The 47572-nt window shown below is 52.9% G+C and carries 43 protein-coding genes, 3 tRNA genes and 1 other RNA gene; 22 read left to right on the top strand and 25 right to left on the bottom strand.

The features are described 5' to 3' along the window. Positions 1-846: malate:quinone oxidoreductase (locus tag AC128V_RS00780; RefSeq protein WP_482762776.1), on the top strand; the 846-nt coding region annotated here is incomplete at its 5' end. 54 nt (positions 847-900) lie between these two features. Here the strand turns inward: AC128V_RS00780 and AC128V_RS00775 are convergent. From AC128V_RS00775 to AC128V_RS00755, 5 genes are all read right to left on the bottom strand, one after another. Beyond that, entirely contained in the window at positions 901-2847 is a 1947-nt protein-coding gene (locus AC128V_RS00775) for a bifunctional metallophosphatase/5'-nucleotidase (RefSeq protein WP_482762775.1), read from the bottom strand. A 61-nt stretch (positions 2848-2908) separates the two neighbouring features. Next, a tRNA-Val gene (locus tag AC128V_RS00770) sits at positions 2909-2983 on the bottom strand. A 14-nt stretch (positions 2984-2997) separates the two neighbouring features. After that, positions 2998-3068: transfer RNA gene (locus AC128V_RS00765), tRNA-Cys, on the bottom strand. Positions 3069-3089: 21 nt separating this feature from the next. Then, positions 3090-3162, bottom strand: a tRNA-Gly gene (locus AC128V_RS00760). Positions 3163-3274: 112 nt separating this feature from the next. After that, complete coding sequence (locus AC128V_RS00755; RefSeq protein WP_482762774.1) at positions 3275-4531, bottom strand: ammonium transporter; 1257 nt, start codon at positions 4529-4531, stop codon at positions 3275-3277. A gap of 123 nt (positions 4532-4654) precedes the next feature. Here AC128V_RS00755 and nhaA point away from each other — a divergent pair, with 123 nt between their 5' ends. After that, complete coding sequence (nhaA, locus tag AC128V_RS00750) at positions 4655-5779, top strand: Na+/H+ antiporter NhaA (RefSeq protein ID WP_482762773.1); 1125 nt, start codon at positions 4655-4657, stop codon at positions 5777-5779. Here nhaA and zapE read toward each other — a convergent pair. Further along, positions 5773-6807 (bottom strand): cell division protein ZapE, encoded by a 1035-nt coding sequence (zapE, locus tag AC128V_RS00745; RefSeq protein ID WP_482762772.1) that lies wholly within the window; start codon positions 6805-6807, stop codon positions 5773-5775. The two genes, nhaA and zapE, sit on opposite strands and share 7 nt — an antisense overlap. A gap of 15 nt (positions 6808-6822) precedes the next feature. On the opposite strand from zapE, the gene AC128V_RS00740 reads away from it, so the two are divergent. The 5 genes from AC128V_RS00740 to AC128V_RS00720 are packed head-to-tail and all read left to right on the top strand — an operon-like array spanning position 6823 to position 10442. Next, positions 6823-7701, top strand: coding sequence for a sulfurtransferase (locus AC128V_RS00740; RefSeq protein ID WP_482762771.1), 879 nt, complete (start codon positions 6823-6825; stop codon positions 7699-7701). Further along, positions 7698-8126, top strand: coding sequence for a SufE family protein (locus AC128V_RS00735; protein ID WP_482762770.1), 429 nt, complete (start codon positions 7698-7700; stop codon positions 8124-8126). The genes AC128V_RS00740 and AC128V_RS00735 overlap by 4 nt, the downstream gene beginning before the upstream one ends. Continuing rightward, positions 8110-8697: a hypothetical protein gene (locus AC128V_RS00730; RefSeq protein ID WP_482762769.1), complete on the top strand. Its 588-nt coding sequence runs from the start codon at positions 8110-8112 to the stop codon at positions 8695-8697. Before AC128V_RS00735 ends, AC128V_RS00730 begins: the two co-directional genes overlap by 17 nt. 9 nt (positions 8698-8706) lie before the next feature. Further along, positions 8707-9267 carry a DUF3000 family protein gene (locus AC128V_RS00725; protein ID WP_482762768.1) on the top strand — a complete coding sequence of 187 codons (561 nt, stop codon included), beginning with the start codon at positions 8707-8709 and terminating at the stop codon, positions 9265-9267. After that, complete coding sequence (locus AC128V_RS00720) at positions 9264-10442, top strand: HRDC domain-containing protein (protein WP_482762767.1); 1179 nt, start codon at positions 9264-9266, stop codon at positions 10440-10442. Before AC128V_RS00725 ends, AC128V_RS00720 begins: the two co-directional genes overlap by 4 nt. Here the strand turns inward: AC128V_RS00720 and dxs are convergent. Genes dxs through dut form a run of 5 tightly spaced genes read right to left on the bottom strand, consistent with a single transcriptional unit; the run spans position 10387 to position 16714 of the window. Then, positions 10387-12327, bottom strand: coding sequence for a 1-deoxy-D-xylulose-5-phosphate synthase (gene dxs, locus AC128V_RS00715; protein WP_482762766.1), 1941 nt, complete (start codon positions 12325-12327; stop codon positions 10387-10389). The two genes, AC128V_RS00720 and dxs, sit on opposite strands and share 56 nt — an antisense overlap. A 34-nt stretch (positions 12328-12361) precedes the next feature. Beyond that, on the bottom strand, positions 12362-15034 hold the full coding sequence (acnA, locus tag AC128V_RS00710) for an aconitate hydratase AcnA (RefSeq protein WP_482762765.1): 2673 nt from the start codon (positions 15032-15034) through the stop codon (positions 12362-12364). Between the two features lie 32 nt (positions 15035-15066). Continuing rightward, the gene (locus AC128V_RS00705; RefSeq protein ID WP_482762764.1) at positions 15067-15729 is read right to left on the bottom strand and encodes a DUF3159 domain-containing protein; all 663 of its coding nucleotides are present in this window, start codon (positions 15727-15729) and stop codon (positions 15067-15069) included. Beyond that, positions 15726-16265, bottom strand: coding sequence for a DUF3710 domain-containing protein (locus AC128V_RS00700; RefSeq protein WP_482762763.1), 540 nt, complete (start codon positions 16263-16265; stop codon positions 15726-15728). Before AC128V_RS00700 ends, AC128V_RS00705 begins: the two co-directional genes overlap by 4 nt. Before the next feature lie 17 nt (positions 16266-16282). Then, positions 16283-16714, bottom strand: coding sequence for a dUTP diphosphatase (gene dut, locus AC128V_RS00695; protein ID WP_482762762.1), 432 nt, complete (start codon positions 16712-16714; stop codon positions 16283-16285). A 22-nt stretch (positions 16715-16736) separates the two neighbouring features. Between dut and AC128V_RS00690 the strand changes: the two genes are divergently transcribed. Continuing rightward, positions 16737-17195, top strand: coding sequence for a DUF3093 domain-containing protein (locus tag AC128V_RS00690; protein WP_482762761.1), 459 nt, complete (start codon positions 16737-16739; stop codon positions 17193-17195). Here the strand turns inward: AC128V_RS00690 and AC128V_RS00685 are convergent. Next, positions 17151-17432, bottom strand: a complete 282-nt coding sequence (locus tag AC128V_RS00685; protein WP_482762760.1) for a DUF4193 family protein — start codon at positions 17430-17432, stop codon at positions 17151-17153. The two genes, AC128V_RS00690 and AC128V_RS00685, sit on opposite strands and share 45 nt — an antisense overlap. Positions 17433-17594: 162 nt before the next feature. Between AC128V_RS00685 and sepH the strand changes: the two genes are divergently transcribed. Continuing rightward, positions 17595-18335, top strand: coding sequence for a septation protein SepH (gene sepH / locus AC128V_RS00680; RefSeq protein WP_482762759.1), 741 nt, complete (start codon positions 17595-17597; stop codon positions 18333-18335). Here the strand turns inward: sepH and AC128V_RS00675 are convergent. Further along, positions 18315-19388, bottom strand: a complete 1074-nt coding sequence (locus AC128V_RS00675; protein ID WP_482762758.1) for an alkaline phosphatase family protein — start codon at positions 19386-19388, stop codon at positions 18315-18317. The genes sepH and AC128V_RS00675 overlap by 21 nt on opposite strands. Positions 19389-19464: 76 nt before the next feature. On the opposite strand from AC128V_RS00675, the gene AC128V_RS00670 reads away from it, so the two are divergent. Beyond that, positions 19465-21822 (top strand): DNA gyrase/topoisomerase IV subunit A, encoded by a 2358-nt coding sequence (locus AC128V_RS00670; protein ID WP_482762757.1) that lies wholly within the window; start codon positions 19465-19467, stop codon positions 21820-21822. On the opposite strand, the gene AC128V_RS00665 is transcribed toward AC128V_RS00670, so the two are convergent. Next, the gene (locus AC128V_RS00665; RefSeq protein ID WP_482762756.1) at positions 21819-23876 is read right to left on the bottom strand and encodes a DNA gyrase/topoisomerase IV subunit B; all 2058 of its coding nucleotides are present in this window, start codon (positions 23874-23876) and stop codon (positions 21819-21821) included. The genes AC128V_RS00670 and AC128V_RS00665 overlap by 4 nt on opposite strands. Positions 23877-23987: 111 nt before the next feature. Between AC128V_RS00665 and AC128V_RS00660 the strand changes: the two genes are divergently transcribed. Further along, positions 23988-24185: a DUF7455 domain-containing protein gene (locus AC128V_RS00660; protein WP_482762755.1), complete on the top strand. Its 198-nt coding sequence runs from the start codon at positions 23988-23990 to the stop codon at positions 24183-24185. Here the strand turns inward: AC128V_RS00660 and AC128V_RS00655 are convergent. The 4 genes from AC128V_RS00655 to AC128V_RS00640 all read right to left on the bottom strand — a co-directional run bounded on the left by AC128V_RS00655 (position 24175) and on the right by AC128V_RS00640 (position 28173). After that, complete coding sequence (locus AC128V_RS00655; protein WP_482762754.1) at positions 24175-24735, bottom strand: hypothetical protein; 561 nt, start codon at positions 24733-24735, stop codon at positions 24175-24177. The genes AC128V_RS00660 and AC128V_RS00655 overlap by 11 nt on opposite strands. Continuing rightward, positions 24732-25946: a MurT ligase domain-containing protein gene (locus AC128V_RS00650; RefSeq protein WP_482762753.1), complete on the bottom strand. Its 1215-nt coding sequence runs from the start codon at positions 25944-25946 to the stop codon at positions 24732-24734. The genes AC128V_RS00655 and AC128V_RS00650 overlap by 4 nt, the downstream gene beginning before the upstream one ends. After that, positions 25946-27169, bottom strand: a complete 1224-nt coding sequence (locus AC128V_RS00645; RefSeq protein WP_482762777.1) for an RNA polymerase sigma factor — start codon at positions 27167-27169, stop codon at positions 25946-25948. Before AC128V_RS00645 ends, AC128V_RS00650 begins: the two co-directional genes overlap by 1 nt. A gap of 101 nt (positions 27170-27270) precedes the next feature. Continuing rightward, positions 27271-28173: a proteasome assembly chaperone family protein gene (locus AC128V_RS00640; RefSeq protein ID WP_482762752.1), complete on the bottom strand. Its 903-nt coding sequence runs from the start codon at positions 28171-28173 to the stop codon at positions 27271-27273. 30 nt (positions 28174-28203) lie between these two features. Between AC128V_RS00640 and AC128V_RS00635 the strand changes: the two genes are divergently transcribed. The 7 genes from AC128V_RS00635 (at position 28204) to glnA (ending at position 36236) form a co-directional block, all read left to right on the top strand. Next, complete coding sequence (locus AC128V_RS00635) at positions 28204-29580, top strand: leucyl aminopeptidase (RefSeq protein WP_482762751.1); 1377 nt, start codon at positions 28204-28206, stop codon at positions 29578-29580. 52 nt (positions 29581-29632) lie between these two features. Further along, positions 29633-31006 (top strand): dihydrolipoyl dehydrogenase, encoded by a 1374-nt coding sequence (gene lpdA, locus AC128V_RS00630; RefSeq protein WP_482762750.1) that lies wholly within the window; start codon positions 29633-29635, stop codon positions 31004-31006. Between the two features lie 19 nt (positions 31007-31025). Then, the gene (sucB, locus tag AC128V_RS00625) at positions 31026-32387 is read left to right on the top strand and encodes a 2-oxoglutarate dehydrogenase, E2 component, dihydrolipoamide succinyltransferase (RefSeq protein ID WP_482762749.1); all 1362 of its coding nucleotides are present in this window, start codon (positions 31026-31028) and stop codon (positions 32385-32387) included. 17 nt (positions 32388-32404) lie between these two features. Then, positions 32405-33040 (top strand): lipoyl(octanoyl) transferase LipB, encoded by a 636-nt coding sequence (lipB, locus tag AC128V_RS00620; protein WP_482762748.1) that lies wholly within the window; start codon positions 32405-32407, stop codon positions 33038-33040. Then, a complete protein-coding gene (lipA, locus tag AC128V_RS00615) occupies positions 33027-34019 on the top strand; it encodes a lipoyl synthase (RefSeq protein ID WP_482762747.1) in 993 nt (330 codons plus the stop codon). The genes lipB and lipA overlap by 14 nt, the downstream gene beginning before the upstream one ends. A gap of 13 nt (positions 34020-34032) precedes the next feature. Continuing rightward, positions 34033-34728: a DUF4191 domain-containing protein gene (locus AC128V_RS00610; protein ID WP_482762746.1), complete on the top strand. Its 696-nt coding sequence runs from the start codon at positions 34033-34035 to the stop codon at positions 34726-34728. Positions 34729-34811: 83 nt separating this feature from the next. Next, a complete protein-coding gene (glnA, locus tag AC128V_RS00605; RefSeq protein ID WP_482762745.1) occupies positions 34812-36236 on the top strand; it encodes a type I glutamate--ammonia ligase in 1425 nt (474 codons plus the stop codon). Between the two features lie 46 nt (positions 36237-36282). Here glnA and AC128V_RS00600 read toward each other — a convergent pair whose 3' ends face one another. Both AC128V_RS00600 and AC128V_RS00595 read right to left on the bottom strand, forming a co-directional pair. Further along, positions 36283-39165: a bifunctional [glutamine synthetase] adenylyltransferase/[glutamine synthetase]-adenylyl-L-tyrosine phosphorylase gene (locus tag AC128V_RS00600; RefSeq protein WP_482762744.1), complete on the bottom strand. Its 2883-nt coding sequence runs from the start codon at positions 39163-39165 to the stop codon at positions 36283-36285. 3 nt (positions 39166-39168) lie between these two features. Beyond that, positions 39169-40509, bottom strand: coding sequence for a glutamine synthetase family protein (locus tag AC128V_RS00595; protein ID WP_482762743.1), 1341 nt, complete (start codon positions 40507-40509; stop codon positions 39169-39171). 35 nt (positions 40510-40544) lie between these two features. Between AC128V_RS00595 and AC128V_RS00590 the strand changes: the two genes are divergently transcribed. Then, a complete protein-coding gene (locus AC128V_RS00590) occupies positions 40545-42155 on the top strand; it encodes an NAD+ synthase (protein WP_482762742.1) in 1611 nt (536 codons plus the stop codon). Then, entirely contained in the window at positions 42152-42937 is a 786-nt protein-coding gene (gene panB / locus AC128V_RS00585) for a 3-methyl-2-oxobutanoate hydroxymethyltransferase (RefSeq protein ID WP_482762741.1), read from the top strand. The genes AC128V_RS00590 and panB overlap by 4 nt, the downstream gene beginning before the upstream one ends. Here panB and AC128V_RS00580 read toward each other — a convergent pair. Continuing rightward, entirely contained in the window at positions 42930-43118 is a 189-nt protein-coding gene (locus AC128V_RS00580; protein WP_482762740.1) for a hypothetical protein, read from the bottom strand. The genes panB and AC128V_RS00580 overlap by 8 nt on opposite strands. 43 nt (positions 43119-43161) lie before the next feature. Here AC128V_RS00580 and map point away from each other — a divergent pair, with 43 nt between their 5' ends. Together map and ppgK are read left to right on the top strand one after the other, a co-directional pair. After that, a complete protein-coding gene (gene map / locus AC128V_RS00575; protein ID WP_482762739.1) occupies positions 43162-44025 on the top strand; it encodes a type I methionyl aminopeptidase in 864 nt (287 codons plus the stop codon). Beyond that, positions 44026-44784 carry a polyphosphate--glucose phosphotransferase gene (gene ppgK / locus AC128V_RS00570; protein WP_482762738.1) on the top strand — a complete coding sequence of 253 codons (759 nt, stop codon included), beginning with the start codon at positions 44026-44028 and terminating at the stop codon, positions 44782-44784. Here the strand turns inward: ppgK and rnpB are convergent. The 4 genes from rnpB to AC128V_RS00550 form a co-directional block, all read right to left on the bottom strand. After that, an RNA gene (rnpB, locus tag AC128V_RS00565) (RNase P RNA component class A) lies at positions 44785-45114 on the bottom strand. It abuts the gene before it with no gap. 12 nt (positions 45115-45126) lie between these two features. Then, entirely contained in the window at positions 45127-46239 is a 1113-nt protein-coding gene (locus tag AC128V_RS00560; protein WP_482762737.1) for a histidine phosphatase family protein, read from the bottom strand. Next, a complete protein-coding gene (locus AC128V_RS00555; RefSeq protein WP_482762736.1) occupies positions 46236-46949 on the bottom strand; it encodes a zinc ribbon domain-containing protein in 714 nt (237 codons plus the stop codon). The genes AC128V_RS00560 and AC128V_RS00555 overlap by 4 nt, the downstream gene beginning before the upstream one ends. Then, positions 46946-47572: Nif3-like dinuclear metal center hexameric protein (locus AC128V_RS00550; RefSeq protein ID WP_482762735.1), on the bottom strand; the 627-nt coding region annotated here is incomplete at its 5' end. The genes AC128V_RS00555 and AC128V_RS00550, both read right to left, overlap by 4 nt.

Raw genomic sequence — 47572 nt, 5'->3', positions numbered from 1 at the left:
AACCTTTACCAATACCAAGATGGCTCATGGCAGCTCTCTCTTGGGGGCGAGAACTATCAGCGTTTTGTCCGCGCAGACAAAGTATTTGTTGGCGCAGGTGGCTGGGCGCTGAAGCTATTGCAGCGCGCCGGCATACCCGAGATTGATGGGTATGGCACATTCCCAGTGTCAGGGCATTTTCTTCGCACAGACAATCCCGAGATTGTCGCAAAGCACCAGGCCAAGGTTTACAGCCAGGCACAGGTAGGCGCTCCCCCAATGTCCGTTCCACACCTCGACACCAGGGTTGTGGATGGTAAGACTTCGCTGCTATTTGGCCCTTTTGCCGGCCTAAACCCTAAGTTCCTAAAGTTCGGTTCGATCTTGGACCTCCCGCTTTCACTCAGACCTAAAAACCTCATTCCATACCTCAGCGTTGCACTCAAGAATTTTGATCTTGTCACCTACCTCATCAAGGAAGTTACAAAGTCCCGAAACAAAAAAATAGAAGGCCTTCGCGAATTTGTACCGGGAGCTAAGGCTGAGGATTGGGTGCTTTACGAAGCTGGACAACGTGCTCAGGTGATAAAGCCTTCCAAAGGTGGCGGCACCTTGCAGTTCGGCACAGAGGTTATTGCAGCCAAGGACGGCACTATAGCCGGGCTGCTTGGGGCTTCCCCTGGCGCATCGGTTGCAGTCTCAGTAATGCTCGACGTAATCGAAAGAATGTATCCGCAGGAGTCGAGCGGCTGGTTTGAGGCTTTGAAGAAGGCGATTCCTGGATTAGGTAAAAAGCTAAATGCCGATCCCAAGCTAGCAAAGAAGATACTTGCTGACACCGCGAGGGTGCTAAAGCTAAAGGCCTAAGAATCAGTTAAATGCAAAGCGGGGGTGGTCACCCACCCCCCGCTTTGTCACTTACTACTTGATGATTGTGATTCGCCCGTCAGTCTTCATAACGGTGACCTTACCCGCGGCCATATCCGCGCGCAGAGCCTCCACCACGACATCTGCATCGCGATCGCGGATCTGTAGCTTCGGAACACTGAACTGCGTGTAGCCATCGCCACCGTAACCAAGGAAGTCCAGGGTTGCGATGGTGTAGACCGTGGAGTCCTTAGCAATGGCAGTGCCGTCTGTCAGGGTGACCTTGGTTACGCGCTCACCCTTTGGCTTGGTCACATCAGCGGTGAACTTCATACCGGCAACCTGCGGGAATCGTCCGTCGGTTGGGTAGTTGCTCACACCGTTCTCTAGCGCCGCCCACAACTGTGCTCCTGTGATGGTGGTGGTTGCGTAGTTGTTGCCGAACGGGTTCACGGTGTAGGCATCACCCAGAGTGACATCCCATGGCCCGATTACGCTCGCGCTTGATGTTGGACGACGAAGAGTGGTGTCAGCTGGCAGGTAGGTGGTAGCTGGGAATGTGTCGCGAATTCCGCCACCGTTTAGCAATACCAAATCGGTCTTGTACTTCGACTTCACATAGTCAGCAAGCCAAGTTCCGAACGCCTGCTCTCCGCTGCGCTCAACGGCGGGGCTTCCACCGCGAGCAGTGCGATCCGCAACTGTTCCAACCTTTACGTCCATCTTTGCAGTCAGCTGCGCCTTGTAGCCTGCAACCATTGCAGTCGCTGCTGCGTCACGCTGAACAATGAGTACCGATGCGCGGGTAACGAGTTCAACCGCAGAACCGATGACCTTGTTTGCCTTTGTGTCAACACAGAGCTGAGTTCTGGTGTATTCAGCGCCCGCATTCTTGGTCTGAGCCACAGTTACGCCGTTTACCACCGCGTTGTAGGTCAGGTGAGAGTGACCACCGTAGATTGCAGCCAGGCCCTTGAGCGACTTGGCATAGTCCACTAGCGGTCCAGTTGCCTTACCATCTTCGAACTGGCTGAATCCTTCGTGAATAAGTCCAACGACTACGTCAGCTCCGGCCTTCTTTGCAGCGTCGATGGCCGTTTGAATCTTGGCTGGAGAGGCTTGGATTTCAATCTCTTGGACTGTCCCACCAACGGTGAAGTTCAAGTTACCTGGGAACACCTGCTCTTTGGTCTGGGCGGTGTTGACGCCGATAAATCCAACCTTTACCCCGCCCTTGTTGACGATGGTGAAGCTCTTCGCGCTCTTTGCGGCTGTTGGCTTTAGGCCAGCTAGCGAGGAGTAATTGCTCGCAATCCACTGGAAGTTTGAATTGACCATCATCTTGCGAAGGTGCTCTAGGTTGCGGTCGTGCTCGTGGTTTCCAAACCCTGCAACATCAAGCTTCATTGCGTTTAGGGTTTCAATGGTTGGCAGTTCTTCAAACTGAGAAGAGATAGGAGGAGCTGCACCGAAGTTATCTCCAGAGGTCATCGCGATAGTCGCTGGAACTGAAATGCGCTCTAGGGCGAATTGACCCGCCAAGCCATCGGCTCCGAAAAGAGCAGATGTTCCCTCGAGAGCACCGTGGAAGTCAGAAAGCTGCAGGAGCTGAACTGATTTAAAATTACTCGAGGCCTTGGATTTTGGAGTCGCAGGAACTCCGAAGAAGTTAGAAGCTGATAGCCCGTACTCGTTCACGGCCTGAACCTTCACGTCGACATCAGTCATGGATAGCACCGGCATAACCGCTGAAGTCTTAGACGCTGGCACCATGATCGGGCAGGATCCAGGTCCACCACTGATGATGTAGTGGGAAACCTTTGGTAGTGCGGTAACTGGCTTCCACGACACCTTGACGCCTCCAACAGCTGGAACGACGTCAAGAACTTCTGGGGCAGTTGGGGAGGCGTAGGTGTTCGCCTGCGAAGGGGTCTGCGCCACTCCGAACGTCAGCGCTAACGCTGCAACGATGGTAAGTATTTTCAGGGATCTAGTCTTCATGCCTAGAAAATAAGCATTCCCAGTGAATTAAGCGTAAACAAAGAGGGAATGCCAAAAGAATTGGTGGGCGATACTGGGTTCGAACCAGTGACCTCTTCCGTGTCAGGGAAGCGCGCTACCACTGCGCCAATCGCCCGGGTTGTTGCTGAGAGGTGAAGACGGGATTCGAACCCGTGTACACGGCTTTGCAGGCCGCTGCCTCGCCTCTCGGCCACTTCACCGTCTGTACTTAGGTGCTAGAGAGCGGATGACGAGACTCGAACTCGCGACCCCAACCTTGGCAAGGTTGTGCGCTACCAACTGCGCTACATCCGCACGCTCTGTGAACAGAACTAGGAAATTATGACACAAAATCCCACTCGGTGTGAAATCCTCGCAACTTAGTTTCCAAGTCCTAGCTCTGCCCTAGAACGCTAAAACAGCTTGACTAACCCTTGTCCGATCCGAAGCTGTAGGCATATTCGCCGTGAACCACGTTGTCGATGCCGGCGATCTCATCCTCAGCCTTGACCCTGAACCCAATTGTCTTTTCGATGGCGTAACCGATTAACAGCGCCACAACGAAGCTGTAGACCAGAACCGCAATCGAACCAATGGCCTGGATTCCAAGCTGCTCCCAGCCGTATCCAAAAGCAAGTCCAACTCCGTTGCCAAAGACACCGATCCAAAGGGTTCCAATTAGGCCACCCACAAGGTGGATTCCCACAACGTCGAGAGAGTCATCGAACCCAAGGCTGAACTTTAGATCGATTGCCAAAGCACATAAAACGCCGGCTACCGCGCCAAGTGCAATTGCCCAGATCGGATCAACCGATGCACAAGCTGGAGTAATCGCCACCAGACCCGCGACAACACCAGAAGCAGCGCCGACGCTTGTTCCCTTGCCGTGCTTGATCTTCTCAATGGTGATCCATCCCAGCATCGCGGCAGCAGGTGCAGCAATTGTGTTGATGAAAGCTATGGTGGCAACTCCATCGGCTGCTAGCTCGCTACCAGCGTTGAAGCCAAACCAGCCAAACCATAGAAGAGCAGCACCAATAAGAGTCAATGGCACGTTGTGGGGTTGCATGATTCCCTTGGAGAAGCCAAAACGCTTTCCAAGCACGATCGCTAGAGCAAGTGCTGCTGCACCCGCATTGATGTGGACCGCCGTGCCTCCTGCAAAGTCAATTGCACCGAGCTTGTCGACAATCCATCCACCCTGGTCCGATGGGATGAAGTTGAAGACCCACCCGGCCACTGGAAAGTAAACCAGGGTCGCCCAGAGGCCTGCGAAGACCATCCAAGCGCCAAACTTCGCACGGTCAGCAACCGCGCCAGAGATTAGGGCTACCGCAATGATTGCGAATGTGGCCTGGAAGGAAACAAAAGCAAGTTCAGGGAATGCACCAACCGGGGCGGCCGCCTCTGCAACCTGAGCTGTGAGGCCGATTGCGTTGGTGTCAATTCCAATAATGTGAGGGATACCCACCCAGCCCGCATCGTCGATGTCAGCAAAGGTAATCGCGTAGCCGTAAAGCACCCAGAGCACAGCTACCAAGCCGAGCGAACCGAATGAAAGCATCATCATGCTCACAACGCTCTTAGCTTTTACCAGTCCTCCGTAGAAGAACGCCAAGCCCGGTGTCATCAACAACACAAATGCAGCTGAAAACAGGACGAAAGCAGTGTTTCCCTGATCCATAGTCTTACCCTCTCGTAAAGTTAGACGAGGTCAATCAAATGAGCTCGTTAGCACATTCTGACTAAGCGAGGTTTCGACTTTGTGCGTAGTTTTGTTACGGGCTTGTAAAAAGATGGAGGACCAATGAAGAGTGAGCGCTCTGCTGCACTGGTTCTGATGGCGGCTGCGATTGCCGGTCTTGTGCTTGCAAATTCACCATTGGGTGAGCAGCTTCTCAACTTCAAAAACCTTTACTTGGGAATCGAATCGCTGGGCATAAACCTGAGCATCGAACATTGGGTTAGCGATTTACTCCTTGCAACCTTCTTCCTCGTTGCAGGTCTTGAACTGAAGTACGAATTGCGAAGCGGTGTGCTATCAAAGCCATCTACAGCTTTGGTGCCGATCGTCGCTGCCCTCGGAGGAGTAATCGTCCCAGCGGTCATTTTCGCCCTGCTAAACACGGGAACCGACGGAATTAGAGGCTGGCCAATCCCTACCGCCACTGACATCGCTTTTGCTCTGGGTGTTCTTGCGATCTTTGGCAGAGGGCTACCTAAGCAGGCCCGCATCTTCCTGCTTGCCCTCGCAATTTTCGATGACTTGATAGCGATAGTGCTCATTGCGATCTTCTTCACTAGTGACCTCCAGGTCGGTTGGCTGTTACTTGCTTGTGCCGTAGCAGCCCTTCACGCCCTGGCTGAGCGATTCAAGCGTTTGCCAATGAATCTGGTTCGTGTGGTGAGCTTTTTGGTGCTGTGGTACCTCGTGCTGCAATCTGGAGTTCACCCAACAGTGGCCGGTGTGGCAATGGGCCTTCTGATTCCCGCGCGCAACGCCCATGGCCTTATTGCAAAAATGCAGCCATGGACTAACTCAGTGGTGCTTCCGTTATTCGCATTTTTTGCCGTTGCGATCTCGCTGCCTGAGTTCTCAGATCAGACCTCGAACGTTTTCCTAGGCGTACTAGTAGCGCTACCACTAGGCAAGATCATCGGAATAACACTTTTTGCTCTAATTGCAAACGCAATTGCAAGCAAGGAAGCTCGGTTGGAACTGGCGACGATGGACTTCCTAGCGCTGTCGGCACTAGCCGGTGTTGGCTTTACAGTATCGATGCTTATGGCCAAGCTCGCATTTGAGGATTATCCGGAGCTGGCGGCTGAGGCGACGCTGGCTGTGCTGCTGGGGTCTGTGATCTCTATGACGATTGGAGCTGCTGTAGCCCAATCAAGATCAAAGCACTACCGAAAGCTTCAGAATCAGTAGAGCTCACAGAGCGCTCCGATTCTGGAAACGGCCCTGAGGTACTTCTTCCGATATCCGCCAGAAATCATGGTGCTGGAGAAAACCTCGGTTGCTGATATATCTCCGGAGGTTCGAATTGGAATCTGCTGCTCGTAGAGCCGATCTACTAGCGACACAAGACGAAGCGCTGCAAGCTGGTCCTCTAGTTGGAAGACATCGTAAATCGCGAATGACCCAACATCAGAAATCAACCTTCTGAACTTTGTCGGGTGCAGTTGCCCAAGCAGGGTCAGTAACTCACTGAACTTCATGGCTGTTGGGTCAGGTTGATATCCGATCCAATCCTGAAGCTCTTTTATAGAGAGGTTGCGGGACTCTGCAGATGAGTCGCGGTGTCTGTAATCCTCGCCATCAACGCTGATGATTTCGAAACGCTCCCCTAGCCCTTGGATTTCCCTTTTGAAGTCCTCGGCAGCAAATCGACCTTGGCCAAGGGCGTTTGGAGGGGTGTTAGACGTTGCTGCAAACTTGACACCAACCGCTGAGAGTTCCTTGAGAAAGCGTGACATCAGCATGGTGTCACCGGGATCATCGAGCTCAAACTCATCTATGCAAATCAACCCAAACTTGGAGAACTCCTTCACGGCAGTTTGGAAGCCGATATAACCGACCAGGCTGGTGTACTCCAAGAAGCTACCAAATGCCTTGTGACCCTGAAATTCGTGCCAAATCGAGGCAAGTAAGTGCGTTTTACCGACACCAAAGCCGCCGTCCAGGTATATCCCTGGAGCAGTGGAGGTCTTTGCAAAGAGTTTGGCTCGTTTACCAGTTACGAATTGTTTAGAGATCTCAACAGCCTCTTGCTGGGATGGGAAATTCGCATCAGGGCGGTAACTTTCGAACCTCGCCTTGGCAAATTCTGGCGGAGGCAGAAGTTGTTTGATTAGTTCATTGGGTGATAAATCTGGGACAATTGAGGGAAGGGAATTAGCACCAGTTATGCGCTGTTCTAACAAATTGAATCCTCCCAGATTCGCCAGTTTAGACAATAGAGAAGGATCGTCATGTCAGAAACCTCGAGAATCTCCGGTTATGCCCACCCAGATGTTCTAGTTACAACCGAATGGTTGCAGCAGAATTCCGCGAGTGTGAAGATCGTTGAGTGTGATGAGGACGTCCTGCTCTACGAAGTTGGTCACATTCCAGGGGCTGTGAAGCTTGACTGGCACACAGAGCTAAACGACCAAGACAAGCGTGATTACCTCACCGGCTCTCAGTTTGCCGAGCTTATGAAGGCCAAGGGCATTGACCGCAAGGACACGATCGTGCTCTATGGAGACCGCTCGAACTGGTGGGCAACCTACGCGTTTTGGGTGATCAAGCTGTTTGGCCACGAGGACGTTCGAATTCTTAATGGTGGTCGCGCCAAGTGGATAGCCGAAGGCAGAGAGATCACCAAGGCCGTCCCAGCTCCAGCGGTTGTCAACTACCCAGTTATCGAACGTGACGACAAAACCATCCGTGCCTTCCGGAACGAAGTTCTCGAGCACATTGGCAAGCCATTGGTAGACGTGCGCTCCAGACCCGAGTACACCGGCGAGAGACTTCACATGCCTGACTATCCAAACGAGGGCGCTTCAAGAGGTGGCCACATTCCGACCGCAGCATCAATCCCTTGGTCCTCTGCGATTTTGGAAGACGAAACTTTCAAGGATGTTTCTGATCTGAGAAACATCTACTTCGATGCGACCGGCTTTGACCCAAGCGACGACTTTATTGCCTACTGCCGAATTGGTGAGCGCTCAAGCCACAGCTGGTTTGTGCTCAAGTACCTACTCGGCGTGAAGAATGTGCGCAACTACGACGGCTCGTGGACCGAGTGGGGCAACCTAGTCGGCGTTCCGATCGCCGTGGGAGAAGAGCCTGGAGTATTTGCCCGTTGAACTCCAACGCCCAAGCAGTAGTCGATGATTTCATCTTCTTAGAGGAGCGAGATCGGTTGCAGCTGCTTTTGGAGTTCAGTGAACAGCTTCCAGAATTAGATACTCGTTTCGGTGACAACCCTGAGCTACTAGAGCGAGTGGAAGAATGCCAATCACCGGTGTTCATAGCAGTTGAGGGTAACCTCGAGCGGGTTTCGCTTCACTTCTCCGCCCCAGAGGAAGCTCCGACAACTAGAGGCTTTGCCTCGGTACTCAGCTCAGCCCTGAATGGGCAGAGTGCCCAGGAAATCTTGGACCTTCCAGATGACTTCCCATCGATGCTTGGACTCGATCGACTGATTTCACCGCTACGAGTCAGAGGTATGCGTGGAATGCTCTCGAGGATCAAGCGCAAGACTCGAGAAATCGTTGCCCAAGGTAACTGACTCGATTGGGTTTTACCCGGTGGAGACCGATGAGTTCTTTGCTGAACTGGTATCGGGGTTACCGATCACTGCATCTTTAGTGGCCGATGAGAATGGCAATACTGTCTCCAGCGAGGGCAACTCATCCGGCCTAGGAAACTCAACCGATCTCTCCCTACTTGTAGCACTTAGAAGAAAGTCCCAGGTGATACTCACTACCGGCAAGACGCTTAGAAGTGATAGTTATAAGTTTCCAAAATACGCAGATCTTGCGGTTCTAACCAACCAAGAGCTGAAGCTCTCGGCTCCAGAAGGGCAAAAGCTGATCCTGTCGAATCTTGGCTACCATCAGACGCTCACAGACCTGAGGTTGAAGGGCTATAAACGAGTCCACGTTGAGTACGGGATTACCGGGATTAGCGCTCTTGTGAAGGCCAAAGCATTGGACGCGCTGTTGCTCAGTTCGCGAGAAAAGTCCGGAGTGCTAGCCCTGGCTAACGAGTTGAGTGTCAAACCACTTTTGCTTGCGCTAGAAGACCTTTACGTCGGGTTGGTGGCGTGGCAACCGGGCAGTAGTCAACTCGACAGATAAATTTGCGAAGTGGAAATCGACCTCACTTCTCTAAGCCCTACCTTTGCTGGCATGCTCGAGGGGTTTAGAAAGGTTGAATCCAGACCAGAAATTACCCTCAGCCAAATTCCCTCGCCGCAGGGTATTGCTCCCGAAGCGATCGCAATCGCCGCTGAGGTAAATCACGAAACATCCACCGACCACGGAATCTCACGTCTGGTCTTCTGCAGGGATTCCAGCAACCCTGAAGGCTGGAACTCAGAATTTAGAATCATTGGATACGCAAAGAGTCCCATCGAGCTAGAAATGGCCAAGGATGACTACCTTTCGGCACTGCCATGGGAATGGCTCAGAGACTCACTAACGCAAGCAGGTGCAAACTTTGCGCACGATGCCGGCACCACAACCACAGTTCTGTCAACTGGACACGGTTCGCTAATCGCTCAGCCCCAGCACGCCGAGCTAGAGATTAGAGCGTCATGGGCGCCGATGGACTTTGACCTAACAGCGCACCTAGAAGGCTGGGTCGAGCTACTGGCACTTATCTCTGGCCTTCCCCCTAAAGATTCCAAGGTAGTGAGACTTTCTTGAGGTTAGACAAGCCAAGGCTTCCAGTCCGCATCGTGGACAGCGCAGAAGAGCTTCAGATTCTGATCAACTCCCTTGAGGCGGTTGAACAGGTGGCAATCGACGCGGAGCGAGCGAGCGGTTTCCGCTACAGCCAAAAGGCATACCTGATTCAGATCGCGATTCGCGATCAAGGAATCTGGCTACTGGACCCGGTTTCCGATGTCGATCTCGCGGACCTAATCGCGCCACTGAATTCAAAGACATGGTTACTGCACGCAGCCACCCAGGACCTTCCTTGTCTGGCAGAACTTGGCTTTCACCCTTCCGCTCTTATCGACACCGAACTGACGGCGAGAATCGCCGGCCTGGAACGAGTAGGTCTCGGGTCCGTATGCGAGGTTCTGCTCGAAATCGAATTGGCCAAGGAACACTCAGCCGCTGACTGGTCACAACGACCACTCACCCAGGAAATGCTCGACTACGCAGCTTTAGATGTCGATGTGATGTTTGAACTCTGGGAAGCGCTGGAGAAGCTGATCGAGGAATATGGGAAATCCACCTGGCTGCAACAAGAGTTCACTCACCTACTAGATTTCAAACCAAAGCCCCCGCTTGAGGAGCCTTGGCGAGGATTACCTGGGTTGAGCCGAATAAAAGACCTTCCAAAGCTAAAGATCGCCGCAAGTCTGCATGCCGTGAGAGATGGCATTGCGATTGAGAAGGACATCGCTCCAGGACGATTAATTCCAGACCGATCGATCATGGCAGCTGTGAACCAAGCTCCCAAATCTCGAAGTGAACTGGCAAATAATAAGGAATTCCAGGGCCGGGCGTCTAGGACTCTGCTTTCGATTTGGTGGGACGCGATAGCTCAATCCCCCGGCTTGGAAATCTCAATTGAGCCAGTAGAAAAAGGCAATGGGATTCCAAACCACAAGAGTTGGGAGCGAAGATTCCCAGAGGCTCACCACCGTCTCGAAGTAGTTCGGCCAATGGTTTTGGAACTTGCTTCAGAGCTAAAGATTCCTGTTGAGAACCTGCTCACTCCCGACTACCTAAGAAGAGTTTGCTTCGAGCCTCAGGAAGACGTAGCTGCGCAGCTGAGTTCTTTTGGGGCGCGAGACTGGCAGATTGAGCTAGTTACGACAGTGATTCAGAAGGGTCTACTGCAGGCAGCCCAGCCTCAATCGGCCTAGCGTGTGGGACTTTCGAACCAACAACCTGCGCAACAATGTCACGAGCTATCGCCTTGGGGGTAAGCCCTAGACGTTCAAGGATTTCGTCACGCTCGGCATGCTCTAAGAACTCCGCAGGAATGCCCACCTCATTTAGACCGGTGTCGACACCGTGGGCGCGAAGCTCCTGTCTAAATCTTGAACCAAAGCCACCGACTCTGACGCCGTCCTCCAATGTGACAACAAGTCGGTGGGCTTGTGCCATCTGAACCAGTGACTGTTTTATTGGCAAGATCCATCTTGGGTCAACAACGGTGCAACCAATCCCCTGGGCTGCCAATAGTTCAGCCACTGCCAGGGCGGTCTGCGCGAAACTTCCAACGGTCACTAAAAGAACATCCTTGGCTGCTGCCTCAGCTAGCACGTCAGCTCCATCGGAGGTTTTGCGCAGTTCAGCAATCGCTCCCGGAACATTGCCCTTTGGGAAGCGAACAACTGTTGGGGCGTCCTCGACAGCACAGGCTTCGTTCAGCAGCTCTCTAAGGGTCTTCTCATCCCTGGGAGCAGCCAATTGAATGCCGGGCACTATCTGCAAGATTGAGAGGTCCCACATGCCGTGGTGGGAAGCGCCATCCGGGCCAGTAATTCCCGAGCGATCTAGAACGAAGGTGACACCGGCCTTGTGCAGTGCAACATCCATAAGAACCTGGTCAAACGCTCGGTTCAAGAAGGTGGCGTAAATCGCTACAACTGGGTGAAGACCGCCAAAAGCCATGCCAGCCGCCGCAGTTACAGCGTGCTGCTCCGCGATACCAACATCAAATACCCGATCTGGAAAGCGGTCTGCAAACTTATCAAGACCCACCGGTATCAACATTGCACCGGTGATACCGACCAATCGAGGGTTGACCTCCGCTATCGAGGTCACCTCATCGGCGAAGACCGATGTCCAGCTAGTTCCGTTTGAGGCCTTTAGTGCTAGACCGGTCTCTGGGTTGATTTTTCCAACCGCGTGGAACTGGTCGGCGAGATCTGAAATGGCGGGATCGTAGCCCTTACCTTTTTGGGTTATCGCGTGAACGATTACCGGGGCGCCATAGTCTTTTGCCTGTCGAAGCGCAGTCTCCATGTCCTGGAGATTGTGACCATCAATTGGACCGATGTACTTGATGTCGAGGTTTGGGAAAATTCCCTTTGCTTGGCTGTCAACCGCAAAGGATTGACCGGCGGCGTGAACAGAATCAAATACCACTCGACCAAGCGATCCCATCTTGTAGAAAATCCGCTTGGAAAGTGAATAGCTCTTGCGATACCAGGACTCGGTGCGAATTGCATTCAAAGTCTTAGCTAAGCCACCAATGGTCGGAGCATAGGAGCGCCCGTTGTCGTTCACCACGATTACCAAATTGCGGTCATTGTCGTCGGTGATGTTATTCAGTGCTTCCCATGCCATTCCTCCGGTTAGCGCGCCATCGCCGATGACTGCAACAACGTGGCGGTCCTTCTGATCAGTTGCCTTGAAGGCGCGGGAGATTCCATCCGCCCAAGAAAGTGAGCTGGAAGCGTGTGAGGACTCAACAATGTCGTGGACAGACTCATTACGTTGCGGATAACCAGCAATTCCGTCCTTCTGACGAAGGCTGGATAGATCTCTTCTGCCGGTTAGCAGTTTGTGAACATAAGACTGGTGTCCAGTGTCAAATACGATTGCATCCTTAGGAGAATCAAAGATTCGGTGAATTGCAACGGTTGTCTCAACCACACCGAGGTTTGGGCCTAGGTGACCTCCGGTCTTTGAGACGGACTCAACCAAATAGGCACGAATTTCAGCGCAGAGTTGCTGGAGTTCTTCCTTGGATAATCCATCCAAGTCTCTCGGCTGTGAGATTCGCTCTAGTTGCGTCATGTGAGTAATAACCAGCTAAGTGGCCTAAGCCTTCCTAGGCAACCAAGCTTCTTAAGACATACTGCAAGATTCCACCGTTGCGATAGTAATCCGCTTCTCCCGGTGTATCGATTCTTACAACTGCTTCAAACTCAACGGTTGCCTTGCCGGCTGCCGAGTGAGCTGATGGCTTTGCGGTTACGCGCACTGTCTTTGGAGTCGTGCCGTGGTTGAGGACTTGAATTCCCTCGAAGCTGAATTCCTCAGTGCCATCTAAACCTAGAGAATCTGCTGTTTCGCCCTTTGGGTACTGAAGCGGCAAGACACCCATACCAATTAGGTTGCTGCGGTGAATGCGCTCGAAGCTCTCAGCAATAACAACGCGAATACCCAGCAAGCTGGTGCCCTTTGCCGCCCAGTCACGAGATGATCCAGAGCCGTATTCTTTGCCCGCTAGTGCGACCAGTGGAGTCCCCTGCTCGCGGTAGTTCTCAGCCGCGTCAAAGATGAATGCCTGAGGGGCGTCACCCTGAGTGAAGTCGCGCGTGTAACTTCCCTCAACATCAGTGAGCAGCTGATTGCGAAGGCGGATGTTTGCGAAAGTACCGCGAATCATCACCTCGTGGTTACCACGGCGTGAGCCATAGCTGTTGAAGTCAACCCTTGCAACGCCGTGCTCGGTTAGGTAGCGACCAGCTGGTGAATCAGCCTTGATCGAACCAGCAGGAGAGATGTGGTCGGTGGTTACTGAGTCCCCAAGCTTGACCAGCACCCTGGCACCTGAAACATCGGTAACCGGCGAAGGCTTTAGCTGCATGTCATCGAAGTATGGAGCCTTCTTGACATAGGTCGACTTCTCATCCCACTCAAAGATTGCACCCTTCGGGGTTGGGAGCGACTTCCAGTGGGCGTCACCTTCAAAAACCGACGCGTACTGAGTGGTAAACATCTCGGAGTTGATCGATGAATCGATGGTCCGCTGAACCTCTTCAGGTGTAGGCCAGATATCAGCCAGGAAGACATCGTTACCGGAAGTGTCTTGACCCAATGCTTGAGTATCAAAATCAAAGTCCATGGTTCCGGCCAAGGCGTATGCAATAACCAGCGGAGGTGAAGCGAGGTAATTCATCTTCACGTCTGGGTTGATGCGACCTTCGAAGTTGCGGTTTCCAGAAAGCACGGCGGTAACCGCTAGGTCGTTCTGGTTAATCGCCTCGGAGATTTCCTCTGCTAGTGGTCCTGAGTTTCCAATACACGTCGTGCAGCCATAGCCAACCAAGTTGAACCCGAGAGCGTTTAGGTCGTCGGTTAGCCCAGCCTTCTCGTAGTACTCAGTAACCACTTTGGAGCCTGGAGCTAGTGAGGTTTTGACCCATGGCTTGGCCTTCAGACCCTTAGCGACGGCGTTTCGAGCAACTAGACCTGCGGCCAGCATCACAGATGGGTTCGAGGTGTTCGTGCAGGAGGTAATCGAAGCGATAGTCACAGCACCGTTGTCGATTTGGTAATCCTGGCCACGGACGCTCGAAGGCTTTGACTTCACATCTGAATAGGTCTTGATGGCGGTATCGAAAGCGGTCTTGGACTTACTTAGCTCAATGCGGTCCTGAGGGCGCTTTGGGCCAGCGATGCTCGGCACCACGGTTGAAAGGTCGAGCTCGAGGTACTCGCTGAAGACCGGCTCGATGCTTGGGTCGTGCCACAATCCCTGCGCCTTGGAGTAAGCCTCAACCAAAGCAATCTCGTGCTCGGTGCGACCGGTGATCCTTAGGTAATCCAAGGTCACTTCGTCAATTGGGAAGATTGCAACAGTCGATCCAAATTCTGGAGACATGTTTCCAATGGTTGCTCGGTTTGCCAAAGGCACCTTTGACACACCAGAGCCATAGAACTCTACGAACTTGCCAACTACGCCATGCTTGCGCAGAACCTCGGTGATGGTAAGCACAACGTCAGTTGCGGTAGCTCCGGTAGGAATCTGTCCGGTGAGCTTAAAGCCAACCACCTTTGGGATAAGCATCGACACCGGCTGGCCCAGCATTGCTGCCTCGGCTTCGATACCGCCAACGCCCCAACCGAGAACACCCAAACCATTCACCATGGTGGTGTGAGAGTCGGTGCCGACACAGGAGTCTGGGTAAGCAACCAATTCGCCGTCAACCTCGCGAGTCATAACAGTGCGCGCTAGGTACTCGATGTTTACCTGGTGCACAATTCCGGTTCCAGGAGGAACCACCTTGAAGTTATCGAATGCGGTCTGGCCCCAGCGCAGGAACTGGTAGCGCTCTGCATTGCGTTGGTACTCAAACTCAACGTTGCGCTCCGCTGCGTCAGCGGTTCCCGCGACATCAATTACGACCGAGTGGTCGATGACCATTTCGGCAGGAGCAAGCGGATTGATTTTCTGAGGATCGCCGCCGAGGGCAACAACTGCCTCACGCATGGTTGCTAGGTCGACGATGCAAGGTACGCCGGTGAAGTCCTGCATGATGACGCGGGCAGGTGAGAACTGAATCTCAGTGTCCGGTTCTGCGGTTGGATCCCAATTCACCAAAGCATTCACGTGATCGCGGGTAACGTTCGCGCCATCCTCAGTGCGAAGCATATTCTCCAAGAGAATTTTGAGGCTGTAGGGAAGCTTTTCAACACCAAGTTCAGGCATGGAGAAGTACTTGTAGCTCTTTTCGCCAACCGAAAGATGCTTAGCGGAATTGAAGCTGTTGCTCATGTCTGAATCTCCTGATGTTTTCCTTGACTAATTTACTGCTTTTCTAGGGTGTTGAGGCGCTTAAGCATCACCCAGGTGAGCACCAACAGACCCGCGTACGCTGGCGCGCCGAGCACGACCTTTGATGCGGCAAGTAGCTCTACTTGCGCGGAGAAATAAAGCGGCAACTGAACCAGGAGCCGCAGCCCAAAAAAGCCAACCCACACAAGGGTCACAAGCCGCGCCCTGCGATAAACAATCCTGTTCTTACGCCAGTTCTCGAAACCAAACAATAACTGGGCAACAAATCCCATGATTGGGAAACGAATAAGCACCGACAGCAATAAGACCGACCCGTATGCAGCGTTGGTAATAAAACCTGGCACGAAGTAATCCTGGGCGTTTCCGCCATCACGAAGGGCTAAGAAGGCCGCCAGGGCTATAGCGAGAGCTCCGGCAACGGCCTGGGTCACCGGCTGTTTTCTGAAAATCCTGATGAGGACGAACAGCAGAGCCAGTGCACTTGCAACACAAACGCTTGCCAGAGCGGATTTGGTAACTGCAAACACAACTGAGAAGGAAAAGGCCGGCGCAATCGACTCGGCGATTCCTAACGGGCCACCAATGGCACCCAAAAGCGACTGTCGCGAAATGCTGGGGCCGTTCTCACCTTGAGAGACGCCCAGCTTTTTTGCTATGCGTTCGGAATCACTCACTGCTGCACCGGGATGCTAAGCGGCAATAGATCGCCGGGAGGTAGTGGTGTCTCCCCCCTAGACACACAAACCGATCTGAATAGATCAACAAGAGATTGATATCTCGGTGGATGCGAAAGGTCAGTACCGCTCAGAACTCCGCGCAGAAACCAGCGCGGACCATCCACACCCAAGAATCTGGTCTCACGGAGCAGGCGCAGGCCATCCTCCACGACGGGAACACCGGCCTTGAGCTCAGGACCGAGGGCTCCATCAATGCGCTCTACCGAACCACCCTGATCTAAAACCGCGCTCTCGATGGCAGCCATAGTGGGTTCCCAAAGACCATCAATCTTGCTGGCAGCAAAAGCTTGCAGCTGCAGCTTGTGGCCATCCTCTTCCAAGGTAATTGCCACGACGCGATTATTTACTTCATCGACATCAGCGCGGACAATCAAGCCAGGTTTTGGCGCGATCCGAATCGAATCGAAGTCCAGGTAAGGAGTTAGTAGGCCAATCTCAGAGATGTCAAACGGCCCGTTTGATTCTCGATCCAATGGTGCAATCTTTGGCACTAGTTCTTACCGCTCGATCCAAAACCGGTTTCTCCACGAGTACTCTCGGGGAGCTCAGTGACGGCAACGAAGGTTGCATGCTCAACTTTTTGGAACACCAACTGGGCAATCCTGTCACCAACGGCAATTGGGAAGTCTTCTGCTGAGGTGTTCAAAAGGGTAACCATTATTTCCCCTCGGTAGCCTGCGTCAACAGTCCCGGGAGTATTCAAGACAGTAATTCCGTGTTTTGCTGCCAGGCCAGATCTTGGGTGCACTAAACCAACATAGCCATCAGGCATGGCGATTCGGATACCGGTTTTCACCAGCGCGCGCTGACCTGCGGCAAGCACAAGTTCATGGGTTGAGCGCAGATCGCAACCGGCATCGCCAGGTTTTGCGTAAAAAGGCTCGAACCCAGGCTCGGCAATTATCAGGACTTCGAAACTCACCCCTAGAGCGTAATCTATTCAGGTGCAAACGCTGCAATTTGAAGAACGCCTATACCCATCGGTCGGGATGTATTTGGCATATTCGCTACTAACACCGATGGTTGCCCTAGTTGCTGCTCCCTTTGGTTGGTCCCTGGCAATAACTCTTGGAGCCATAACCTTTGTGACAAGTCTGGTATTGGCATCGGTGCTAAGCCCGCTGATAGTTGTTGATGGAGTTCGGTTGATTGCCGGAAAAATGTCAATCCCGCTATCAGCAATCGGCGAAATTGTCGAGGTGCCAACCAAGGATCTAAGAAATGAGCTTGGCCCGTCACTTGACGCGAGGGCTCAGCTGCTAGTTCGCGGAGATATCAAGACTGCGGTCAAAGTGGAGATAACGGATGCCGATGATCGAACTCCCTACCTGGTGATAAGCACCAGAAGATCGGGTGAGTTAGTAAGCGCACTCCGAGCAAATAAGTCCAAGCTTGGTCTTTGAGGCCTTTTGTGACTGCGGCTTCACCAAGAAGCAGTTCATGCAGGTGAACTCGTTCTCCTGCTGAGGCAAAATCAATACCTCAAGCTCTTCGTTTACGACATCTGGAATGCTGAATGAGTCGACATTGTCAACATCATCCTCGGAAATTGAAGGCTTTGATGGGATGCGCTCTTTGATGGCGTCAATGGACTCGGTGTCGTCATCATTTTTACGCTGAGCATCGTAATCTGTTGCCATGTGCGCCGCCTCTCTACTTCTACTTCGGCGTGAAGCTTGCCCTAGAAGTCATAGATTTGCAAATAAGGCTCGCCGTTAGCGAAAAGACTTAATCAACTCACCGAGGAAATAGAGGCCAAAAAGCCACGGCTTTGCCAAACTCTTGGCTAAGGAGCGTAAATCATGGAGCTAAAGTTCGTGTCTCGCGAAGGTGATTACCTGGTGTTTGAAACGTCAGATGGCATTCGCGCTCAAGCCCTTATGGATGATCAGGTTCGCGACGCAATCCGCAAGGTTCAGCAGACCGAGAACCCTACGTTTACACCGAGAGAAGTCCAACAGCTAGTTAGGGCTGGGTTTTCTCTCTCCGAGGTAGCAGCCAAGCTTGGCGCACCGGAGTCAGCCGTAGAACCCTTTGCGCTTCCGATACTCGACGAAATCCGATACGTACTGGACGCCGCTCTAAACACAACTTTGCCTGATGGTCCAACCATGAAGCGCTTCGAAGACATGGTGCTTGCAGGAGACCCAAGTGCAACCTTCAAGGCCATTAAGTCAGAACTTGGTTGGGAAATTATTGCAAAGGGAGTCGGCACGTATAACTGGCTCTTCGACCCTCGCTCCAGAGTGATCGAGCCAAATGGCGAAAGTGCGCGAAAGATTAGCAAGGCCGGAAGCATTCGCGATTCAATCTTCGAAGCTCCTTTAAGGGAAGAGGCTCCGGAACCGGTGCAAGCTATTGAGCCGGCGGAAGCAAATGAACCTGAGGGGGCTTCTGTCCACGACCTGGTTCAGGAACTCAGAGCTCGACGCCAACAGAATGCAGCAGAACTCAAGCCTCACTCGGCAAAGGGGCGAGCTGCCCTTCCGAGCTGGGATGAGATTGTGCTCGGAACTGGATCGCTAGACTCCGACGCGGATTAGCGGAATCCTCAGCTCGTTCGAACTGAGTCCGCCATGATGGGCAATCATTTCAATGCTTCGCTTTTTGGAGTAAACACTGTGAAACAGCGTAAAGTTTGATCGCGCTAGGAGCATCAGCTCGGGGAGCCTTTGGCTAGCTAGCTCACCAACCGGACCAAACCAATTGGCAGCAATTGCATCCTTCGTCAAGACAGCTTGATAGAGCGAACTCTGGGGTTCAAGTCTTTGCTGGAGATCCTTGGCTAACGACGCGTCCTTTAGATAGAGGTAGCCAACGCGAGTGTCGCCACCAAACCACTCCAGTAGTCCACCCTGTTCGACGGCATCGTCTATCACTAGGTGTTGATCCAGTTCAGAATCGATCATCCCGTGATCGGCAGTTACCACCAGGGCACAGTCTTTCGGAAGCGTCGCGGCGAACTTGGAAAGCAGTCCATCAAGCTCTTCCAGCAGGTTCGCCCAACCAGGCGATTGCCAACCGTAACGGTGACCGTATTTATCCAACTCTGGAATGTATAGGTAGGTGATCGATTCACCTGGCGAGTTAAGGATGTTTCGAGCGGCATCAAAGCGATCAACCATTGACTCGGCCGCAACGTACTCTGCCTTTCGCATGGTCGCCAAGGTATAGCCAGTGTTTCGATATTCTTCATGGCCAATGACATGGCAACCTACGCCAGATGCAAATGCCATTTCACTCACGGTTTGGTTTGGCTGCCAGACGATCGGATCCGTCCGCTCGTTCCAGCCGGTAAGAAGGTTGATTTTCTCGTCAAAAACCCGGTCGAAAACTTGGTGACCGATAAGCCCATGCTCCCCCGGTGTTAGCCCGGTAGCAAAGGAGGCGATATTTGCGCTGGTGGTGGATGGGAATCCAGCGTGAGAAACAGCACCGGCTTTCACATGTGCGCTAAGCCAAGGAGCGTGTCCGGATCTTTGAAGGATGTTCTCGGCACCCAGTCCATCAACTAAAACACAGACGATTCGCTTTGAGCTTCTAAAGCTGAGAGGGTTGGGCTTGCGCTGCACAGCGAGCAGGCCGGAGGAAAACACGTGCCGCAGCTTCCCTAGGGCTTTAGGAACAACAGGTAGAGTCGAGGGCACACTCAAGTTTGACACATCAGGGACCATGACCAATCCAGAAGAACGCATTGTTGACATTGATGTCGCAAAAGAAATGCGCGAGAGCTTCCTGGAATACTCCTATTCGGTCATCTATTCCAGAGCACTGCCAGATGCTAGAGACGGGCTAAAGCCGGTTCAGCGTCGCATTGTTTACCAAATGGGAGAGATGGGGCTTCGACCTGACAAAGGTCACGTCAAATCAGCTCGAGTGACCGGTGAGGTGATGGGAAAACTCCACCCACACGGTGATAGCGCTATTTATGACGCACTGGTTCGAATGGCTCAACCTTTTAGCCTGCGCATTCCTTTAATTGACGGTCACGGCAACTTTGGTTCACTAGATGACGGACCTGCGGCAGCCAGATACACAGAAGCTCGACTGGCACCGGCAGCGCTACTGCTGAATGAATCACTTGACGAGGACGTAGTTGACTTCCAGCCAAACTATGACGCACAGCTCAGTGAACCAGAGGTATTGCCAGCAGCTTTCCCGAACCTTTTAGTAAATGGAGCAGCCGGTATTGCAGTTGGAATGGCAACCAATATGGCGCCGCATAACCTCCGCGAGGTCATTAGCGCTCTAGTTCTGCTGATTGATAAACCTGATGCGGACCTTTCAGAAGTCATGCAGCTATTGCCAGGCCCAGACTTCCCTACCGGCGGCGTGGCCTTGATCGCCGAAGGCCTTTTGGAGGCGTACAGCCAGGGTAAGGGCACGATAAAAGTTCGAGCCAAGGTTGCGGTTGAAACCGTTGGTCCTCGCCGAACCGGGCTTGTGGTCACTGAGCTCCCCTATCTTGTAGGACCTGAACGCGTGGTGGACAAGATTCGCGATGCTGTGAACTCAAAGAAACTCGAAGGTATCCACAATGTGGTTGACCTTACGGACCGTGAGAATGGCCTGAGGCTGGTCATTGAGCTGAAGACTGGATTCGATCCCGACTCAGTTCTTGAGGCCTTGTACAGGTTCACTCCATTGGAGGAAACCTTCGGCATCAACAACATTGCCCTTGTCGCGGGCCGCCCACAGCAGTTAGGTGTGATCGAACTGCTTCAGGTTTACCTTGGGCACCGCATGGAAGTTGTCCGCCGCAGATCAACTAACCGCCTGGATCGAAGAAATGCCAGACTGCACCTTCTTGAAGGACTTCAGGTTGCGGTTCTCAACATCGATGAAATCATCGAGGTGATTCGCACCAGTGACACCGCCGATGGTGCCCGTGCGCGACTAATGCAGGTTTTTGACCTCAGTGAACTGCAGGCTGAACACATTCTCGAGCTGAGACTTCGCCGACTAACTAGATTCAGCGTTATTGAACTTGAGACAGAGGCTGACCAACTCCGCAAAGAGATCGAGGCCCTGCAAGCCCTGCTTAGCTCTGAGACAAGAATCAAGCAGCAGATTCGCAAAGAACTTGAAGAAGTTTCGGAAAAGTATGGCGACGCTCGGCGCACGCAGTTGATAGATGCGTCTGGCATGGTCGTTGTCAGAAAGGCTCCGGTTGCAACTCAGCTAGAAGATGAGCCAACCTTCGTCTGCGTAACCGCAAGTGGAAAGCTTTTTAGAACCAACACTCCCCCGGTTGACACCATTGAGGCAAGATTGCGAGTCATTGCCACCAGTACTCGCTCTGATATTGGACTTGTCACCAGCGATGGCGTGGCCCATGCCGTCCACGTTTCCGACCTGCCGATTACTACCGCAGGTCTAACGCCCCAACTTCCGACGCCAGAATCGATTATCGGGGTCTCGAACACCCGAGTTGTTGGAGTCATAAGTTGGCGCGAAGAAGCAACCTATGCCCTTGGCACTTCACAAGGAACCGTAAAGCGATTTAGTGGGCCGCTTCCTGAAAAGCAGGAGGTTTCACTTATTACCCTCAAAGAAATGGACGAGGTGATTGGCGTCGCCGTTTCAGGCGAGGACTCTGAGCTGGTCTTTATAACCAGTGAAGCAAACCTGTTGGCCTTCCCAGCTTCTAGCGTTAGACCGCAGGGCCTACCAGCAGCAGGTATGGCGGGAATGAACATTCCAAGCGCCAGAGCAATCTACTTCGGAGTAGCAAGCCAGGATTCAGTCGTTGTCACCGTTTCAAATTCATCAATGGCACTTGGCGGAACAGACGCCGGCTCGGTCAAACTAACGCAACTAGCCGCATACCCGCGCAAGGGAAGAGGAGCGATGGGTGTTCGATGCCATAAGTTCCTGAAAGGTGAAGACCAGCTCTACTTCGCATGTCTGGCGCAAGAAAGTCCAATACTTCTTGACTTGGACGAGAAGCCAATTGCGGCTCCGGCTGTTGATCAAAGAAGAGATGGCTCGGGAACAGCAGCTGCTGACTACGTTGACAGCGCCTTCTAGGCGTCAATCTTTTCGCGGTCAAAGCTATCCGCAGAGTCAACTATGAAGTCTCTGCGAGGTGCAACATCGTTGCCCATCAAAAGCTCGAAAATCTCATCCGCGGCCTGCGCGTCTTTAGCGGTGATACGTCTCAGCATTCGGTTATCAGGACTCATGGTCGTTTCCGCTAGCTGGTCGGCATCCATCTCGCCAAGGCCCTTGTAGCGCTGAATTGGATTCTGGTAAGTCTTTCCGGACTTCTCAAGTTTTGCCAAAAGGTCGTGGAGCTCTTGCTGGCTGTAGGTGTAAATCGGCTCTTTTGAGCGACCGGATTGAACCATGACTCGGTGCAGCGGTGGAACTGCCGCATAGACTCTGCCGGCCTCAACCAAAGGCCTCATGTAACGGAAGAACAGAGTGAGAAGAAGCGTGCGAATGTGTGCGCCATCGACATCTGCATCGCTCATCAAAATGATCTTTTCGTATCGCACAGACTCTAAGTCGAAAGTCCTGCCCGACCCACCACCAATGACCTGAATTATCGAAGCACACTCGGTGTTTGAGAGCATGTCCGCAATCGAGGCCTTTTGAACGTTGAGAATTTTGCCTCTGATTGGCAATAGCGCTTGGAACTTTGAGTCCCTGGCAAGCTTCGCCGTTCCCAGAGCGCTGTCGCCCTCAACGATAAAGAGCTCAGACCCTGCGGTGGCATCGGCTCGACAGTCCACCAACTTGGTTGGTAGCGAAGAAGATTCGAGGGCATTCTTTCGGCGCTGCGTGTCTTTGACCGATCTCGCACTTATGCGAGCCTTGGCCTCGTTGACGATCTTTTCAAGAAGGTTGTCAACCTCTTGCTTGGTGCCCCGGACTGTGCCGGCAAGGTAATTATCAAGCCAGGCTCCGAGTCCGTTAGCGACAATCGCCTTGACTGCTGGGGTTCCTAGGGTTTCTTTGGTTTGTCCTTCAAACTGAGGCTCGGGAAGGCTCACAGTCAGCACCGCCGTAAGTCCCGCATAAAGGTCTTCGCGCTCAATCTTGAGACCGGTCGCCTTTAGTTTTCGGGAGTTGGCGTCAATTACTGCTCGGAAGGACTTCATAAGGGCCTGCTCGAAGCCAGCCTGGTGGCTTCCACCCTTCGGAGTTGAAATGATGTTCACAAAACTGCGAAGTTCAGTGTCGAAACCATTTCCCCAACGAAGCGCGATATCAACCGAGCACTCCCGTTCGACCTCTTTAGAGATCATCGCTGCATTCGTATCATCTAAGACCGGAACGGTTTCCACAAACGAAGATTTGAACTGGATGCGCTTGGTAGGCATGACAGCGATGTCCTTGGCTAAATGCTCTGCGTACTCCGCTATGCCACCCTCGAACTTATAGTCCAGCTTGGAATTGGTGGAGTGCTCATGGGCTTGCAATCGAAGACCTGGCACCAGAAATGCCGTCTGGCGAAGTCGATTTGCCAGATCCTCCAGCGAGAAGGCGGCTGATGCCTCAAAGATTTGGCGGTCTGGCCAGTACCTAACCCTCGTGCCGGTAACGCCTTTGGCCACTTTTCCGAAAGTTCTTAGTTCACTACCGTCGATAAAAGGCTCAAACTTCGCCTCTGGACCTTCTCCCGAAAACTTTCCCGGTTCGCCGCGCTTGAAAGACATCGCATAGGTCTGGCCATTCCTATCGACCTCAACATCCAAACGTGAGGAAAGCGCGTTTACAACGGAGGCACCGACACCATGCAGTCCACCAGACGCCGCGTACGAACCGCCGCCAAATTTTCCGCCGGCGTGCAGTTTTGTGTAGACGACCTCGACACCACTGAGGCCAGTTCTGGGCTCAATGTCTACCGGAACACCGCGACCTTTATCCCGCACCTCGATAGAACCGTCTTCAAAAATTTCTACATCGATCAAATTTCCGTGCCCAGCAAGCGCTTCGTCCACTGAGTTATCAATGATTTCCCATAGGCAGTGCATGAGGCCACGGGCATCGGTCGAACCGATATACATACCAGGACGTTTGCGAACCGCCTCCAAGCCCTCAAGGACCGAGAGGTGTCTAGCTGAATAGGTTTCCACTTGGAGAATCTAACCTCAGGCACCATGAATTAACATTTGCCACTTCGCAGTTAGCGAAACTGGGCGTAACTGGGACTTATTTGTGGTGGGTAGGTGGTTGAATGTAATCAAATGGAAGATCTAAAAGAAACCACCAAGTTAGTTGCCGCAGACCGTTGTGATGTTTGTGGAGCTCAGGCATACATTCGAGTTGGCCTAGAGTCGGGTGACCTGCTCTTTTGCGCGCACCACGGTAACGCCAACAAATCCAAGTTAGAACCGATCACCATCTCCTGGCACGACCAGTCAGAGGATCTTTCTAAAAGATAGTTGCCTCACGCACACGGTTAGCCAAGTCATCGCTGCGTTCGAAGTATTCGCCCTTTAGCTCAACACCTAGGGAACTGGCAACCTTTTTTAGAAGCTGGGGATTCTTCGCGAACAGCGGACCAAAAAGAGTGGTCCCGATAAATGACCCAGAGACATGCAGGCGAGGCTCGATGACAGTCGAGTTATGGTAGCCAAATACATCATGATCCAGCACCCGTAGAGATACGAATTTGGATTCCCTCTCGCCATGTTTGAGATCGATATCCAAAAGAGGTGCAAAGTACTCGTAACTTCTACCCACTAACAGCGTTGGCTTTCCAGCCATCAAGCGCATCTTTAGAGCTGGAAGAAGTTCAAGAAGTTCCGTTTCGAAGTGGTGCAGAACGGCAATCGCACAGTCGCCAACCAATAGGAAGTCGCTTCCTTGGTAATCGTTGGTGATTTCAAATTCAACATTCAGAGCGGAAAACTGAGCTGAAATGACCGCAAGATTTCCCTGATCTCCGTTGTTGTCGAAGAACTCGGGCTTGAAAGAGGAAAGTTTGATCATTTTGCCAGCCCTAAATATCGCCGGGTTCGTCGCATCGCATCCGCTGAGAAAACGATAGTTGGGTCCGATCCGGCCAACTTCGCAAAGTGCTCGTTAGCGAGATCAATCTTTGGCTCAACCAATTTCACCTCAACCCCTGAATAGTGCAACCTCAGGGCGAGTTCGTGAGCATTAAAGCCAGACACGACATCAACGCTATCTAGTCTTGAGAAGTCAACCGTCCACAGCCAGCTTGGGTCGTGGATGTCTCTTCCGGCCATGATCATCAGCGGGTGAGGGGTGCTGGGCAATCGATCTAGGTTTAGCTGAAAGCTGGTTGGGTTCTGCACCAGCATTAAACGCACAAGTCGATCTCTCACCATAGCCATCTCATCACGAGCAAAAACTGGCGGCAGTGCCTCTATTGTTTGGGCGACCAGTGGTGCATCCATCTCAACCAGAGCATCGAGAGCAAGGACTGCGGAGGAGACATTCATCGCCTGCGAGAGGTTCTCGTAGTTGCCGGCAATCTCGAGGTCTGTCCCTTTGAGCATTATCAGTAGCCGCTCGGCGGTTGCTTGTTTTATCAAGGCAGAAGCAGAAAGCTCTGGCTTTTCACCGAAATTGATTGCATACGACGGCCCAGCCTCTAAAAGTTCAGCTGATAGTCCAAAACCGAGTACATCGGCATGACCGTTGGCAATCTGAGCAACGTTACGATCGTCACGATTGGCGATCACTGATGATGAGTTGTTGATGATCTCAGCAAGTTTTTCCTGGACGTAAATCGGATCCACAAAGCGGTCTAACTGATCAGACAGCACGTTGGTGATAACGCTTAGTCGCGGCTTCAATTCCTTAGCCAAGGCAGCACCGTGACCCTCGTCCCACTCAAGAACAACAATGTCGGCAGCTATTCGGCCTCGAAGGTCTCCAAATTGCAGCACAGAAGCGTAGTAGCCCTGCTTGATGTTGGCAGTTGATGGGTTAGTGAATACTCGAAGGCCATGCGCTTCCAAAAGTGCAACGATGATCTTGGTGGTGCTCGATTTTCCGGCGCTGCCGCTGACAACAACCAGACCCTGCGGAGCGGATTGAATGGCTCGTTCTAAAAGTTTTGGTTGAATTGCCGCAGCTATAGTTCCCGGCAGTGACGATCCCCCACCGCGTCTAACTAGACGCAGTAGAAAACGAGCAGTTTTCCCAAGCGCCATCGCCAGGAAGGTGCGCATTAGCTATCTAGATAGTCGCGCAGTAGTTGAGAACGGGAAGGGTGGCGCAACTTAGACATGGTCTTGGACTCGATCTGGCGAATTCGCTCACGAGTGACACCGAACTTCTCACCGATTTGGTCCAGAGTCATCTGAACACCGTCACCAAGACCGAATCTTGAGCGAATCACACCAGCTTCGCGAGGGTGAAGCGAATCAAGAACTCGCTCAAGCTCCTGCTGGAGCATGGTGAATCCAACAGCGTCTGCCGGAACAACAGCCTCAGTGTCCTCAATAAGGTCACCAAACTCACTGTCTCCGTCTTCACCAAGCGGAGTAGATAGGGAAATTGGCTCTCGGCCATACTTCTGAACCTCGACGACCTTTTCCGGGGTCATATCCAGTTCTGCTGCAAGTTCCTCAGGAGTAGGTTCGCGGCCTAGGTCCTGAAGTAGCTGGCGTTGGACACGGGCAAGCTTGTTGATGACCTCAACCATGTGGACCGGGATACGAATGGTTCGAGCCTGGTCGGCCATTGCTCTGGTGATTGCCTGACGGATCCACCAGGTTGCGTAGGTTGAGAACTTGTATCCCTTGGTGTAGTCGAACTTCTCTACCGCACGAATTAGGCCCAAGTTTCCCTCTTGAATCAAATCTAGGAACTGCATGCCACGACCGGTGTAACGCTTTGCTAGCGACACCACCAAGCGAAGGTTGGCTTCCAAAAGGTGGCTCTTGGCGCGCGCACCGTCTTTTACCACCCAGCTCAGGTCGCGACGCTCGGCAGGAGCCAGAGACTTTGCGGTTGCCAGCTTCTCCTCAGCGAAAAGGCCAGCCTCAATGCGCTTGGCTAGTTCAACCTCTAGCTCAGCATTTAGTAGCGCAACCTTACCGATTTGCTTTAGATAGTCCTTAACAGGGTCGGCTGTTGCGCCTGAAATAGTTAGGTTCTGGACTGGGATGTCATCATCGTCATCGCTCAGGACTAGTACGTCGGCAGGCAATGCGTTTACGTCAATGGTCGGTTCGGACTCTTCGTCCTTGTGTTCTTCGACTACTACTTCGACGACTTCGATAACCTCAGCAACGATCTCTTCAACTGCTTCAATTTCAATCTCGTCTTCGATGTCCTCTTCGTCATCTTCGATAACGGCAGCCTTAGCCTTGCTGGCTTTGCCAGCTGGCTTGGTTGCTTTGGCCTTGGCCTTGGACACGGTAGCGATAATAAACCTCTTTTTGGGCAGACTTTAAACCCTTGTCAAGTCGTTAGACCGGAAAGGGTTTAGCTATTAAGTATGCCACTAAAAAGTGGCCCTGGGTGCTAACAACGCTTATTTCTTTGGAATTATTCCGCGCGTGGATCATCTTTTGACATGTTGGCGAGGTACTTCTCTAGCTCCTCGGCAATCTCGTCTGCACTAGGCGGGATATTCTGTGGCTTTCCGATCGGTGAGCGCGAGGGTCCGGTTCCGGAGTTGTAACTCTGCTCGAGAGTTGCAACCAGCTTGGCCAGCTCAGCATTTTCCTCAAGCTGTGCGTTGACCTTTGCCTCGAACTTTGCAGCCCGCTCTCTAATCTCATCGGTTGGGAAAACTAAACCAGTTGCGGCAGTTATTAGCTCAAGCCCCGTGAGGGCTGCTGATGGAACCTCGTTGTCGGCAAGGTAATGCGGAACCAGCAACACGAAACCGGTCGTGCTGAGCCCGGTTTGACCAAGCTTGTACTCCAGTAAGTGGATTACGTTTCCAGGTACCTGAGTCTGAGGCTTCCACTCTGAGTACTTTTCGACAAGGTCAGATCTGTTTCCTGAGACGGTAATTCCGACCGGACGGGTATGTGGGATCGGGAACGGAATGGAGTGAACCCAGGTCAGGGAGGAGATTTCGAACCGATCTACTAAATCGGCAACGGCGGCTGCAAACGCTTCCCAGCGAAAATCCGGTTCGTAGCCCTCTAGCAAAAGGAAGGGACTGCCTGCTTCATCATGTGCCAAGTACAAACCCAAAACCGGCGGCTCGTAAGACTCAATGTGGTCTTTCTCAAACAAGAGCAATGGCCTTCTCGATCGGTAATCCAACAACTCGTCATTGCTGAAACTGACAATCAATTCATGGTCGAGGTGTGCGAAAAGGTGCTCCGAGAGCTGCGAGATTGTCTGCCCGGAGTCAGTGAAACCGGAAAGCATGGCGAGCATCGGAAGACCTTGAACCTGTTGCTCAGATTCGTAGATTCGATACAGCTCAGCCATGGCCCGATACTAACTCAATAAGCTTGGGGAATGATTAATGTCACCGTCGTCACATCATCCCCAACCTCCGCGCACCAGTTTGCTATTCCACTGTCTGACAGTGGACTTCTAGTGACGGAAGACGCCCTTACCCAGCAAATCCTTGATCTCCACAAGGCGGATAAGAGCCCAGGCACGGCAGCGAGGATTTTGGTGGGCGAGAACATTGCGCTCGTGATTGGGGTGGGTTCCAACTACAAGGCCCGAGACTTTGCTGCCGCCGCAGTTAGAGCAGCCAGTGACAAAGCACCGCTGCTTCTTCGAGCCAACAGCGCAGCCGAGGCTAAGGATCTCGCCGAGGGCGCGGTGCTTGGTCAAAAGACTCCGGCAAAATTCAAGAAAGACTCCAAGACACAGATCGATGTCCAGATAGTTTGCGCCGAAAAAGTTGACATCTCTAGGGAAGTTAGCCTTGCCAACACAATCGTGGCTATCCGCGAGTTGATAAATATGCCGGCCAACGAGCTCTGGCCCGAGAAACTAGCCAAAGAGGCGAAATCGCTGGCTAAAGGACTGCCGATTGATGTCGAGATCTGGGATGAAAAGAAGCTTGAAAAGGAGAAGTGCGGCGGAATCCTTGGCGTCGGCAAAGGCTCGGTCCGCCCACCAAGACTGGTGAAGCTCACCTATCGAGGCGGCGGAAAACACATCGCCATGGTGGGTAAAGGAATAACCTTCGACACCGGTGGTCTTTCATTGAAGCAGCCACTTTCGATGATTGGCATGAAGTACGACATGGCGGGAGCTGCCTCAGTTCTTGGAGCCATCGTTGGAGCAGCCCAGCTTGGCATCAAGGCGAACATCACAGGATTCATGTGCCTGGCGGAAAATATGCCAAGCGGTCAAGCGACTCGTCCGGGTGATGTGCTGACACTGCGGAACGGAAAGACTGTTGAGGTTCTCAACACGGATGCTGAGGGCAGGCTAGTACTCGGCGACGGACTTTCGCTTGCCTCAGAGCTCGGTCCTGATCACATCATTGACATCGCGACCCTCACTGGCGCTGCTTCAGTGGCATTGGGAAAGCGCTATGCGGGTCTTATGGGTAAGGGCGATGCGATCAGTCTTGCCAAAGAAGCTGCAGCGGAGGCAGACGAGCTTTTGTGGGAGATGCCACTTCCTGCCGAACTTCGTGAAATTCTGAAATCTGATGTTGCTGACATGGTAAATAGTCGAATTGGCGCACCGGCAGGTGGCATGTTGGTTGGCGGTTTGTTCCTTTCAGAGTTTGTGCCAAAAGATGCGAGCTGGGCTCACCTGGACATTGCCTCCTGCGCAAACAATGACTCGGCTCCCTACTCGGTTTACCCAAGTGGGGCGACCGGTGTAATGATTCGCACGTTGATTGAGATGGCTAAGCGCGCATAGCCCCGCTAGGTATTAGACTTGGTCTGTTTGGCGAGAATTTGGAGCATATACGATGGCCGATCACAACTTTGACCTGGTAATCCTTGGTAGCGGAAGCGGCGGTTACGCAGCAGCGCTAAGAGGTGCCCAACTTGGTATGAGCGTTGCGCTAATTGAGCGTGACAAGCTAGGCGGTACCTGCCTGCACCGCGGCTGTATCCCAACTAAGGCGCTGCTGCACTCAGCAGAGGTTGCCGACGTGACTCGCGAGGCTGGCTCCTACGGTGTGAACGCAACTTTCCAATCTATTGATATGACGGCGGTGAACAAGTACCGCGACTCCATCGTCGAGAAGCTTTACAAGGGACTAACCGGTCTAGTGGCCAGCAAGGACATCACCTTCGTCAATGGTGAAGGTCGCATGACTGGTCCGAAGACCATGACTGTGAATGGCGAAAACTACACCGGCAAGAACGTAGTCCTAGCCACCGGGTCAAACACCAGGACCCTAGGCATTGAGATCACTGGGCGAGTCATCACCAGCGACCAGGCACTGCAGATGGATTTTGTGCCAAACAGGGTTGCAATTCTCGGTGGTGGCGTTATCGGCGTTGAGTTTGCATCGATCTGGCGTTCATTCGGCGCTGAGGTAGTGATTATCGAAGGCCTTGACCGCCTTGTACCTAACGAGGACCCTGCCATGAGCAAGGTCTTAGAGCGTGCATATAAGAAGCGTGGAATCGAATTCAAGCTTGGTAACCGGTTCAAGACCGTAACTCAAGATGATAACGGCGTAACCATTGAGCTTGAAAACGGTGAGCAGATTTCCGCAGAGCTGCTTTTGGTAGCGGTTGGACGCGGAGCAAATGCCACCGGCTTCGGCTTTGAGGAGCAGGGCGTAACGATGGATCGTGGTTATGTTCCAACCAACGACCGTCTTCAGACCAACCTTCCCGGCGTCTACGCGGTTGGTGACATCGTCCCTGGATTGCAACTTGCTCACCGCGGATTTATGCATGGCATCTTCGTCGCCGAGGAAATAGCTGGGCTAAAGCCTGCGAGGATTGATGAGTGGGGCATCCCACGTGTTACCTACTGTGAGCCAGAGATTGCTTCTGTCGGACTAACCGAAGCACAAGCTCGCGAAAAGTTTGGCACTGACAATGTCTCAATTTACGAGTACAACCTGGCTGGTAACGGCAAGAGCAACATCTTGGGCACCGCTGGAATCGTAAAGCTAGTTAGACAGAACAACGGACCGGTGGTCGGGTTCCACATGATCGGTTCTCGAGCAGGCGAGCAGGTCGGCGAAGCTCAGCTAATTGTGAACTGGGAGGCCTACCCAGAGGATGTTGCACCACACCTGCACGCCCACCCAACCATGAACGAAGCAATCGGCGAGGCGCATCTAGCCCTTGCTGGCAAGCCACTACACGCACACGCCTAAAAAGTAAAAGGACTAAGTCATGAGCGAAGTTGTTCTTCCAGCACTTGGAGAATCTGTAACCGAGGGAACCATTACCCGTTGGCTCAAGAAGGTCGGCGACACTGTTGCCGTTGACGAGCCATTGGTTGAGGTATCAACAGACAAAGTCGACACCGAGATCCCATCGCCAGTTGCTGGCGTTGTTCAGCAAATCATGGTTCAAGAAGACGAAACCGTAGCTGTTGGCGCTGTATTAGCCATTATCGCTGATGGTGCGGCTGCCGCTCCGGCAGCAGTCGAAACTCCTGCTCCAGTAGCTGTCGAAACTCCTGCTCCAGTAGCCGCTCCAGCTCCAATCGTTGAGGCACCGGTTATCCCGGCACCCGTCGCGGCAATGCCTGTGGCGGCTGCCGTTGTTGCGCCAGTTGCAGCACCGGTTACTCCTGCCATGCCGGCTCCAGTTCCTGCTGTTGCTCCAGCACCAGTTGCGGCGGAGAGTGAATCAGACCCTAACTACATCACCCCAATCGTTCGCAAGCTAGCGCATGACATGGGCGTAAACCTGGCTGCTGTTCGAGGAACCGGCGTTGGTGGCCGTATCCGCAAGGAAGACGTAATGGCATTTGGATCAAGCGCACCAGTCGCTTCGCCATCGGCAGTTGCCCCTGCGCCCGCCGTTTCACCACTGCGCGGTACCACCGAGCCAATGTCTCGTCTACGCAAGGTGCTTGCAGAGCGTGCAGTTGCTTCGATGAACTCCAGCGCTCAGCTCACAACCGTTGTTGAGGTTGATGTCACCAAGATCGCAAACCTTCGCAAGAGCGTTCAGGCAAACTTCATGGCAAAGACCGGTGTCAAGCTGAACTTCATGCCATTCTTCGTTCTAGCGGCAGCAGAGGGACTTCAGGCTCACCCGAAGATCAACAGCTCTGTCGATGGCGAAAACATCGTTTACCACGGCACCGAGAACGTCAGCTTCGCAGTTGATACCGAGCGTGGATTGCTCACTCCTGTGATTCGCAATGCAGCTTCGCTAAACATCGCGCAGACTGCTCAGCAGATTGCGGAGCTTGCAGACCGCACGCGCAACAACAAGCTGACTCCAGACGAGCTAAGCGGTGGAACATTCACCTTTACTAACACCGGTTCACGTGGAGCGTTATTCGATACTCCGGTGGTGTTCTTGCCTCAGAGCGCGATCCTGGGAACGGGTATCGTCACCAAGCGCCCAGTAGTAGTGACTGACGCTGAAGGCAACGAGTCGATTGCTATTCGCTCAATGGTTTACCTCGCGCTTAGCTACGATCACCGTCACATCGATGGCGCAGACGCATCTCGCTACCTAACCGATGTAAAGGCTCGCCTTGAGGCTGGTGCTTTCGAAGCAAATCTAGGTATCTAGCTTGCAAAGAGGTTTAGGTGCCTGAGTTTATTGACCTTGCTTTCGCCCCGAACTACATAAGTTATGCAGACGCTTACCAAAAGCAACTTGAGATTCATGCTCAGGTTGTCGCAGGCAAAATCCCAAACACTGTCTTACTTCTCGAGCACAGCTCGGTCTACACCGCCGGCAAACGCACGGAAGCCCAGGAGCTGCCGCTAGATGGAAGTGAATTCGTAGAGACCAATCGCGGTGGCAAGATCACCTGGCACGGCCCTGGCCAGCTAGTTGGTTATGCAATCATGCGACTCCCCCAGCCAATCGACGTTGTGAATTATGTGCGTTGGATGGAACAGGTGCTAATCGACGTTTTAGCCCGCCTTGGTGTGAAGGGCGAGCGAGTCGAAGGTCGAACCGGAGTTTGGTTTGAAACTGAAGGCGGGTTTGAAAAAGTTGCCGCAATCGGAATTCGAGTTGCCGAGAAGGTAACGATGCACGGCTTTGCCCTGAACTGCAATAACTCACTCGAGCCATACGAGCACATCATCGCCTGTGGCATTTCTGATGCGAAGACGACAACCCTGAGCAGAATTCTCGGGCGTGATGTAAGCGTTAAAGAAGCCGCTATTCTTGTAAAAGAACTGATGGGAGAGATACCAAGTGCCAGAATCTAAGCCTGAGCGCAAGCTACTCCGCCTTGAGGTTCGCAACAGCGAGACCCCGATTGAGCGCAAGCCTCCGTGGATAAAAATCACCGCCAAAATGGGCCCGGAATACCAGCAACTGCACTCTCTGGTGAAAGACCAGGGACTTCACACTGTTTGCCAAGAAGCCGGATGCCCAAACATCTTCGAGTGTTGGGAAGACCGTGAGGCGACATTCCTAATTGGTGGCTCGCAGTGCACCAGACGATGCGATTTCTGCCAGATTGACACCGGTAAGCCAGCTGACTTTGACGCTGACGAGCCAAGACGTGTTGGTGAATCCGTAAAGACCATGAACCTCCGCTACGCAACCGTTACGGGTGTGGCAAGAGACGACCTTGAGGACGAAGGCGCTTGGCTTTACGCCGAGACCATTCGTCAGATCCACCAGCAGTCCCCCGGCACTGGCGTAGAGATTTTGATCCCTGACTTCAGCGGCAAGCCGGAACTTCTTCAGTTGGTTTTTGACGCGCAGCCAGAGGTATTTGCGCACAACGTCGAAACCGTTCCAAGGATTTTCAAGCGCATCAGACCGGCATTCAACTATGACCGATCTCTAGACGTGATCACCCAGGGCAGAAAAGCTGGAATGGTCACCAAGTCCAATCTGATTCTGGGCATGGGCGAAGAGCGTTCTGAGATTACTCAAGCGCTTCAGGACCTGCATGACGCGGGAACTGACATCATCACAATCACTCAGTATCTGAGGCCTTCACCAAGACACCACCCTGTTGAACGCTGGGTTAAACCAGAGGAATTCATTGAGATGGCCAAAGAAGCCGAAGAAATGGGATTCCTTGGAGTGCTATCCGGTCCATTGGTTCGTTCCAGTTACCGGGCCGGTCGACTTTGGGCAACGAGCATGCTAGCTAAGGGTCGACCGATTCCTGAGCACCTGCAACATTTAGCCGACAAGCTTGAGTTCGCGCAAGCTAGCGCGATTGCCTGAGTAAACTACTCCCGTGGCTAAGAATCCAAAATCTCCTGGCAAATTGCGCCAGTTACTGCGTGTATACAAAATCACCGCAAAGAAAGACCCGACCGCCCTATGGCTTTCCATTTTGGGGTTCCTATTGGTTCTGGGCGCAAGCTTCCTAATCGGATTCCTGGTCAATGGCTTCGGAACTCTTGGCTTCTGGCTGTGGATTGCCACTGGGCTGCTATCGGCAGTACTGACTTTTATGATCGTGATGTCAAGACGCGCCGAGCGAAACGCCTACATTCAAATCGAAGGCCAGGCCGGAGCGGTTGGAGCGGTTCTAGACTCCCAGATTCGCAAAACCTGGCGCACCTCGCCAATGCCCATCGCCGTAAACCCGAAGAGCCGTGACGCTGTCTACCGAATGATTGGTCCAGCTGGTGTCGTGTTGATTGGCGAGGGACCCTCGGCGAGAGTTCAGCAGATGCTGGAAGACGAATCGCGCCGAATTTCTCGCAGCGCGCCTGGAGTTCAGATTCACAAGGTTCGTGTCTCATTAGATGGTGGAGTTCGCCTTTACGCCCTGCTAAAGACCGTATACAAGTTGAAAAAGTCTCTCACCCGATCAGAGGTTAGCGCCGTGGCTAATCGTCTGGACTCGCTTGCTGGTTCATCGGCTCTACCGATTCCTAAGGGAATTGACCCGATGAGAGCAAGACCGCCTAAGCGCAAGGCTTAACATTCCTGAAACATTTGGGCGGTAGTTTATTTTCATTCCGACCGGAATGTTGCTACAAGCACAACCTATGAGAGGGAACAGCCATGTTCAAAACTGCCTCTGAGGTGATTGCATACATCAAGGAAAACGACGTTAAGTTCCTAGATGTGCGCTTCACCGACCTACCAGGCGTTCAGCAGCACTTCAACTTGCCAGTGTCTCAGATCAACGAAGAATTCTTTGCCAATGGGCAGCTCTTCGACGCATCCTCGATTCGCGGTTTTGCTTCAATCCATGAGTCAGACATGCAGTTGATTCCAGATGTGACCACTGCATACATCGACCCATTCCGCATCGAGAAGACTCTGATCATCTCGTTCGACATTTACAACCCTCGCAACGGTGAGCTTTACCACCGCGACCCAAGACAGGTCGCACACAAAGCTGAGCGCTACCTAGCGTCCACCGGAATCGCAGACACCGCATTCTTTGCACCAGAGGCTGAATTCTTCATCTTCGATGAGGTTCGCTACGAGACCAAGTCCAACACCGCTTTCCACATCGTGGATTCGGTTGAAGGTGCTTGGAACTCGGCACGTCAGGAAGAGGGCGGAAACCTAGGTAACAAGACTCCATTCAAGGGTGGTTACTTCCCTGTTTCTCCAGTTGACCACTTAGCTGACATTCGCGACACCATCGTTTTGGAGCTAGAGGCAGCCGGTCTTGATGTTGAGCGCAGCCACCACGAGGTTGGTACTGCTGGTCAGTGTGAGATCAACTACCGTTTCGACACCCTGGTGAAGTCTGCAGATGACGTACTGAAGTTCAAGTACATCGTCAAGAACGTAGCTCACCAGTACGGCAAGACCGCAACCTTTATGCCTAAGCCACTATTTGGTGACAACGGTTCCGGTATGCACGTTCACCAGTCACTCTGGAAAGACGGCAAGCCACTGTTCTATGACGAGTCCGGCTACGGCGGCCTTTCTGACCTAGCACGCTGGTACATCGGAGGACTTCTAAAGCACGCTCCGAGCTTGCTTGCGTTCACCAACCCAACCGTGAACTCCTACCACCGTCTAATTCCAGGCTTTGAGGCACCAGTGAACCTGGTCTACTCGGCTGGTAACCGCTCGGCTGCCATTCGTATCCCAATGACTGGCTCAAACCCGAAGGCTAAGCGCATTGAGTTCCGCGCTCCTGATGCATCTGGAAACCCTTACCTAGCCTTCGCAGCAATGCTGATGGCTGGACTTGATGGCATCAAGAACCGCACTGAGCCTCACGCTCCGGTTGACAAGGACCTATACGAGTTGCCACCAGAGGAAGCTAAGACCATTCCTCAGGTTCCTGGCTCGCTAGGCGATGTCCTTGTGGCTTTGGAGCAGGACAACGAGTACCTCAAGCAGGGCAACGTCTTCACCGACGACCTGATTGAGACCTGGATCGACTACAAGCGTGAGAAGGAGCTAAAGCCATTGGCGCAGCGCCCTCACCCTTACGAGTTCGAGCTTTACTACGGCGTCTAATAAGTCAATTGATTACAGGCGGGCCTTGGGGTCCGCCTGTTTTCATTTAAGCGAAGTGCTTTTCGAATGCAGTTCTAGCCTTGCGCGTTACCGAGAGATAGTTCTCTTCAAGTAACTGCGAATCCCCCGGCTGATACTCGAGAATTCTTGCCATTGCGTCGAGCTGGCGCAGATCAGTTGGCAACTGGTCGGTTCTCTTATCGCTGGCTAGCACCTCAGCGCTGCGGCATCTTGAGGCAATGAACCAACCGGAGGCTAAGCGCTGAATGTCTTCGGCAGGGATCAAGCCCTGGGCTCTTAGTGCCTCCAAGGCTTCGGAGGTTGAAGTTGTTTGCAAAGCCGGGACCTTGTTGGCGTGCTGCAGTTGCAAGAACTGCACCAGCCACTCAACATCTGAGATGGAGCCTCTTCCGAGCTTCAGGTGCCTGGCTGGGTCTGCTCCCTGCGGGAGCCTTTCGGTCTCGACGCGGGCTTTGATACGGCGAATTTCAATCAGGTTCGCCTTGGAAATCTCTTCGGGGTAGCGATAAAGATCGATCAGACCGGTAAATTCCTCCTGAAGATCCTTGGATCCAACTACAACTCTTGCTCGCAATAGAGCTTGGAACTCCCAGGCGTCAGCCCAGCGCTCGTAGTAGCCGGCATAGCCGGCTACTGAACGCACTCTTGGGCCATTTTTGCCCTCAGGCCTGAGATCCAAATCGAGTTCAAACTCCAGGAGTGAATCCTTCGAGAGGGAAAGTAGTAGCTGGGAAACTTTCTCTGCTTCAGCCTGAGCAGTTAGCTTGTCAGATTGATAAACCAGCATGCCATCAGCATCCGATCCAAACCCGAGTTCCATGCCGCCCCAGCGGCCCATGGCGATAACCCCGAAGTCCAGATCTGAGCCGCTTGCTTGCTTAGCGAGTATCACCATTGAAATGACGTAAGCGTCAGTTATGGCGGTAAGTCCTTCCGAAATCTGAGTCATTGTTGTTGCTCCCAAGACTGCGGAACTCGCAATACGGAGTATCTCTCGCCTTCTCACCTGCCTCAGGGCCTCGGAACACTGATCAGGATCAGTTGAGCGTTCGATTATGGCTGACATCTCGTCAACGATCACCTGTCGCTCAAGCGGCATTAGGGAATCCTCATCGCTGAACCAAACTGACGAATCCGGAATGTGCTCGAGTAGCCGTGCGATAAAGGCGGATGACGACAGCACTCGCATTAAGCGTTCCGCAGCTCCCGAGGAATCGCGAAGCATTTTTAGGAACCAGTGGGTCTCACCCAGGCTCTCACTCAATCTCCTGAAAGAGATAAGTGCTCTATCGGGGTCTATGCCCTCGGCCATCCATCGCAATAGCACCGGAAGGAGTGTGCGCTGGATTACCGCTCGCCGGGATACGCCGGAGGTGAGAGCGGCGATGTGAGAAACCGCGCCTTTTGCATCGCTAAAACCTAAAGCGCTGAGTCGATCAAGCACTTCCTCGTCCGTTAGCTGGACATCGTTAGGGCTCAGAGAAGCCATGGCCGTCAGAAGTGGACGATAGAAGACGCTGTCATGCAGTGCAGCTACTTCGCCGCGAACCCTATTCCAAAGCTCTTCAAGGCTCGCCGAGGTTAGGCCCATACCTCTTGCGATCCGCCTGAGATCTGAGTCGTCGAGTGGAATTAGATGGTCTCGCCGAAGCTTAGAAAGCTGAACACGGTGCTCGATCGCCCTGAGTGTTTGGTAGTGAGAAGTGAAAACCTCGGCATCGCTTCTGCCAATCAAGCCAGCCTTACTAAGAGCTTGGATGGCGGACAGGGTGTCGGAAACTCGGACTGATTCGTCTGTGACGCCATGGACTAGCTGCAGCAATTGAGCGGTGAATTCGACATCTCTAAGCCCACCTCGACCGAGCTTGATCTCGCGATCTTTCTCGCCTGCAGGAATCAAATCGAGGACTCGCTTGCGCATATTGCGAGCGTTCTCAACGATTCCGGCGCGATTGGTTCTCCCCAAGACCAAAGGTTTAATGACTTGCTCGTATTGCCTACCCAAAACTTCGCTTCCCGCCACAAAACGTGCTTTGAGCAGTGCTTGGAACTCCCAGTCCTCAGCCCACTTTTGGTAGTAGCTGAGGTGCGCTTCGAGGCGACGAACTAAAGCTCCGGACTTGCCCTCGGGTCTGAGGTTTGGGTCCACTTCCCACAGACCAGGTTCGAGACTTGGTTCCGAGATGATGCGACCGAGCTTGGTGGCCAGGCGCGTGCCAATCTCAATGACATTCTCGCCCTCGCCAGCTACCACATAAATTACATCGACGTCCGAGACATAGTTGAGCTCTCTTGCACCACACTTTCCCATTGCGATGACTGCGAGCTCGGTTGCTTGGATCTCTTCTGGCGTGTAACGAGCCTCCTGAACTACTTCTCGGCGAGCAATCTTCAACGCTGCCCCTAGAGCACCCGCCGCCAAGTCGCTTAACGCAGCAGTTACTGCTTGGATTGGCGCTTTGTAGTCCGAGTGACCAAGATCGAAGTCCGCGACCCTCACCAGCTGAGTCAGATAAGAGACCTTCAAATTATCTTGGGAAGAGTCATCTAGCAAAAGAAGCTGCTCAGGGGCGGGTATGCGAGCTGGGGCCGCAAAAAGTGAAAGTAACTGCGGGTGTCTAAGCAGAAAGTCAGATAGACCATTGCTGGCGGCTAGCACCCTGCAAAGACGCTCAGCCTGATCGTGCTTTGCGAGAATCTTAGACAAGCCTTTTGGTTCTATTTCCGCTAGCCGAATTAGGACGTCTAAGGCTCGATCAGGAGAGGAACTTGTCGAGATTGCAGCTAGTGCACCGTGACCACGATCTCCGACGAGCTTTACCAGTTGTTCAAGCTTCGGAACGGTTTCGCTCAGCGCTTCAAAACCCAGACGAGCTAACTCGCTAAGCGATGAGCTTCTGGAATCCACCATCTAGAGCGTGCGGAGGTTTTGCTCTAGCTCGAATTGGGTTACCTGAGAACGGTAATGTGCCCACTCGTTACGCTTATTTGCAAGCACGTAGCTGAAAACCGATTCGCCCAAAACCTCTGCGGCAAGTTCGGATGACTCCAGCTTTCTAATGGCGTGATCAAGTGATTGTGGCAATGCTTCAATTCCCATAGCGCGGCGTTCCATGTCGCTAAGTGACCAGACATCGTCCTCAGTCTCCGGAGATAGCTCGTAGCCCTCTTCGATGCCCTTCAAGCCAGCTGAAAGCAGCAGAGCGTAGGCAAGGTAAGGGTTGGCAGCGGAATCCATTGCGCGATACTCGATGCGAGTGCTCTGACTCTTCTCAGGCTTGTGCAGTGGAACGCGAATCAGGGCGGAACGGTTGTTGTGGCCCCAGCTAACGTAGCTAGGAGCCTCTCCGCCACCCCACAGGCGCTTGTAGCTGTTTACGTACTGGTTGGTGACCAAAGTCAACTCCGGGGCGTGACGAAGGATGCCAGCTATGAACTGACGTGCGACGTTGCTAAGGTGGTACTTGGCGGCTGGGTCAAAGAACGCGTTGCGGTCACCCTCAAACAGCGAGAAGTGAGTGTGCATACCCGAACCCGGGTGGTTGGTAAAAGGCTTTGGCATAAAGGTGGCGTAGACACCCTGCTCGATAGCAACTTCCTTGACTACCGTTCTAAAGGTCATGATGTTGTCGGCCATCGAAAGCGCATCGGCGTAACGAAGGTCGATTTCGTTCTGCCCGGGACCGCCCTCGTGGTGGCTGAACTCAACAGAAATACCAAGCTGCTCAAGCATCGTCACTGCGCGACGACGGAAGTCGTGCGCAGTTCCACCTGGGACATTGTCAAAGTAACCGGCGGTATCAACCGGAACAGGTAGACCGTTTGCATCAAGCTCTGGGCTTTTCAGAAGGTAAAACTCAATCTCAGGGTGGACATAGAAGCTAAAGCCCATCTTGGCGGCCTTGTCCAAGGCACGACGAAGCACGTTTCTAGGGTCCGCTGCTGCTGGCTTGCCGTCAGGGGTTGCGACATCGCAAAACATACGAGCGGCTGGGTCTACGGTTCCGCGCCACGGGAGAATCTGGAAGGTTGATGGGTCTGGCATAGCCAGCATGTCCGCTTCGCTAGTTCTAGCTAATCCCTCGATGGCCGAGCCATCAAAACCAATGCCCTCGGCGAAGGCTCCCTCGATTTCGGCAGGTGCCACGGCGACCGACTTTAGGGTGCCGGCGACGTCGGTAAACCATAGTCGGATGAACTTCACGCCACGCTCTTCAATGGTGCGAAGTACGAACTCTTGCTGCTTGTCCATTAGACCTCCTGCTACTAGCTAATAGGCTAGTGGCTGTGCCAGAAATAAAAGTGGGTTTAGCGCAGACAAACCCGGTCGTAGGAGACTACGAAAACAACGCTGCTGTGATCCACAGCATGATGGCTCAAGCGCACTCAGAGGGGCTTGACCTTATTGTTTTTGGAGAGCTGGCACTCAATGGCTACCCGCTTGGAGACCTTAGCTACCGCAGGGATGTAATCCAAGCCGGACAGCTGTCCCTAGAGCAATTGATAGCAAAATCCCAAGCCTTTCCTGCCCTTACGATCGTGCTTGGTCACGCAGCGCTTAGTGCTAATGGACACTCCAGCATCCAATCTTCTGATGCCATCGCAACCAACAGCGCATCTGTGTTTAGCCAAGGAAAGCTGATTGGCCGCTACGACAAACAAAAACTGCCTAACTACGACGTTTTCGATGACTGGAGGAATTTCATCCCCGGCAACAGCGAACTGGTATTTGATGTTGCGGGAACCAAGTGTGCAATTGCTATCTGCGAGGACATTTGGGATGAGAATCCGACTCGCTCGGAAAAACTGAAGGGGCTGGGTGTCGAGCTTCTCATCGTGCCAAATGGTTCACCGTACACTCGCGAAAAGAGCCAGCAGCGTAGGGTCGCGGCTAAAGGATTTGCTCAAGGCATGAGCCTCGCCTATGTGAATCTGGCCGGTGGTCAAGACGAGCTGGTTTTTGATGGCGATAGCTTCCTGATTGATGAAGCCGGCAATGAGATTGTGACCGCTGGGTTGAACCCTGGGCTCTATGGCAGATTCAATACTTCACCTGCAGACAAAGATATCTACACTCGGCTCTTTGATGTTTTGGTTATTGGACTTAGGGACTACCTGCAAAAAACAGGTCAGCGCAAAGTGGTTCTTGGCCTGAGCGGTGGTATCGACTCCGCGCTCTGCGCAGCAATTGCCAAGGAGGCTGTTGGAGCGGAAAACGTAACCGGCGTGCTTTTGCCATCTCGGTACTCATCTGATCACTCGCTCAGTGATGCTAGGGAACTTGCCCAAAACTTAGGTATCGAGCATCGCACAATTGAGATCGATGCAGCTCACAAGGCCTTTGAGTCAAGCCTTAAGCTCAGTGATCTTGCACAGGAGAACATTCAAGCCAGAATCAGGGCCGTGATCCTGATGGGTATTTCAAACTCTGAGGGTCATCTTCTAATTTCGACGGGAAACAAGTCTGAGGTAGCGGTTGGCTACAGCACAATGTATGGGGACGCAGCTGGTGGATTCGCTCCCATCAAAGATGTTTACAAGACAGATGTTTGGAAACTTGCCGAGACCTATAACCAAATCCGAGGCTTCGATGCGATTCCTAGAAACTCGATCACCAAGGCCCCTAGCGCAGAGCTAAGACCTGGGCAGTTGGATAAGGATTCCCTCCCCGACTACGAACTCTTGGATGCCATTTTGGCGCTACTAATTGAGGGCAAGCTCACTGTTGCCGAGATCGTAAATCAAGGATTCGACGCCCATACGGTGGCAAGGATTGACGGCATGGTTAGGGCTTCAGAGTGGAAGCGATCCCAGGGCGCAATTGGCACCAAGACAACTTCTATTGCCTTTGGTCGTGGTCGCAGAGTTCCGCTCACCACTAGATTTGGTGAGCTATGAAAATTAGAACTTCCACGCTTTTAGCCCTGAAGCAAAAGGGTCAGCGTTTCTCTTGCCTAACAAGCTACGACGCACTAACCGCAGAGATCTTTGATGAGGCTGGTATCGAAGTGATTTTGGTTGGCGATTCCGCGAGCAATACCGTACTGGCGAACGACGGCACCGTGCGGATAACCCTGGATGAGATGTTGATCTTCGGTCGCGCTGTTTCAAGAAGTGCTAAAGACGCATTAGTCGTTCTCGACATGCCTTTTGGAAGCTACGAGATCTCAGCCCTCCAGGCTGTTGAAAATGGGATCAGGGCGATGAAGGAATCCGGTGCCGCGGCGATAAAACTTGAGGGTGCCCGCACCGAGCAGATCAAGGCCCTCGTCGATGCTGGCATTCCAGTAATGGGTCACGTTGGCTTCACTCCCCAGTCGGTCCATGCCCTTGGTGGCTTCAAGGTTCAAGGACGAGGAGATGGCGGAGACGACATCCTGAGAGACTGCCTTGCTATCCAGCAGGCTGGTGCTTTTGCCGTGGTGCTTGAAATGGTCCCCGCTGATCTTGCCGAGCGCATCACCAAAGAGCTAAGCATTCCAACTATCGGGATTGGCGCTGGTATCAAGACTGATGCGCAGATCTTGGTCTGGACGGACTTTGCAGGTCTTGGAGACAAAGCGCCATCATTTGCCAAGCAATATCTGAACCTTCGTCAAGATCTTTCAAACGCTGCGGTGAACTATCGCAGTGAGGTCCTCAATGGCGAGTTTCCAACCGCTGAGCAAAGCTTTAGCTAGACCACTTATCTGAGGACTCATCCTCTTTACGAAGCGCTGCTGCTCGCCTGGCGATAATTTCGACTGCGTTCTTAGCCTCTTGCATAGTGGCAAATGGGCCAAGTCGATCTAGCGATAGTGACTGCTTACCAATTTCGACCTCTTGGGTCTTGGTATTGAACCAATATTCGTCTTTCGCCATGGTCTGAGCCTAGTAAAGCAAGAATGAAAATAGAATCGTGCTCATGCCAAAAGACAAAAATGGAAAGCTTGTGCCCGGGAGGCTATCCCCCGCTAGAGCCGTACCTAATGGCATCGCAAGACCCGAGTATGTCGGAAAGTCCGGGCCTGCACCCCATATCGGTGGCGATAAGTACGACCAAGAAACCATCCAGCGCATCAGGGTCGCATCAAAGATTGCAGCCCAGGCCCTCGATTTGGTGCTAGAGAGCGCAAAGCCAGGCATGACAACCGACGACCTGGACCGAATTGGCCACGATTTTCTGATCTCCCAAAATGCCTACCCATCCACTTTGGGATATCGTGGTTTTCCAAAATCACTTTGCAGTTCCATGAATGAGATCATTTGTCACGGAATACCAGACGACACGGTTTTAGAAGACGGAGATCTTCTTAACATCGACATCTCTGCGTTTATCGGCGGGGTCCACGGCGACACCAACGGCACGGTTTTAATTGGCGAGGGTTCCCAAGAGTTAGCAAATTTGGTTTCCAGAACCAAAGAGGCCATGCATCGCGGAATTAGCGCGGCCATGCCAGGTCGACAGGTAAACATAATTGGCAGGGCAATTCAGACCTATGCCAAGCGCTTCAACTATGGAGTCGTAAAGGAATTCACCGGCCACGGCGTCGGCCCAAGTTTCCACACCGGATTGATAATCCCGCACTATGACGAACCTGAATACGACACTTTGATTGAAGTTGGGATGGTCTTCACGGTTGAACCAATGATCACCTTGGGAACCGCGGATTGGGACATGTGGCAGGACGGCTGGACTGTCACCACAAAAGACAAGCAACACACCGCACAGTTTGAACACACCATCTTGATTACCGAAGATGGTCCAGAAATCCTTACGGAGGCATAAGTGGGAAAAAGAGCCATTGGAATTGACATTGGTGGCACGGGCATCAAAGCCGCCATCGTTGACATCAAGCGAGGCGAACTGGTCTCCGAGCGAATTCGTGTCGAAACCCCAGCCGGTGGCGAGCCAGAAGACATCGCGGAGGCCTGCAACTCCATAATCGATTCACTTGGCGTATCCCACAGAAACTACCCGGTTGGTATTTGCTTCCCCGCGGTGGTCAAGCACGGCTTCACCCAATCCGCGGCAAATGTCTCTAAGCGCTGGATTGGCCTCAACGCAGACGAGCTGTTTGACAAGACACTCAATCGCCACACCCACGTCATAAACGACGCAGATGCTGCAGGTTTAGCGGAGGTTAAGTTCGGAGCGGGTAGGGGCTCTCACGGACTTACCATCATGACAACACTTGGCACCGGCATTGGAACCGCCCTGTTCTACAACGGTGTACTAATTCCAAACGCAGAGCTTGGCCACCTTGAAATCGAAGGCGTCGACTACGAAACCCAGGCTGCCTACAGTGCTATGGAGCGAGATCGGCTTTCTTTTGAGCAATGGGCTGAGCGCTTGCAGAAGTACTACTCCACGCTTGAGCGTCTTTTAGTCCCGGATCTATTCATTGTTGGTGGTGGTGTCTCTAAGAACCACGAGAAATTCCTGCCGCTACTGAACCTGAAAACCAAAATTGTGCCAGCCACCACCAAGAATTCAGCGGGCATTATTGGAGCAGCATCGCTGGCATACGCGTCCAGCGAAGATTAGTAGATGGGTCAACCGATACGCCGGGTTCTGTCGTGGACGATCATCTATCTCGACTTGCAATTGCTCACAAGTTCTAGCGACCTACCCGAAGGCTAAGCGAGCAGCTCATAGCGCCTTCTGCTTGGTCTTGCTCCCGATGAGGTTTACATAGCCAGCACAGTCACCTGCGCTGCTGGTGGTCTCTTACACCACCGTTTCACCCTTACCCTTGCGGGCGGTTTACTTTCTGTTGCACTATCCCTCGGATTACTCCGGGTGGGCGTTACCCACCATCGTGCTCTTTGGAGCCCGGACGTTCCTCGACTATGTCGCGACCGCCTGGTTGACCCATCTAGCTAAAGCCTACTTAGTTGGCAGATGTTGGCAAGAATTAATTACAAAGACCTCTGCAAAGTTTGGACCGAAGTAACGAACAACAGACACCGAAGCCGGAGCAAACTGCAGGGTCCAACTAAGCGAAACTGGACCTCCAAGCGCATGCCTGAGAATCGCACGAAGCGGCATCATGTGGCTGACAATCGCTACCGTCTGGCCATTGAACTCGGTGATTGCCTCAGTAAGTGCAGACCTAACCCTTAGTTCAAGGTCATCGACCGACTCTCCCTGAGGGGGCTTCGCGCTCATAGATCCTCGCCAGTTGGAGATCTCTTGAGCGCTGGATGCTTCCTTCGCAGCTATCGAGTGACCTTCCCAATCACCAAATCCAATCTCCTTGAATCTGGCATCGGCCTGCATGCCGACTTCAAAGTGCTTTGCAACTGCGGTCGCGGTTTGCGTGGCACGAGGCTGCGGGGAATGTAGCACCTTTGATATCGTCCCTAAACCGAAGCGCGCCAACAGTTCGTCTGCCTCTTTAGAGGCAAGCTCAGCTTCTAGGAAACCTAGTTCGCTGAGCGTAGGATCCTCACCGCTACTGCCGCTTATAAGATTCGACTCGGTGAGCTGGGTGTGCCCGTGTCGGATCAGTACGAAAGTTGTGGGTTCAATACTTTGTCTTGGCGAGCGGATGCTCTTGGGTTGGATTGAGCTCAGGGAAAGCTCCACTGAGTCTCCGAAATCCCCCTCATCCAAGGCACGATTGGCAGCTGCATCCGCAGCCGAATTCTGCTCCCTCGGGACCCACTGCAATTCAACCGAGAGATTGCGCATTATCCGAATTGCCTCGTGGGCCAATTCTCTGAGCTCGGGGTGCTTTATCTGCCAGCGGCCGCTTAGTTGCTCGACGACCAACTTCGAATCCATCCTGACTAACACCTTGGAACCTGGCCAGTTCGTCTCGATGTGTCTAAGACCTGCTATAACCGCTTGGTACTCGGCGTAATTGTTGGTCCTGATACCAAGGTTCTCACCAAGTTCAGCAATGAGAGTGCCTGAGCTGTCGTACACAACTGCCCCATATGCTGCTGGCCCTGGGTTACCTCGAGAGGCCCCATCGGCATAGAGGACGAAGTTCATCGAATCAGAATCGCCTGGCACACTGGGCAGCTAGCTAACTCGTCGGTTGGAACATGATGAAGCTCTGAAAGTGCGGTTGCGGTGATGGTCATGTTGCATGCGGTGCAGGTGTTCTTCTGAAGCTTTCCAATAGCAATTCCTCGTAAGAGTCGAGCTTCAAATCTCTCCAGTACCTCCTGGGAAACCAGCTTGCGCAGAGCGGAAGCGGCTTCAAAATTTGCCTGGTGCTTAGTTTTTAGTTCAGCTAATTCCATTTGCACGCGTGCCTTGGTGATCTGGAAGTCCTCTTCCAATTTCTGACCAAGCACTTCAAGCTCATGCATTCGCATGTCCGACTCGCTCTTTTGCTCTAGTAATTCAATCTCGGCATCCTCGAGGTCATTGGCTCGCTTAGCCAATGTTTCAAGCTCGTGCTGGATACCTAGTGCGTCTCGAGGTACTGCTGTCTTAGTTAGCCGATCTTTGTCGGTCGCAACTCTCTTGTTTACAAGTGCGAGGTCAGCCTCTAGACGTTCGAGTTCCCGAACAAGGGTCTCATTCTGAGCTCTGGTCGCACTTATCTCAGCGGAGTTTGAAAGTTGGGCACTTCGTGCTGATTCGAGGTCTGCCCCAGACGCCAGAAGCTTGGCTTCCTGCTCGAGTTTACGATTCTCAAAAATTAGCTCTTGTAGCGCAAAGAGGTTCTCTAAGTCGCCGTTGACTAACTTCATTGCATCACCGCAAACGTCCATGGGTCAGTATTGATTTCACTAACCACAAACTCTACTTGGCTATTGAGCTTCTCAAGCTGCGACTTGGCGCTCTCGAGCCAAACCCACTCGGCAGCCCAGTGCGAGATATCCATAAGTGCTGGACCGCTTCCCAACTTGCCTTGCTCCGAAAAATCTTGAGCTGGATGGTGTCGAAGGTCTGAGGTGATGTAGAGATCCACGTCGGATTGCGCGACTGCGATGAGGTAACCATCCCCCGCACCGGCAAGAACCGCCACCTTAGAGATCAAACGTTCTGGATCTCCGGATACTTTCACGCCCTGGGCAACGGCTGGAATCCGCTTGGCTACAAACCTTGCGAAATCCAAAAGCGTGAGCGCCTTTGGCGTCTGACCTATAACAACGTGATTGTTAGCCGTCGCCAAAGGCGATAGCTTTTGAAGGCCCAGGGCCTTAGCCAAAGACTGAGTGACTCCATCGACCTGGAAATCCGCATTGGTGTGGGCGGAGAAAACCGCGAGATTATTTCTAATCGCAAAAGAAGAATTTGCTCCCTTGAAACCCAGGTCGGAGAATTCAAATGCTCCACGAAGGAACATCGGGTGGTGACTAACGATTAACTG

This window comes from Aquiluna sp. (genome assembly GCF_965064355.1).
Note: the sequence above shows the minus strand (reverse complement) of the source record. Positions and strands in the feature narration are given on the sequence as shown.

What these genes read in the sequence shown, in the direction of transcription:
- AC128V_RS00595 (WP_482762743.1), bottom strand. Translation starts at nt 40,509, where the DNA reads ATGGACAAGCAGCAAGAGTTCGTACTTCGCACCATTGAAGAGCGTGGC.
- AC128V_RS00640 (WP_482762752.1), bottom strand. Translation starts at nt 28,173, where the DNA reads ATGGCTGAGCTGTATCGAATCTACGAATCTGAGCAACAGGTTCAAGGT.
- glnA (WP_482762745.1), top strand. Translation starts at nt 34,812, where the DNA reads ATGTTCAAAACTGCCTCTGAGGTGATTGCATACATCAAGGAAAACGAC.
- AC128V_RS00655 (WP_482762754.1), bottom strand. Translation starts at nt 24,735, where the DNA reads ATGATCAAACTTTCCTCTTTCAAGCCCGAGTTCTTCGACAACAACGGA.
- dxs (WP_482762766.1), bottom strand. Translation starts at nt 12,327, where the DNA reads ATGACGCAACTAGAGCGAATCTCACAGCCGAGAGACTTGGATGGATTA.
- nhaA (WP_482762773.1), top strand. Translation starts at nt 4,655, where the DNA reads ATGAAGAGTGAGCGCTCTGCTGCACTGGTTCTGATGGCGGCTGCGATT.
- AC128V_RS00755 (WP_482762774.1), bottom strand. Translation starts at nt 4,531, where the DNA reads ATGGATCAGGGAAACACTGCTTTCGTCCTGTTTTCAGCTGCATTTGTG.
- panB (WP_482762741.1), top strand. Translation starts at nt 42,152, where the DNA reads ATGAAAATTAGAACTTCCACGCTTTTAGCCCTGAAGCAAAAGGGTCAG.
- AC128V_RS00670 (WP_482762757.1), top strand. Translation starts at nt 19,465, where the DNA reads ATGACCAATCCAGAAGAACGCATTGTTGACATTGATGTCGCAAAAGAA.
- AC128V_RS00775 (WP_482762775.1), bottom strand. Translation starts at nt 2,847, where the DNA reads ATGAAGACTAGATCCCTGAAAATACTTACCATCGTTGCAGCGTTAGCG.
- AC128V_RS00650 (WP_482762753.1), bottom strand. Translation starts at nt 25,946, where the DNA reads ATGCGCACCTTCCTGGCGATGGCGCTTGGGAAAACTGCTCGTTTTCTA.
- AC128V_RS00635 (WP_482762751.1), top strand. Translation starts at nt 28,204, where the DNA reads ATGATTAATGTCACCGTCGTCACATCATCCCCAACCTCCGCGCACCAG.
- AC128V_RS00580 (WP_482762740.1), bottom strand. Translation starts at nt 43,118, where the DNA reads ATGGCGAAAGACGAATATTGGTTCAATACCAAGACCCAAGAGGTCGAA.
- AC128V_RS00660 (WP_482762755.1), top strand. Translation starts at nt 23,988, where the DNA reads ATGGAAGATCTAAAAGAAACCACCAAGTTAGTTGCCGCAGACCGTTGT.
- map (WP_482762739.1), top strand. Translation starts at nt 43,162, where the DNA reads ATGCCAAAAGACAAAAATGGAAAGCTTGTGCCCGGGAGGCTATCCCCC.
- lpdA (WP_482762750.1), top strand. Translation starts at nt 29,633, where the DNA reads ATGGCCGATCACAACTTTGACCTGGTAATCCTTGGTAGCGGAAGCGGC.
- AC128V_RS00560 (WP_482762737.1), bottom strand. Translation starts at nt 46,239, where the DNA reads ATGAACTTCGTCCTCTATGCCGATGGGGCCTCTCGAGGTAACCCAGGG.
- AC128V_RS00555 (WP_482762736.1), bottom strand. Translation starts at nt 46,949, where the DNA reads ATGAAGTTAGTCAACGGCGACTTAGAGAACCTCTTTGCGCTACAAGAG.
- sucB (WP_482762749.1), top strand. Translation starts at nt 31,026, where the DNA reads ATGAGCGAAGTTGTTCTTCCAGCACTTGGAGAATCTGTAACCGAGGGA.
- acnA (WP_482762765.1), bottom strand. Translation starts at nt 15,034, where the DNA reads ATGAGCAACAGCTTCAATTCCGCTAAGCATCTTTCGGTTGGCGAAAAG.
- AC128V_RS00740 (WP_482762771.1), top strand. Translation starts at nt 6,823, where the DNA reads ATGTCAGAAACCTCGAGAATCTCCGGTTATGCCCACCCAGATGTTCTA.
- AC128V_RS00685 (WP_482762760.1), bottom strand. Translation starts at nt 17,432, where the DNA reads ATGGCAACAGATTACGATGCTCAGCGTAAAAATGATGACGACACCGAG.
- sepH (WP_482762759.1), top strand. Translation starts at nt 17,595, where the DNA reads ATGGAGCTAAAGTTCGTGTCTCGCGAAGGTGATTACCTGGTGTTTGAA.